Source organism: Mycolicibacter virginiensis (assembly GCF_022374935.2).
Taxonomy (GTDB): domain Bacteria; phylum Actinomycetota; class Actinomycetes; order Mycobacteriales; family Mycobacteriaceae; genus Mycobacterium; species Mycobacterium virginiense.
On sequence record NZ_CP092430.2, the window covers coordinates 4,622,904 to 4,680,574 of the forward strand.

The window sequence follows — 57,671 nt, forward strand, 5'->3', positions numbered from 1 at the left end:
GTCCCCAGCGTGGGGTCGCCGAGCACACTGGTCATCAGGTCGGTGATGAACGTGTCCAAGTGGACCTCGTCCAGACCCAGACCACCCAGGATGCTCTCGATCGAGACCCCGCCCAACAGGCTGTTGATGAACTCGTCGAGCGACTGGTCGTTCAGGCCCAGGCCGTTGAGAATGCCGGCGATCGAGATGCTGCTCAACCCGAGGCGGTCGATGAACATGTCGATGTCGATGTTGTTCAGGCCGAGGTTATTGAAGATCGCCTGGATGTAGATGTCGTTCAAGCCGAGACTGTCGATCAGGCCGGACAGACTGACGCTGCCCATGCCCCAGTCCTCGAACAGTGAGAGCAGCGTGGTGTCGGTCAGCCCCAGTCCGGCGACAGCATTCGTGAAGAGCTCCGTCAGGGTCGGGTCGAAGCCCCAGGCGGTGAGGAACTGCTCAAGAGTGACGTTGCCGGTCAGATTGCCCAGTCCGTCGAACAACTGCTCGAGCGTGTAGTTACCGAGGCCCATGGCATCAAGGCCCTGGAACACGGTGATGTTGGACATGTTCAGGCCCTCGACAACTTGGCCGACGGTGTTGGTGCCCATCACCGCCGCCAGCGTCGGGTTGCCGGCCTTCTCAAGCAGGGAGGCCTGATCGGGGGCGAGAACGCCCAACGGTGTCACAGCCAGGTTCGCGTAATTCGGGTCTGGGCTAGGAAGCGTGTACATCAAGTCGACGAGCACAACGTCGCTGACCGGAGTGTCGGGCGGGTAACCCATGGTGTTCTCGCCGATCGGCATCATGTCGATCAGATCCGCGACGGTCTGGCTGCCGAACGGCCCCATCAGGTCGCCCAAGGTGGCGCCGGGCGGGAACATCGAGAGCATCATTTCCATCAGCGGCGTGCTGCCGGTGATGTCCGGTCCGAGGAACCCATCGTTGAGCAGGTCGATCAGCGTCTGGTCGCCGTACTCGCCCAACATTCCGGCGAGCGCGCCGATGGTGATGTTGCCGAGGCCCATCTGCTCGAAGAGGTCGGTCAGTGGGGGGTCGCCGAGCGAATCGGTCAGCAATCCGCCGATGGTCCAGGACGGGTCGATCAGGCTGGCCAGGGACTCGTTGCCCGTGGCGCCGAGCAGATCCTTGATCAGGCCACCGACGGTGGCGTCGTCACCGCCGACGAAGCTCAGGATGAGCTCGGACAGGCTGGGGTTGCCGATGTCGGTCTGGTTGAGCAGTGCGATCAGCAGGCTGGCGACCGAGTCGCCGGGCTGGATTCCACCGAGGCTCTCCAACAGCTCAGCGATGGTGGGGTTGCCGATGCCGGCCTCGTTGAAGACGCCGATCAGCAAGTCGGAGAGCGATTGGGTACCGATGCCCATGTCGTTGAGCAGGTCCACCGGCGTCATGTGGCCAAAGCCGAGCCCGTCGAGCAGGTCGATGATCAGCGTTTCCAGCGGAACATCGCCGATACCGGCCTGCGACAACAACTGGGTGATGGTGGTGTCACCCATGCCGGACAGATCGACCACATCACCGATGTTGAAGTTGGCATCGATCGGCTGTCCCGGGGTCAAGATGCCGTTGAACAACGGGAAGTAGGCGCCCCCGAAGTCGACTCCGCTGCTGCCGTTGAGAAAGGCGTCCAACAGCGTCGCCGGCGCACCGACCAGCGCCGAGAACGCCTTCATCGGGTCGGTGAAGAGGTTGCTGAAGATTTCCTCCATGACCTGCTGGAACGCGTTGCCCATGGTCACCCATGGGCCAATGCCTGCCAGCAGCGAAGCGGCCCAGGTCGGCAGCTGCAGGTCGATCTCCGCTGGGAACGGGAAGATCTGGACGCCGACGGTGGGCATCGAGTTGGTGAAGATGTTGATGACATCCGGGATGCCGTTGATCGCCTCTTGCGGGTGCGTGATGATGTGCTGCAGCAGCCCCCACATGTCCACTGAGTTCTGGTTCAGCGCCTGTAGGTTCGCGATGGTGTGCTCGAACAGATCGGTATAGGGCGAGAAGAAGCCCGACGTGAGCGCAACGCCGCGCTGCTCGATCGTCGCGAGCTGGTGCTGCAGCTGCGGCAGGTTGGCGGCCACGGGCGGAACCGCGACCAGGCCCACCCCGGCAACAGCCAGGCCGGTGGTGACGTACGGACGAAGTGTTTGCTGCATGACGCCCTCCCGGACGGAAGTTCCGAAGTTGCTTTGCCGTTCAGGTCGTTTAGCCACCGAGCACCGCCGTGATCTGGTCCCCTAGGCCGTCAAGCCAGTAGGACATCGAGCCCCAGAACTCGCTGATCTGGGCGTTGATCACGGTCATATCTCCAAGACCCATGGAGGTCAGGAGCTCGTCGACGGTCTGGGTGCCGAAGTCGCCGAGCAGCGCACTGACCGTTGAGGTCCCGAACAGCGAGTCGATCAACTCGTTGAGGGTCTGATCGCCCAGGCCCAGGGCGAGCATCTGGTCGGCGATGGTGGTGATGCCGAAGAACTGGTCGAACAGGTCGCTGAGCGACTGGCCGCCGAGGCCGAAGTCGTTGAGCATGTCGTTGAGGGTCTGCGGTCCCAGCGCCTGACGGATGATGTCGTCGAGGTGCATGCTGCCCAGTCCACCGTCGTCCAGTGCGTTGGCGACGGTTTGGTCACCGAAGGTCTGGTTGAGCAGTTCACTCATGGTCTGGTCGCCCAGACCCGACGCGCTGAGCATGTCGATGATGGTCTGGTCGGCGGGCACCAGCTGGTCGATCAGGTCCGCCAGGGTGGTGTTGCCCATGACGCCGAGCAGCGACGAGAGCGGCGCGTCGGGCATACCAGCCAGCACCAGTTCGGTCAGGGTCTGATCGGCCATGCCCGAGTCGGCGAGCATCTGCCCCAGCGTCATCGAGAAGTTTTGCTGGATCATGTCGGCGAGGCTCATCTCGGCCATCGGGCCGAGCATCACAGAAAGCGGCTCGTCCAGCTGGGCGCCCAGCATGCTGGCGATGGTGGTACCCGCCAGGGAGTCGGACAGCAGGGCGTCACCACCCTTGTCCAGCGGAGTCATGCCGGTAGCCACGAGCATGTCGTTGATCGTGAGATTGCCGGTGATGTAGGACAGGTTGCCGAAGATCGTGCCCAGCGACAGGTTCGTGATACCCAACAGGTCGGTGACGTCCCGGGCTGTGACAGCGCCGAAGCCCGCGTAACCCATAACGTCGGCCACCGTGGTGTCGCCGAAGGGACCGAGGATGCTGACGGCCAACTGCCCCACGTCAGCGTCGGCAAGGCCGGCCTGACTGAGCAGGTCCATCATCGTCTGGTTGCCCAGACCCAGGCCGCCGAGCAGCGAGGTGATGAACTCGTGGGTGGTCTGGGCGCCGAGCCCGGTGGCGTCAAGCAGGTCCGCCGGGGTTTGACCGCCGAGGCCCAGTGCTTCCACCGCCGTTTGCAGCAGTCCGTTGAGCGTCAGGTCGCCGGCGCCGATGTCACCGAGGAGCTCGTTGACCGTCGGGTCGCCGATGCCCAGCGCGTTGAGCACGTCCATACCCAGGTCGGCCAGCTTGAGGTCGGCCAAGCCGACGTCGCCGGCGATGTCGACGACCGTCGGGTTGTCGAAGCCCAGGGCATGGGTGAAGTCGATCGCAAGGTCGGCGACCTGAACATTGCCGATGCCCAGCTGGTCCATGAGCTCAGCGATGGTCGGGTTGCCGATGCCCACCGCGTCGAAGACGGTGCTCAGCACGCTGGAGACCTCAAGGCTGCCCAGGCCGAGGGCGTTGATGACGTCGACGGGGGTGTCGTCGCCCATGCCGAGGCTGTCCAGCAGGCCGGTCAACATGCCCGCCACCTGCAGCGTGCCGATGCCGGTCTGGTCGAGCAGGCTGGCGATGGTCTGGTCGCCGATGTTGAGGTTGTTGGCCAGCTCTTCGGCCGTCTGGTCGATGATCAGGTTCTGACCGGGGACCAGCAGGCCGTTGAAGACGGGGATGCTGATGCCGGCCACGTCGATGGTGCTGGTGCCGTTCAGCCACGCGTCGAGCAGACGCGGGACCGCGGTGAAGATCGCCGCGAACGGGTCCAGCGGGTCGTTGGGGTTGAAGATCTGGTTGAGGATGTCCTGCATCGCGTCGTTGACCGTGACCAGCGGGCCGATGATCCCCATGCCGATGGTCAGGATCGGCGAGAGCAGAACCATGAGCGGGTCGGAGCCGCTGATCGACGGCATGATGCTGGTCAGGAAGTCGAAGACCTCCGGGAGCCGCGACAGCGAGCTCGGGTCACTGAAGATCTGCTCAAGCAGGTTGATCCACCCGTTGTCAGATCCCATCGCCACCAGGTTGGTGGCGGTGTTGTTGAACAGGTCCTGCCACGGCCCGAAGAAGTCCGCCGTGAGTTTCACAGGATGGTGCTGGGCCATCTCATAGGACTGTCGAGGCTCAACTTGGGGCCGCAGCACCGCGGCGGGAACCGCCCCGTTAACCGCGATCAACGCGGCACCCGCGATCGCGACACCGGGGGTGACGTACGGGCGAAGCGCGAGCTGCATCATGCTCTCCTACGGACACTGACTACGGACGTTGCTTAAACTTACATGAGTTTTCCGCTTTGTCGAACCGTAATTTTTATAAGGAAAACAGTCGTAAAAACCCTGGCTGATTGCACGTGAGGCGATAGATGTCCATCAGGCAGGAAGGACGTATCCCCATGTCACCGTGGTGTGCACCATGACCCCAAGCAGAACTCTTGGGTTTTGTTAATGATTATTCTGCGGGGTGTGGCGACGCTTAGGTAGGGACGTTCTGGGCGGGGCGGCGCCGCCGACAGAGCCAGAGCATCTGCAAGAAAGTCGCCACACGGTCCCGAACAAGCAGCCGGCGCCGGAAGTTGAACGTGGGCCTGCTGGGCTTCGCCTTCAAGCCAGCCAAGCACCAGCAGCGGTCCCAGCGGGATCTTGAGGTCAGGCCTGGCCCGGCGAGCCTTCCCGCCGCTGCTGCGCCAATCCGGCCGCGACCGCCCGCCCCAGTCCGGCCAACAGCGCACCCTTGAGTCCCGGTCCCGCTTTTGCCGGCCGCGGCTCCGCCCACTCCGCCAACACTGTCAGCTCACCCGCGACGTACTGGTCGCGGCACGCGCCGCGCTGAATCTTGCCGCTGGTGGTAGTCGGTATCCGCATCGGTTTGAGCAGCACGACGGCCTGTGCGTCGATTCCGTGGTGAGTGCGGATGGCCGCCCGGATGGCGTCGATCAGATCTTTCGGATCGACCCCGACCGCCTCATGGTGGTGCACCTCCTGCACCACCACCAGGTATTCGGGGGCGTAACGCTCGGTCGGCAACTGGAACACCGCGCCACGGCTGGGCATCAATGCCGGATGGCATGCCTGCACCGTCAGCTCGATGTCGTTGGGGTAGTGGCTATAGCCACCGATCGTCATCAGGTCTTTACACCGGCCGGTGACGTACAGTTCGCCGCCGGAGAAGAACCCCAGGTCGCCACTGCGCAGGTAGGGGCCCTCGCCGGTGTCAGCCAGATGCGCCCCGAAGGCGTGCTCGGTCTCTTCGGGGCGACCCCAGTAGCCCACGCCCACACTCGGTCCGGACACCCATATCTCGCCCACTTCCTCAGGGGCGCGAAGTACCCGCGTCTCGGCATCGACGATTCGGACGTCCAGGAGCTCCGACTTCTTACCGCAGCCCACCAGCGGCAGTGCAGTCTCCGGCTTGGCAACGTCGGCTGCTACCTCGACGACTCGATCCTCGGTGAGCGCGGTCCGGTCGAAGTGGCGGACCACCGGCAACGCCGACTCGGACATACCCGTCACGCCCAGGGTCGCCTCGGCCAGCCCATAGGCCGGAATGAAGGCCTCCGGCCGGAAGCCGGCGGGCGCGAATGCGTCGGCAAAAGACTGCAGAGTCTCAGAACTGATCGGCCCGGCGCCGACCACGGCGATCGACAAGCTCGACAGGTCCAGGGCGGCGCGCTGCTCTGCTGTGCTGCGTTTGACACAGGCCTCGTAGGCGAAGTTGGGTGCGGCGGTGATGGTCGCCTGGTAGCGCGAGATCGCCTGCATCCACCGGAGCGGGCGCATCAGGAAGGCGCTCGGCGACATCAGCACGGTGGTGCGGCCGCCATAAATGGTGCCGAGGATGCCCCCCACGAAACCCATGTCGTGATACTGCGGCAACCAAGACACCCCGCTGATCGGGCTGTTCATCACTGGCGCATCATCCGGCGGATTCAGCGCCCACCTCATAATCTCCAGGTTGCTGAGGTAGTTGCGGTGAGTCAGCACGCAACCCTTCGGCACCCCGGTGGAGCCCGAGGTGTACTGAATCATGGCGAGGCTGTCGCCACGGACGCTCTGCGGCTCCCAGTCCGCGCCGTCGCCGGAGACCTCATCCATGGCCAGCCACGTCAGCTTCGGCCCGGAACTGAGGCCGTCCACCGCAGACTTCATCTTGGCCTGGGTCTTGGCCGTCGCCAGCGCGAAGCCCGCATCCGCTTCGGGCACGACGGTCTCGATCCGCCGGATAGGCCAGTGCTCGTCGACCGGTATCGCGACAGCGCCGGCGTAGAAACAGCCGAACAGCCCGGCGATGCTGTCCACACCGGGACGGCAGAGCACCAGCACACGCTGACCGGCGGCACCGTGAAGCTGCAAGTTCGCCGCGATCGAGCGGGCACGCCGGTCCAGGTCGCGGTAGGTGACCCGGTCCTCTTCAATGTCGCCTTCGGGGCAGAAGATGAAAGCGGGCGTGTCCTGAAAACGCGCAGCCTGCTGCTGCATCAGGTCCACCAAGGTGTCCAGAGCCAAAGGGGCCAAGGAACTTGTCAGTTCTGCCATCGTCTGATCTGCCTTCAAAGTACGTCGGTAACGGCCACAGCGTAGCGGGATCGCAAGCGCGGCGGAGCCGGGCGCAGCGGATGCCGCATGGGCCCGGCCGCCGGACCACCGCCGGCCGGTGCACCGTCTGCCCATCGGGCCTCTCTTGACTATCTGACACCACCTGCCCGTCCGGTACCAGGCCAGGACCATATGGAGATTTGCCCGCCTAAGAGCGACTCTGATGGTTACAGCGGCGACTATGCAGCCGCCCGAAGCCGATTGACCTGACATAATGCAGGTTGTCGCTCCAAGCCGGGCAAACGCCACATCCCAGCCGCCCGGTTGCGGGTGGGGCAAATGAGATTCTGGTGACCGCAGGCCGTCAGCCCAGCGACGCCAGCGCCCGAACCAGCTGGTCGACTTCGGCCATCGTCGAGTAGTGGCCCAACCCGATGGTGACCGCTCCCCCGATGTCGTTGACCCCGATCGCATCCAGCACCCGGGATCCGGCATTGGCGATCGCCAGCACACCGTTGTCGGCCAACCGCTGCACCACTCGCTCGGCCGGCACCTTCTGTACTGCGAAGCTGACCACCGGGATGCGCGCCTCGGGCTGGCCGATCAGCATCACCAGCGGCAGTGACCGCAAAGAACTAAGTAGGTACTCGAAGAGCCGATTCAGATACGCCGCGACGGACTGCATCGATACCGCCAGCCGCTCGCGGCGGCTACCCCGTGCCGACTCGTCCAGAGAAGCCAGATACTCGACACTGGCCACCAGCCCAGCGAGCAGACCGAACTGGTGCAGGCCGACTTCCAATCGGGCCGGGCCCACGGCGTGCGGGTCCAGCGATACCGACCCGAACGTGTCGATCAGCGCCGGGTCACGAAAGACCAGCGCGCCCACCGGCGGCCCACCCCAGGAGGCCGCGTTGACGGCCACCACGTCCGCCTCGACCTCGTTGATGTCGAGTAGCCGGTACGGCGCCGCGGCCGAGTGGTCGACTACGGCGACGCCGCCCACGTCGTGGACCAGCTTGGTGACCGGCCGAAGGTCAGTGACGGTGCCCAGCACCCCCGACCCCGAGGTGAGTGCCACCAGCCGGGTGGACGGGGTGATCAGGTTCTCCCACTGCCAGCTGGGCAGCTCCCCGGTCTCGATGTCGACCTCAGCCCATTTGAGCTTGGCGCCATAGCGGTTGGCGGCCCGCACCCAGGGGGCGATGTTGGCCTCATCGTCGAGACGGGTGACCACTGTCTCGTAGCCAAGGCTCACCCGCGACGACGCGGCATCGGCCAAAGCGCTCAACAACACGGCGCGATCCGGACCCAGCACCACCGCGGCGGGATCGGCGCCCACCAGATCCGCCACCGCCTGGCGGGCCGCGACCAACACCGCGGCACTGCGGCGGGCCGCCGGGTGCGGACCGACCGCCTTCGCCAACGATCCCCGGAATGCGGTCGACACGGTGGTGGCCACCGAGTCCGGAATCAACATGCCCGACGGCGAATCGAAATGAACCCATCCGTCACCGAGCGTCGGGTGCAATCCACGCACGCGAGCGACGTCATAGGCCATGCCAGCCACCTTAAAACTTCTCAAGATCGATCGGTGAACGTCTCGGATAACGAGATAGCTCCCCCGCAATACGGAGCCAGGTCACCTTGGCAGACATACTAGTGCAGTGCTTCTGGGCTTCGGACTGGTCACCGCGCTTTTGCTGCTGGTACTTCCCGGCGCGCTCGTAGCGGCCGGCGCCGGCCTGAACTGGCCGTTAGCCGTGGCGGTCGGACCGGCGCTTACCTACGGAGTCGTAGGCCTGGCCATCGTCCCTTTCGGCGCCATCGGAATCCCTTGGAACGCAACCACGGCAGCGGCCGCACTGGTGGTGGCCGGCGCGGCGGTGTACGGCTTGGCGAGGGGAATGCGGTCTTTGCTGACGCGCCGTCCCGGCATCCACGTGGCGGCCCCCTCGCCGGCACTGTGGCCGATACTCACGGTGGCCGCCGGAACGCTGCTGGGCCTATTGCTGATCGGCTGGGCCGCGGTGCGGGGAATCCCGGACTGGCAGAGCATTCCCAGCACCTGGGACGCGGTGTGGCACGCCAACACCGTCCGATTCATCCTCGACACCGGCCAGGCCTCACCGACTCATATGGGCGAGCTGCGCAATGTCGAAACCCACGCCGCGTTGTATTACCCGTCGGCGTTTCACGCACTGACCGCGGTGCTGTGCCAACTGACCGGCGCCGCACCCACCACCGGCTACACCCTGGCCGGCCTGGCCGCCTCGGTGTGGCTGTTTCCGGTCAGCGCAGCGCTGCTCACCTGGAATCTGCTGCAGCGGGTGACGAGCACCGCCGTGACGGCGGTGTCAGCGGGCGGCGCGGCCGCGCTCTCGGCGTCCTTCACCGCGCTGCCCTACGTCGAGTTCGGCACCGCCGCCATGCCCAATCTGGTGGCTTATGGGCTGGTGGCGCCGGCGTTCGCGCTGATCACCGCCGTGCGCACCCTGCGGGACCGGATCGGCGTGGCGGTGCTGGCGCTGCTGGGGGTGTTCTCGGTCCACCTGACCGGAGGCGTGGTCACGGTCCTGCTGCTGGCGGCCTGGTGGCTGTGTCCCTCCGACGGCGCGCTGTGGAACCCGCTGCGCGGAAAGCGGCGGGACACCCTCGCCCTGGCCGGGGTCCTGATCCCGACCGGGCTGCTGCTGCTGCCGCAACTGCTGAGCGTGCGCAAACAAGCCGAGATCATCGCCGGGCACGCGTTTCTGACCCACGAGGGTCGCAAGTCGGGTTTGCGCGACGCGCTACTGATGCACACCCGCCACCTCAACGACTTTCCGATCCAATATGCGCTGGTGGCCCTGGCTGTGATCGGGGCGGCGCTGCTGGTGGCCCGCAAGGTGTGGTGGCCGTTGGCGCTGTGGGCGGTGCTGGTGGTGGGAGTGGTGCAGTCCTCGGCTCCACTCGGCGGCCCGGTCGGCGCCGTGGTGGGCACCTTCACTGATCTGTTCTACAGCGACCCGCGCCGAATCATGGCGGCGATGACATTGCTGTTAGTCCCGATGGCCGGGGTGGGTCTGGCGGCGCTGGCCCGGGTCATGTCCAAGCCGGTGGGCGCGCGGGCGCGGCCGGTACTGACCGGGTTGCTGCTGGTGGCGGCGACGGTCGGGCTGGCCTGGCATTACCTGCCGCGGCACGCGTTCTTGTTCGGCGATAAGTACGACTCGGTGATGATCGATGCCCGCGACCTGCAGGCGTACGCCTACCTGGCCGACCTGCCCGGGGCCCACGACACCGTGATCGGCAATGCCAACGTCGACGGCAGCGCCTGGATGTACGCGGTCGCCGACCTGCACCCGCTGTGGACGCACTACGACTACCCTCAGCAGCAAGGCCCCGGCCCGGAGCGGTTCATCTTCTGGGCCTTCGCCGACGACGCAGACACCGATCCTCGGGTGGCGACCGCCGTGCACGACCTGAATATCCGTTACGTGCTGATCAGCAGCCCGACGGTCCGCGGGTTCTCACTACCCGACGGGCTAGTGTCACTGGAGAAATCGCGGTCGTGGGCCAAGATCTACGACAATGGCGGGGCCAGCATCTACGAATGGCAAGGAGACAGAGCGCGGTGATCACCAGCGGCGCAGACGACATGGACAGCGCAGATGGCGTCGAGATCATCAGCGGCGCCGACCCGCGACTGTTGGCGGCTGGACTCAACAGCTCCGCTGACACCGCTGATGATGACGAGGCGTCGCTGACCGACCTGATCGAGCAGCCCGCCAAGGTCATGCGGATCGGCACCATGATCAAGCAGCTGCTCGAAGAAGTCCGCGCGGCGCCCCTGGATGATGCGAGCCGGCTTCGCCTGCGCGAGATCCACTCCGCCAGCATTCGCGAGCTCGAGGACGGCTTGGCTCCGGAACTGCGCGAGGAGCTGGACCGGCTGACGCTGCCGCTGCGCGAGGACGCCACACCATCGGACGCCGAACTGCGAATCGCCCAAGCCCAGCTGGTCGGCTGGCTGGAGGGCCTGTTCCACGGCATCCAGACCGCGTTGTTCGCCCAGCAGATGGCTGCCCGGGCGCAGCTGGAGCAGATGCGCCACGGCGCCCTGCCCCCCGGCGCCGGCCCGGGTGCCGGGGCAGGCGGGCCCGGAAGCCACAGCCAGAGCCACGGCTCCGGCCAGTACCTGTAAGTCAGCAAGCGGAATTGCCGTGCCTGACAACGATCCTCGTATCGAAACCCATGACGCCTGGGTCGAGTTCCCTATCTTCGACGCCAAGTCACGGTCGCTGAAGAAGGCGTTCCTCGGCAAGGCCGGCGGGGCGATCGGACGCAACAACTCCAATGTGGTGGTGGTCGAGGCGCTGCGCGACATCACCATGTCACTGTCGCTGGGCGATCGGGTGGGTCTGGTCGGCCACAACGGCGCGGGTAAATCCACTCTGCTGCGGCTGCTTTCGGGGATCTACGAGCCCACGCGCGGGTCCGCATCGGTGGTTGGGCGGGTGGCGCCGGTGTTCGATCTAGGCGTGGGCATGGACCCGGAGATCTCCGGCTACGAGAACATCATCATCCGCGGTCTGTTCCTCGGACAGACCCGCAAGCAGATGGCCGCCAAAGTCGACGAAATCGCCGAATTCACCGAGCTGGGCGACTATCTGGCAATGCCACTGCGCACCTACTCCACCGGTATGCGGGTGCGGTTGGCGATGGGCGTGGTCACCAGCATCGATCCGGAGATCCTGTTGCTCGACGAGGGCATTGGCGCCGTGGACGCCGAGTTTTTGAAAAAGGCCCAGACCCGGTTGCAGAAGCTGGTGGAGCGGTCCGGAATCCTGGTGTTCGCCAGCCATTCCAACGAATTCCTGGCCCGCCTGTGCAAGACCGCGATGTGGATCGACCACGGCACCATCCGAATGACCGGGGGAATCGAGGAAGTGGTCGGCGCTTACGAAGGCCCCGATGCGGCCCGGCACGTGCGCGAGGTGCTTGCCGAGACGCAGGCCAGGGACCAGGCGTGAACGAAACCATCTACGCCGTCGTTGTCACGCACCGGCGGCCGCAGCAGCTGGCCGAGTCACTGGCGGCGCTGACAGGCCAGACCCGGGCACCTGACCACGTTATCGTTGTGGACAACGATAACGACCCCGCGGTGGCCGAGCTGGTGGCTGGGCAATCAGTGCCGTGCACGTACCTCGGTTCGCGGCGAAACCTCGGTGGCGCAGGCGGTTTCGCGCTGGGCATTCTGCACGCCCTGGCCGCCGGCGCGGACTGGGTGTGGCTGGCCGACGACGACGGCCGTCCGGCCGACGACGGGGTACTGTCGGCGCTGCTGGCCTGCGCGGCCAAGCATCGCCTGGCCGAGGTGTCGCCGATGGTGTGCAACATCGACGACCCGTCCCGGCTGGCCTTCCCGCTCCGGCGCGGGCTGGTGTGGCGACGTCAAGTCGGCGAATTACGCACTGGCGCAGCGGATGACGACCTGCTGCCGGGGATCGCGTCGTTGTTCAACGGGGCGCTGTTCACCGCGGATGCCCTGGACGCGGTCGGCGTGCCCGACCTGCGGTTGTTCATGCGCGGCGACGAGGTGGAGGTACACCGCCGGCTGGTGCGGTCGGGATTGGCGTTCGGAACGTGCCTGAACGCGGCATACCTGCACCCGTGCGGTTCGGCGGAGTTCAAACCGATCCTGGGTGGTCGAATGCACGCCCAGTATCCAGACAGCGCCGCCAAACGCTTCTATACCTACCGCAATCGCGGCTATCTGATGGCTCAGCCGGGAATGCGCCGGTTGTTGGTCCAGGAATGGCTGCGGTTCGGCTGGTTCTTCCTGGTGTCACGCCGCGACCCGGCCGGCCTGATCCAGTGGGCCCGGCTGCGCCGACAGGGACGCCGCGAACAGTTCGCCAAACCGGAGGAGCAGCAATGAGCTTCGACGACGTTGCCGCGCAGTCCAAGACGTTTGCGCGGGCGCGGGCCGATCTGGTGGACGGGTTCGGCCGCCGCGAGTTGTGGCTGCACCTGGGCTGGCAAGACATCAAACAGCGTTACCGGCGCAGCGTGCTCGGCCCGTTCTGGATCACCATCGGCACCGCCACCACCGCGGTGGCGATGGGTGGCCTGTACTCCAAGCTGTTCCACCTCGACCTGGCGGTACACCTGCCGTACGTGACGCTCGGGCTGATCGTGTGGAACCTTTTGAACGCCGCCATCCTGGAGGGCGCCGACGTGTTCGTCGCCAACGAGGGGCTGATCAAGCAGCTGCCTACGCCGTTGAGCGTGCACGTCTACCGGCTGGTGTGGCGCCAGATGATCCTGTTCGCGCACAACATCATCATCTATGTACCGATCGCGTTGATCTTCCCGAAACCCTGGTCGTGGGCGGATCTTTCGGTGATCCCGGCACTGCTCCTGATCGCACTGAACTGCGTTTGGGTGTCGCTGTGCTTCGGGATTCTGGCCACCCGCTACCGCGACATCGCCCCGCTGCTGTTCTCGGTGGTGCAGCTGCTGTTCTTGATGACGCCGATCATCTGGAACTACGACACCCTGCGTGCTCAAGGAGCGTCACGCTGGACGGCGGTGGTGGAGTTCAACCCGCTGATGCACTACCTGGACATCGTGCGGGCCCCACTGCTTGGAGCGCACCAAGAACTGCGGCACTGGGCGGTGGTGCTGGTGTTGACGGTGGTCGGCTGGGTGGTGGCCGCGTTGGTGTTGCGCCAGTACCGGGCGCGGGTCGCGTACTGGGTATAGCCGGTTCGTTGCGCCGGCTGAGTTGGCTCAGATTGGCCAGAGCGGGCCACATCGGTCACTTGCGTATCGTTGGAGGACTAGGCAGACGTTGCCAAATCGGATAGCGCCGACGATATCCGATTCAGCAACACCCACATGGTCCTCCGCCGGTGCTGAAGCGATGTGTGTGGCTAAGCCGGGGGAACAGACCGCACCGCGGTAAACGGAAGAACCCCGACCCTGTGCCGCCAGAGGCGACCAGAGCCGGGGCCCTTCTTGCCTGGAGCTACGGGGTGACCGGGTTGTTCGCCCCGTTGTTGCCGGTTGCGGTCTGGCCATCCGACTGCGTACCGCCCTGGTTGACGATGTTGCCGTCGGTGCCGTTGCCCCCGGTAGCGCCGGACCCGGTGCCGCTGCCGCCGTTGCCTCCGGTGGCCGTGCCGTTGGTGGCCGTGGACGGAGTGCCCGCACCGTCGTTGCCGAAGGCGTCGAGCCGGCTCGACCCGGCCTTGCCGCCGGTACCGCCGTCGAGACCGTCGCCGCCCTTGCCGCCGGTGGCCACACCGTTCGCGACGTTGTCCGGGTCACCGCCGGTGGCGATGCTGGCCTTGCCACCGTCACCGCCGGTCCCACCGTTGCCGGCCTCGTCGGTGGTGGCGTCCCCGCCGTTGCCGCCGGTCGCGGTACCGCTGGCCGTTCCGCCCGGACCACCCAGCGTGCCGCCGTTGGTCACCTTCGAGCTCTGGATGTCCGCACTGCCGCCGTTACCGCCGTGACTTCCCTCGCCGGTGGCGTTACCGCCGTCACCGCCGGTGGAAGTGCCATAGGAGCTGCCGCCCGCAGCGCTGCCCTGCCCGAGCTCACCGGACTCCAGCTCGCCCCAGGAGCCGTTGCCCCCGACGCCACCGTCGGTACCGGTACCGCCGTTGCCGCCCTGTGCGATCGCGTCGTTGCCACCGCCGCCGATGCCACCGCCGGCGTTGTCGACGACCAGGTAGCCCGCACCACCGTCACCGCCGGTGCCGTTGTCTCCGGTGCCGCCGGTGCCGCCGGTGGCGGTTCCGGTGATAGTGCTGTCTGCACCCGTCGCCGAGGCGACCGCCTCACCGCCGCTACCGCCGGTGCCACCGTTCACTGCCGTGCCACCGGCGCCGCCGGTGACCGTGGTCTGGTCGATGACCGCGCCGTCGGTCGCGACGATGCTCGCCGCACCGCCGGCACCGGCGGCGCCGCCGTCGCTGCCCACACCGGCATTGCCGCCGGTCGCGTGACTGTTGGTGATAGCGCTGCCGGCGCCGGTCGCGGTCAGGCTGGCCGCGCCCCCGTCGGCGGTTGCGCTGGCGTCACCGCCGGTGACCGTGCTGTCGGAGATGCTGCCGCCGTTGCCGACGGTCACCGTGGCGCCGCCGCCGACGTGGTCGCCGACATTCTGCCCGCTGGCCACCGTGACGTTGCTGACTGCGCCACCGCCATTGTTGATCAGCGAGTTGTCCGCGCCGTCTTGACCGTTGACACCGCCCGCACCGCCGTCGGTTCCGTTACCGCCGGAGATGTGGGCTCCGTCGATGGTGCTGCCGTCACCGTCTGCGATGACGGCTCCGCTTCCACCGTTTCCACCGTTGCCTCCGACGCCGGTGGTGCTGCCCGCTGCGCCGTTGCCGCCGTTTCCGCCGGTCGCGGTGCTGTCGGTCACGGTGCCGCCGTTGCTTTCGCCGACGATGGCGCCACCGCCGCCGCCACCGCCGCCGCCACCCTGACCCGCGGTCTGGCCGTCGGCCACCCCACCGGCACCGCCGCTGCCGCCGTTGCCGCCGGTCGCACCGTCGCCGATCCCGACGCCGTTGGCGCCCGCGCCGCCGGCGCCGCCGTTACCGGCCGTGCCGGTGCCGGAGGTGCCGCCGTTACCACCGGCACCACCGTGGCCGCCATCGAAGCTGCCGGTGTTGCCGTTACCACCGGCGCCACCGTTACCGCCGTGACCGGCACCGCTGGCGGCGCCACCGTCACCGCCGGTGCCGCCGGAGCCGCCCGTGCTCAAGCCCACGTCCGGTAGCGCACCGACGACCGGTGCGCCGGTGCCGCCATTGCCACCGCTGCCACCATTGCCGGCCTGGCCGTCCTCGGCGGTGCCACCGGCGCCGCCGTTGCCACCGTGGCCGCCGGCCAGGGTTCCGTTCTCTCCGGTGTTGCCCTCGCCGGTGGTGTTACCGCCGTTACCGCCGTTGCCGCCGTTTCCGGCCGTCTGGTCACCGGTCGCGTTGGCACCCGCGCCGCCGTCACCGCCGTAGCCGCCATGACCGGACCCGTCGCCGCCGGCACCACCGGCACCGCCGTTACCGCCGGTGTTGTTGCCACCATCAGCGGTGCTGGTCACCGCACCGCCGGTGCCACCGGCGCCACCGGTGCCGCCGTAGACACCCTGGCCACCTGAGCCGCCGGAGCCACCGTTGCCGGCCTGGTAACCGGTACCGCCGCTGCCGCCCTTGCCGCCGGAGCCACCGACACCCGTCGCATCCTCGTGGGCCGGGCTCAGGCCGTTGCCGATGAAGTCTCCGGTGTTGATGTTCGTGGGCGCGTTCCCGCCGAGTCCGCCCGTACCACCATCACCGCCGTTACCGATCTGGCCGATGCTGCCTCCGGTGCCGTCGGTGTGGCCGTCGCCGCCACCCTTACCACCGGTTCCGGCCGTGGCACCGGCGGCTCCGCCGTTGCCACCGTTGCCGCCGGCGCCGGCCTCGCCGCCATTGGGGGGCGTAGGAGCCGGCGAGGGGCCAACGCTCGAACCGTTGGCGCCGGTGCCGCCTTCACCACCGACGCCACCGTTGCCACCCTTGCCACTGTTGCCGCCGTTACCACCGTTGCCGTTGGTCGCCGAGCCACCGTTGCCGCCGACACCACCGTTGCCGCCGTTACCGGCGTTGCCACCGGCGCCTGCTGCCACGGTCGCGTCATTCGAATCCGCGCCGTGACCGCCGTTGCCGCCCGTGCCGCCGACACCACCGGCACCACCGTTACCGCCGTTACCCGAGACCGAGCCGCCGTTGCCGCCGACACCACCGGCGCCACCGTTGCCGCCGACGGCGCCGTCACCGCCGGCCGTGCCCGGGTCTTGACTGTCAAAACCGGCCGCGCCCTGGTCGCCGTTGCCGCCGACCCCACCGTTGCCGCCGTTGCCATGGCTGCCACCGTTACCACCGGCGCCACCGGCACCGCCGGACACACCCGTGCCACCGATTCCGGCGCCACCGGCACCGCCGTCACCGCCGTTGCCCGACACCGTGTCCGGCAGCGTGCCATCGGCGCCATCCGCGCCCGCGGTGCCGGGTGCGCCACCGAAGGGACCGGCGCTGATACCGGCCGCGCCGCCCGCACCGCCGGCGCCCACCGCACCGAGGTTGCCGCCGGCACCACCGGCGCCACCGGCACCGCCGCCGACGAGCTCGTCGCCGACCGCCTCCGTTGCAAGTTCCGGAGCGGTACCACCTCCGGCGCCACCGTTGCCGCCGGCGCCACCGTTGCCGGCAAGGCCGGAACCACCGCCAACGCCACCGGCACCACCGTTGCCCGCGGCACCCGACGGGTGCACGCCGAAGAAGCCACCGCCGCCACCATTGCCGCCGGCGCCACCAGCGCCAGCGGCGCCGCCGGAGCCGGCGTTACCACCGGTACCGCCCGCGCCGCCCGCACCACCCGGGTCACTGGCGGGAATGAGTGCCGCGGGCACGATCTCGGGCCCGTTGTTCACATCACCGTTGCCACCGGCACCGCCGTTCCCGCCGTTACCACCGACACCGCCGTTACCGCCGATGCCGCCGTTGCCGCCGGCACCGGAGTTACCGAACAGGCCAGCGGCCCCACCGTTACCGCCGGCGGCACCGTTACCACCGGCAAAGCCGTCCGTGCCGTCACCGCCATTGCCGCCGTCGGGTCCGTTGGCGCCGGTTCCGCCGACCGGGCTCAGACCGTCGGCGCCCACGTTTCCGTTGGTGCCAGCCGCGCCGTTGCCACCGTTTCCGCCGGTACCACCGTTGCCGCCGTTACCGAAGAAGAAACCACCGGCGCCGCCGATACCTCCAACCAAGCCGTCCGTTCCGGCCGCGCCGATACCGTCGACGCCGAAGGCGCCCGCGCCACCGTCGCCGCCGTTACCCATCAGGGAACCGCCGGCGCCACCGCTGCCGCCCACCAGGCCGAGCCCGATGCCGCTGCCACCGTCGCCGCCGTTGCCGAGCATGCCGGCGTTGCCGCCGTCGAGGGTGAACGTCGAACCGGCAGCGAAGTCGTAGGTGCCGTTCTCAATGTCGGCCAGCGTGACCTCGTTGCCATCGGCGTCGAGCAAGACGGCGCCGTCCGCGGCGAGCACATCGCCGTCCGCATCGACGAACGCGCCGCTACCGCCGTCACCGAACAGGAATCCACCGGCGCTCGCCGCGTGGTAAACCAGGTCGCCGTCGGCGTTGAAGTCCACGTAGGCGTTGGCGCCGTTGGCGAAGATGCCGTCGAGGTGCAGGCCGCTGCCGATCAAGAGCTGACCGATGTCATATAGCGGCTGGTAGATGATCATGTTGATCGAGTTGGCCACCAGCTCGTTGAGAGCCTGCAGCGGGTCGGTACCCGCCGCCATGCCGGCCCAGTCGCCGCCAAACCCGTCGAAACCAAGCCATTCAAGTCCCGACGTGTCGGCCGCCGGCGGCTCGACCCAGCTGAACAGGTCGTCGAACAGGCCGTCGAGCCCATCGGCACTGGCCGGCGCGGCCGTTAGTGGCGTCATACCGAAGGCCAGGAACGCCCCCACGGCGCTGGTGGCGCCCACGGCGCGACGAACTCGGCTATTTGCAGTCTTGGTAGCAGAGCGGTGTGACATGAGATCTCCCCGGGGCAGATTAGCTCTTGACTGTTGACAGGGACGTAAATTGCTTATCCGGCGTTAAGGTAACAGACCTTTTTCAAATTCGGCAACCAATTCCGACAAATAGAAGCTGCGCAGGCTCCGCCGGCAGCCCTGTGACCAGGCACTTTGTGTAGAAAGAAGTCTTATCGAGAGGACTTTCGTGCGACTATAAGGAGTGTTATGCCCATCTACTGGTCCACTGAAAGCGGGCGATTGACGTTTTGGCAGGGTTGCTGGAAACATCGCGATAAGGGCACTTGTTTGTAAGCGGCACCCTTCCGACCACGTGCTAACGCGCAATTCGGACGCCCTCGCGCCAGGATCGAGTGGTAGCTACACCGGCAATACCGGGTGATCCACGAGCCTGAGAACCTGGCAGCGCGGTAGCCATCGGCGACTCAGGTGTCCGCCGGGCGCGACCTACGCGTACGGAACCCGACGCTTAGTGGGTTCAGCTGAGGGGGCCATCGGCAGCCCGCAGGTCCGGCCGTGGCGCCGTCGCACTGCCGGCGGAGCGAATCAGTTCCGGCAACTGATCAACCCCGCGGTTCAGCGAGGCTCGACGAAGGAGAGAGGAAGCCGGGACCGCAGCGAGTAGCCAACGGCGCCCAGCGGCCCCGCGGGTCAGGCGATCAGGTCGCCCAGGCCGAAGTCGGTGAGTACCGCGTCAAACCCGTCCGGGACCAGCCCGGCATCGACAGCACCCACGGTGAACGCATCCTCGAGACTCACCGGGGCGACAACCTCATCGAGGCCGCCCGGGTGGAATACATCAGCCAGGCCGATGAGGCCGGCCTCACTGGAGCTGGGGTCGAGCAATTCGCCGGTGAGCCAGTTACGGGTCTCGTACCACTCCACCATGTTGTCGAACAGGTCCTTGAGGGCGTCGCCGGCCGTGCCCAGCAGCGTGATGGTGTCCTCGACACCCTGCCAGCCCTCGGTGAGCACCAGCAGTGGCGCACCGACCAGCAGTGTCAGCGGGATCACGAAGAACAACTCGCCGAGCGCCTCAAGACCGATTACCACCGGAAACCACGGGGTTGCCGGATCGTCCAGAATCGGAATGATCCAGTTCAATCCGGTCAAAGTGCCGATGATGTCCATCAAGCTGGAGTCGGAGGACAGCGCCGTCAACTCGACCGGGGTCAAGACGGCGGCCGGCGGAAGAGCCACGGGCGACGCCGCGGCAGGGATGGGCGTGACACCGCCGGCCGTAAACGCAACCACACCAGCGGTCGCAACGCTGGCGATGGCCCGAGAATATCCGTTCGACGCAGTCCACATAGCGACTGATTGTATTGCAGGGCAACTGAATTTTCGAACCCAAACTGAACACTGAGACGAAATCGTCTGCCGCTCGCGGGGAGTGATTTGCCGTGTTGCGACCATCGAACGCCCGACCGTATCAGGAAGCCTCAAATCGCTTCTGCGACAAAGGCGTTCGCCTGTGACGCAGTGACCTCGCCGCGCAGAGTTGCCGCAGACACGGCACTTACCCGGATGCAGTTTTTTTGAATACGGAGCCGCCGTCGGCATGCAACAAAAGAAACACCCCGCACGATTGTGCGGGGTGTTTCTTTTGCGCTGTAGCGATTAGCCCTCCGGAACCACAGGAGGCTGCACGACGCCCGGCTGACCGGCCTGTCCGGCAGTGCCGTCGCTCGCGGCGTCCGGACCGGCACCAGCAGCGCCGCCGGCACCAGCGGCACCACCCTCGCTGTCGGCACCCGGGACATTGCCCGCGCCGCCGTTGAGGCCGTCGTCACCGAATGCCGGGGTGAGGACGTCGCCGCCGTTACCGCCATTGCCGCCGTTACCACCGGTGACCTCACCGGCACCACCGGCGCCACCGTCGCCGCCGGCGCCACCGTGGACACCGTCGAGCGGACCGGAGGACGAGTCACCAGAGGTGGTGTTCCAGTCCGGGTCACCCCAACGGATGTTGCTGCCGGCACCACCATTACCGCCGGCACCGCCGTCGCCACCGACACCACCGGTGCCGTCGGTGTTCGCCAGGCCCTGACCACCGGCGCCGCCCTGGCCGCCGTTGCCGCCGTGGGTGCCACCCGCGTACAGGTCGTTACCACCGTTACCGCCGTTACCGCCGTTACCGGCGGTCGCGCCGGACCCACCGGCACCACCGTTACCACCGACACCAGCGGTGCCCTGCGGCCCCATGGTGCCGGAACCGACCGGCCCCTCAACCGAGGCGAAGTCCCGCACGTCCGCGACGTCGCCACCGACGCCACCGTTGCCGCCGTTACCACCGTTGCCGATGATGCCGTCGTTGCCGTTGGCCGCGCCCGCACCCGCCGCACCGGCGTTACCGCCGGCACCACCGGCGCCACCGTCACCGGGGGCGTTGTAGAGGCCGTGCACCGAGTCGGTGTCCTCGTGGACCCCGACACTGCCGTGGCCGCCGTTACCGCCGTCGGAACCGACGCCACCGTTACCGCCGTTGCCGCCGTTACCGGCCTGGCCGCCACCGGCACCGCCGGCGCCACCGTTACCACCGGCGGCACCGTTACCACCGCTGGTGGCCGGGATTGCCGGGTCCAGGACGCCGCCGCCAGCCGCGGTCGATCCGTTCACACCGTTCTGGCCACCGGTAGCAGCGGAGGCGTTACCACCGTTACCACCGTTACCACCGTCGCCGTCGACACCAGCCGCACCGTTGTTGGCGCCCTCGCCACCGGCCGCACCACCGGCCGCCGCCGCGCCACCGTTACCGGCGTTGCCACCGTTGCCACCGGCCATACCGTTAGCACCCACACCGTTGGCCGCCAGACCATCGGCACCGGTACCGCCGTCGCCACCGAGGCCACCGTTACCACCGACGCCACCGTCGGCGTTGGCACCAGCGACACCCGGGACGGAGCCCTGGCCAGCTGCGCCACCCACGCCGCCTGCGCCACCGAGGGCACCGTTGCCGCCGTTGCCGCCCGCGGCACCGTCGCCGTTGCCGTTTTCGAAGTCGCCGTTCGCACCGGTCACACCGTTGCCACCGTTACCACCGGCACCACCGACACCGGCGTCGCCGCCGTTGCCCGCCGCACCCGGGGTGTGGACACCGAAGAAGCCACCGGCGCCACCGTTACCGCCGACACCACCGTTACCGCCGGCACCACCGACACCGGCGTTGCCACCGTTGCCGTCCTCGGTGTCCGCACCAGCAGCACCCGCACCACCGGCGCCACCGACACCACCGACACCACCGGTGCCACCGGCACCGGAGTTACCGAACAGGCCGGCCACACCACCGTTGCCGCCCGCGCCACCGTTGCCCGCGACGCCACCGGCCTGACCGATGCCACCCGCGGCACCGGTACCACCGACGCCACCGGTACCACCAGCGCCACCGTTGCCGATCAGGAAGCCACCGTCGCCACCGACACCACCGGCGAAGCCGACCGCACCGATGTCACCGATGCCGCCGGTACCACCAGCGCCACCGTTACCCATCAGGAAGCCACCGGCACCGCCGTCGCCACCGAGACCGAAGAAGCTGCCGCCGTCGCCACCGTTGCCGATCAGGCCCGCGTTGCCGCCGTTGAGGTCAAAGTCGTTCGAAGCGAACGAGTAGGTGCCGTTCTCGATGTCGGCGAGCGTGACAACGTTGTCGTTCTCGTCCAGCAGGACCACGCCGTTGGCGCCGAGCACTTCACCGTCAGCGTTGAGGAACGCACCGCTGCCGCCGTCACCGAACAGGAAGCCACCCGCGGAGGCGGCGTTGTAGACCAGGTCGCCGTCAGCGTTGAAGCCGACGTAGGCGTTGTCGCCGTTGTCGAAGACGCCGTCGATACGCAGCCCCAGGTCGTTGATCAGGAACTGGTTGATGCCGTAGATCGGCTGGTAGATCAGCGTGTTGAGGGTGTTGGCCACCAGCGTGTTGAGGCCATCGAGCGGGCTGGCAGCTGCCGAGCCGGCCAGGTCACCGTCAAAAGCGCTGAAACCCAACCAGTCAAAACCGGAGGTGTCGGCCGCCGACGGCTCGATCCAGCTGAACAAGTCGCCGAAGAAGTCCTCGAAGTCAGCGCTGGCGGGCGCCGCCGTGACCGGCGTCAAACCGAACGCGAGGAAAGCGCCCGCGGCACTGGTGGCGCCGACGGCGCGACTGAGACGACGAGTCCTGCTCTTGGCGGCAGATCGGTTCGACATGTTTTCCCTTCAGGTGAGGATTAGCTATTGGCGGCTGACAGCGTCGTAAATTGCTAAGCCGCCGTTAAGGTAACAGAGGGTCTACAACACAGGCAACCGAGATGAGATCGAGAACCTGGAAACTTGTTGAAATGCCCGTGAACAGTTGGTTTACCGAAGTAGCTAACGGTTTAGTTGGACACGTGTCTAAATATGAAACGGATCACAGGGAATCCGAATATGCTCACGCTGAGCATAAAACTGTGAGCCGCGTAGGTTTTTACCATGTTTAGGCAGGTCAAGCTGATGCACCTTGGTTCACTAGAACGGTCACGCAGCCCGTTGGGTGTCCTCCGCGGCTCCATTCGCGGCCTTCACCGCTGCGGCCACGACCCTCTGGTGGGTGCAGTTGCTGATTAGGATTCCCGAGTGGCCGAGACAACACCCCGACCTCTGCAGCTGTCGACGCAGGTCTGGCGTTTTCTGGTCACCGGCGCGCTGTCGGCGGTAGTGGATTTCGGGCTGTACCTACTGCTGTACCTGGGGGCGGGCGTCCCGGTCGATATGGCCAAGGCGATCAGCTTCGTCGCCGGAACCACCACGGCCTATCTCATCAACCGGCGATGGACGTTCCAATCCTCTGCCCACGCCGGGCGGTTCATCGCAGTGATGGCGCTCTACGCGCTGACGTTCGCTGTCCAGGTGGGGATCAACCACCTGTGCCTACAACTATTGGATTACCAACGGTGGGCGTTGCCGGTCGCATTCGTGGCGGCCCAGGGCACCGCGACCGTCATCAATTTCGTTGTGCAGCGAACGCTGATCTTCCGCACGCGCTAGTTCGGGCCGACGGGACCGTTGGCCCATGACGGTGCCCACTGTCGGTGTCGGCGGTGCCGATGGACCCCTCACCACCGGCACCGCCGCTCCCTCCGACCCCCCGAGGTCCTACTGGCCAACCAACCCGGTCGGCTTAATCAATTCGCCGCGGCGGCCCTTGCCACCGTTGCCGCCGTTGCCATCCGCCAGGCCGTCGAGACCATCGCCGATCAGGCCCCGCCCAGGCAGTTGTGCCGAGAAGTCGTTGATCGGGTCCAGCAACGCCTGGCAGATCAGCGGCAGGCCTGGGTGGATGGCAGCAAACCAGTCCGGCCCAGCCACGGCGGACTGCAGCATCCCCCAGGCATCGCCGAAGCGCGCCGCAGTGGAACCGCCCAGGGTGCCGAATGTGCCGCCGCCGATAAAGCCGAACGCGTCGAGGTCGACAACGGAATCATCGATCACATCTGCCCGTGCGGGCGGCACGACGGCTGGCGATGCCATTCCGCATTCCGGGAACGCGCCCACCGCACCACCAGCGCCGATGATCCGCCGGGCATCAAGCCCCTTGGAACGGCCCGGCCGAGCGGACATGGCGAACTCCCCCACTAGACGTCGACTAACGATCACTAACTTAGTGCGTACGCTAATGGCATTCTTCTCATAGTCAAGACGGGTTTTAATCATCGGCTTCAGCGCAATGAACGGAGCCCGTGACGGCCGGACCGCCGGCACAACTTGGGCTAATCCGACTTTGATACGCTAATTACCGGCTTTCAGCTGCTCAGTTTTCGCCTAACGCCAAGCGGCGACCCTCGCTCGGGCGCCCCCGAACGGGCCTGCACCCCCTGTCCGGCGGCTAGTAAATCTCAGCAATAATTAAGGCACGCAGCCGGCTGAAAGTCTCCGAACGCCACCGCGGCCCGGTCGAAAGACCGGGCCGCGGTGACTAGGTGTGTGGGGCTTACGGTTTGTTCGCACCGTTGTTGCCGGTCCACTGCAACCCGTCGCTGCTCTGACCAGCGCCGTTGATCTTCTCGTTCGACTGGCCATTGCCGCCCGTGTTACCGGCGCCGGTGCCGGTGCCGCCGTTGGCGGCCTGGAGCTCGCCGTTGGTGTACGAACCGGCACTGGCGGGGTTATTCGGCCCGCCCGGGCCGGTCGCACCGACGTGGACGTATCCGGCTTCGCCGCCTTGGCCGCCGTCGATACCGACACCGCCGGTTCCCCCGGCCGCGGTGTTGTCGGTGGCTTGGGCACCCTCGCCCAGCGCAGTGATCTGCGTCGACGAAAATCCGGCGCTGACCGCCACGGCTGCCACTACCACCAGTGACCCCGCTCCGGTGGCGGCACCGTAGCGGGGTCACTGCTGTTGGTCGTACTACCCGGTGATCGTGTCGTCAGCGCCCTTGCCGCCGTTGCCGCCAGGCGCGACGGCGGTGGCGTCGCCGCCGTCCTCCCCGGTCCCACCGGCGGCCGCACCGCTGGCGGCGCCACCGTTGGGTGCGGTGATGGTGGCGTTACCGCCCGCACCACCGTTGCCACCGTTGCCGCCGGTGTTGCCGGTACCGCCGCTGCCGCCCGCACCGCCGGTGGCCGTACCACTCCCGCTGCCACCGTTGCCGACGCTGATGGTGGCGCTGCCACCCGCCGCACCCTTACCGCCGCTGCCACCGTCGAGGTCGTCGCCTCCGCTACCGCCGGAACCACCGGTGGCGTGGCCGCCGTCGACACTTCCGCCCGTGGCCGCCGTGATACTGGCGGCACCGCCCTTGCCGCCGACGCCGCTGTCGGTTCCGCCGGCACCACCGTCACCACCAGTGACACTGCTGTTTTCAACAGTGCTGTTCTGCCCGACGGTCACAGTGGCGCCACCGCCGGTGGCACCGGCGCCCGCACCGGCGGCACCACCGATGAGGTGGGTGTCGGAAACGCTGCCGCCGCCGGTGACGGTGATGCTGCCCGCGCCGCCGAGCGCGCGGTCAGAGCTCTGGCCCGCCGTCACGGAACTGTCGGCGACGGACCCACCGTTGGTCGAGATCCGCGCGCCGGGACCCTGCAGGGTGCCGGCACTGTTGCCACCGGTGGCGCTGCTGTTGGTGATGGAGTCGCCCTCGCCTCTGGCCACGATGACGGTGTCGGACGCCACCTTTCCATTGACACCGTCAGCACCGGCGCTTCCGTCACCACCGGTCGCGGTGGCACCGGAGACGACCGAGTCCTTGCCGAGAGCCTGGATATAGGTGTAGCCACCTTGACCACCCGTGACGCCGACACCCGTGCCGCTACCACCGTCCCCGGCGATGGCGGTGCCGTCGGCATGCGCTCCTTCGTTGGCAGCGGCCACCTGACCGCTGAAGCCGTTACCGCCCTTTCCACCGTCGTATCCGGCCCCGCCGTTGCCGCCCTGAGCGTCACCGGTGGCCACGGCGCCAGTGCCGCCGGCGACCACGCTGCCGATTCCACCGTTGCCGCCCGTGCCGCCGTCGTATCCGACCCCGCCGTCGCCACCGGTCGCGGTTCCGCTGGCCGACCCGTCGTTGCCGCCGAAGCCGGTTCGGACAAAGCCACCCTGGATGCTGCCGCTGCCGCCGTTGCCGCCGACACTGCCGGCACCGTCGGCATCACCACCGGCGCCACCCTGGCCATCACCAGAAGCGCTGCCGCCGGTGCCGCCCTCGACCCCGGCGGTGATAGCGGAGTAACCGCCGGCACCACCGGCACCACCGTCGGTTCCGGTACCACCGTTGCCACCCGTGGCAGCGGCACCGAAAACGTTGCCGCCGTCATTGGCCCAGACATCGGCATCCGAGCCGCGTCCACCGGTGCTGCCGACACCGATGGCGTTGCCGCCCTGGCCGCCGGTGGCATCGCCGCTGGCGGTGCTGTTGGCGCCAGCCGCGGTGACCCTGCCCATTCCTCCAGTACCGGCGGCGCCACCGTCGCTACCGGCCCCGCCGTTGCCGCCGAGCGCGTTGCCCTGCGTAACCGCGCCACCCGCCGTGGCACTCACGCTGGCCGCACCGGCGGCACCTCCCGTGCCGCCGTTGGCGTCACCCACACCGACGTCTCCACCGCGGGCGATGCTGTCGGTGACCGTGCTGCTCAGGCCGTCAGCGGTCACTGACGCGTCGCCACCGGCAACGCCGGTCGCGGCGTCGGTGGCGATAGCGTGCCCGCCGGAGATCGCACCACCGTTGGTCGCTTGCACCAGGCCGTTGCCGCCCGCGGCACCGGCGGCGCCGTTGCCGCCGGCAGCACTGCTGTCGGTGACGTTGATGCCGGCGTCGGCCGCGTCGGGTCCGTTGATCGCGTGCCCGATCCGGCCCTCGCCACCGGCGCCGCCGTTGAGGCTGCCGGCACTGTCACCACCGTGACCGCCAGTCGCCGTCCCGTTGGTGATGCTGCCGCCGTAGCCACCGGAACTGATCCGGCCCGTACCGCCGGCACCACCGGTGTGGCCGACGCCGCCTTCGGTGGTACCCATACCACCGTCACCGCCCTGCGCGGTACCGGTGACGGCGCCGCCGCCACCGCCTTGCATGTCGGCACGGATCTGAGCGTCACCGCCGATACCTCCGGTGCTGCCGTAGCCAACACCGTCGCCACCGTTGCCGTTGGTTGCTTGGCCGCCGGCGTGCGCGTCTTCACCGAAGGCGGCCACCTGCGCGTAGAAGGTGTAGCTACCGCCCTTGCCGCCATCGAGACCGTCACCACCGTTACCGCCGGTGACAACAGTGTTCGCGTCCACAGTGGCACCGTCTCCGGCGGCGTAAATCCGCCCACCCGAGGCATTTCCACCGGTACCACCGTGCCCGAAAGCATCAGCGGTGGCGTTACCACCTGAACCGCCGTAGATGGTGCCGGCCGCCGAACCACCGTCTACGTAGTACGAGCCGGTAGCGATACGGGCCGAACCGCCCAGACCACCCACACTGCCGCCGCCGGTTCCGTCGCCGCCGACGCCCGCCAGGGCCTTGCCCGTGACGTCACCGCCGGCATGCGAAGTGTGCGCGTTCTCCTGGTAAATGGTCCACAGCTCCGAGTAACCGCCGGCGCCGCCCTTGCCGCCGTCGTACCCGTCACCGCCGTTGCCGCCGATAGCCTGCGCGTCGTGGACGCTGCCGTCCAATTGCGAGGCCACCGACGCGTACCCGCCGGCGCCGCCCTTACCGCCGAGGTCGTCACCGAAGCCGGCGTCACCGCCCGTCACGGTGACGTTGGTGACGTCGCCACCGAGCCGGTCGACACCGACAGCAGGCGTTGCCAGCGTCGGCAACGTTCCGCCGGCCATGATGTTGGCCGCGCCGCCCGCCGCGGTGTCGGAGCCCGCACCACCGGTTACATGACTGTCGGAGACGTTGCTGCCATCAGTGGCCACCAGCGACGCGTTGCCGCCCAATCCGCTTCCGCCAGTACCGCCGTCACCACCGGTGACAGAACTGTGCGAAACGGAGCTGCCCGATGAGACGGTCGCCGTGGCCGAACCACCAGCGCCGTTCACACCGCCGTTGCCGCCATCAACCTCGAGACCGTTGACAGTGCCGCCGGTGACCGTGACGGTGGCACCGCCACCCTTGCCGGTGCCGGTACCGGCGTTACCACCGGTGATGTGGGTGTCGGTGACAGTGCCGCCGCCGGTGACGGTCAGGCTGCCCGAACCGCCGAGGGTGGTGTCGGTGCTCTGCCCGGCCGTCACGGAGCTGTCGGCGACGTGGCCGCCGTTGACGTCGATCCGCGCCCCGGGACTCTGCTGGGTACCGGCGCTATTGCCTCCAGTGACCTGGCTGTTGGTGATGGTGTCACCCTCACCCCTGGCGATGATCACCGTGTCAGAAGCCACCCGGCCATTCGCCCCAGGAACCCCGGCACCACCGTCACCACCGGTGGCGGTCACACCGGTAACAGAGGAGTCCTTTCCGAGAGCCTGGACATAGGTGTAACCACCCTGACCACCCACGGCGCCGACACCGGTGCCGTCACCACCATCACCTGCGGTCACCGTGCCATTAGCCGTGGCGCCCTCATTGAGCGCACCGACCTGGCCGGTAAAGCCCCGACCGCCGGTGCCGCCATCAAGACCGTCACCGCCATTGCCGCCATGAGCGCTACCACTGCCCTGCGCACCAACGCCACCGGCGACGATGCTGCCGGTGTTGCCGGCGCCGCCCTTACCGGCACCGACCGCGTCACCACCGGCACCACCGGTCGCCACACCCTGCGCGGTACCGCCCGCACCGCCTAGGCCGCCGCTGGCGTAAGCCCCTTGGATGTTGGCGCTGCCACCGTTACCGCCCAAACTGCCCGCGCCCGTTCCCGTGCCACCGGCACCGGCAGTAGACGAGCCGAACGCCGTTCCGTCCTGGCCAGCCGTCACCTGCGCGTAGCTGCCGTTACCACCGGTCCCGCCGTCGACACCGGCACCGCCGGCGCCACCCTGGGCCACCGTGGCCACGCCCGCGTTACCGACCGTGCCGCCGTTGCCGACAAAGGCGAAACCGGCACCGCCATTACCGCCGTGACCACCCGTGGTACCCACACCACCAGCACCGCCGATGGCCTGGACCTGATCCGGATCACCGGCAATACCCACCGTGCCATCGGGAGCACGAACGATCGCCACACCACCCGTACCGCCGGTGCTACCAGCGCCGTCCGCTAGGCCACCAACGCCGCCGGTGGCGTTACCCGAGGTGTGCTCATCGCTACCGACAATCTGGCCAGCATCATTGATACCGGCGTCGACGGAGGCTGCACCGCCCGCGCCCGCCGTACCGCCGTTCTCACCCGTGCCGCCGTCGCCTCCCTGCGCCGTGCCCTCAGTGGTGGTCTGGCTGCCGTACGCCCCGACGCTCGCCGCACCACCAACACCACCCGTGCCACCGGCGTTACCCACGCCACCGTTACCACCGATGGCGTGACCGACGGTCACCTCGCCGCCGTCGTCGGCCCTCACGGTGGCTGCACCACCGGCGCCGCCGACACCGCCATCGGTACCGATGCCGCCGTTACCGCCGACTGCAGTGGCATCGTTCACCACGCCGCCGTTGGTGGCGCTCACACTTGCCGCACCGCCGACACCATCCGTGCCATCGACAGCGAGGATGCCGAAGCCGCGAGCGAAGCCACTGCCGCCGCCCTCGCCACCACCGTTGCCGCCCGTCACGTGGCTGTTGGTGATAGTGCTGCCATCGTCCGCAGTGACCGACGCAGCGCCGCCGCCAGCACCGGCCGAGGCATTGCCGCCCGTCGCCGAGCTCGATTCGATCGTGCTGCCGTTGCTGGCCCTGATGCCGCCGGCTCCGCCAACACTCCCAGCAGCACCGTTGCCGCCGGTGACGTGACTGTCGGTGATGTGGTCATTACCAGTGCCCGGGTTGGCGCCTTCAGCCCCGAGGAAGTTCGTCGCGCGGCCGCCGTTGCCGCCGTTGACGCCATCAGCACTGTCGCCACCACTGCCACCGGCCGCCGAACTGTCGGTGCTGGTGCTGTTGTCCGAATTGGCCTGCACGTAGGCCTGGCCGCCGTTGCCGCCGGTCAGCCCATCGCTGCCCGTACCGCCATTGCCACCGCTCGACTGGGCTCCGGTGACCGTGGAATCGTCGCCCACCGCCCGGACCCAGCCCAGCCCACCATCGCCGCCCTTGCTGCCCGCGCCGATGCCGTCGCCGCCGCTGCCACCGTAGGCTTCGCCGTTGGCGTTGGCGCCGTCGGCCAGTGCCGACACCTGGCCGCCGATACCGTTGCCGCCGGTACCACCGTCGAGACCATCACCACCCGAGCCGCCGACCGCGATGCCAGAGGCTACTGAGCCTGCACCGCCCGCCATGATCGCACCGTTGCGGGCGATGCCACCGGTACCGCCACCGGTCGCATTGCCACCGGCACCGCCGGTCGCAGTGCCGGACGCGGTGCCGCCGTTTCCGCCGAAACCACCGGGTTGTCCGTCACTCCAGGCCGCCTGGATACCACCGAGGCCCCCGGCACCGCCGACACTGCCGACACCGGTGGCAGTGCCACCGACCCCACCGGTCGCCGTGCCGGACGCGTCACCGCCGGTCCCGGAGCCTTCCAGGCCGGCATAGACCGCCCCGGCACCGCCGGCACCGCCAACGCCGCCATCGCTACCGGTACCGCCACTAGCGCCGGTGACCGTCGCGTCGTGGACGAGGCCACCCTGCCCTGAGCTCGCATACCCGCCGCCTCCGGCACCACCCGTGCCGCCGGTGCTGCCGGCGCCGCCGACACCACCGGTGACGATGGCGTTATCAACGCTGCCACCCGAGTTGGCCTCGACCGTCGCGCCACCACCGACGCCGCCGGCACCGCCGTTGGCATCTCCGGTCCCGGCGTTGCCGCCGGTGGCCGAGCTGTCCCTGACGGTGCTGCCCGTCCCGTCAGCGGTGATGCTTGCCGCGCCACCGGCCGCACTGTCGCTGGCGTTGCCGCCGGCGGCCGAGACCGTGTCGATGACAGCGCCGTCAGTCGCGGTCACGCTGGCGCTGCCGCCTGCACCGCCCGAACCGCCATTGCCACCGGTGACCGTGGCGTTGGTGACCGTGCTGCCAAGACCCTCAGCGACAATGGCCGCCGCGCCACCGTCGAAGCCGTCGCCAGCGTTGCCACCGGTCACTGTGCTGCCAGCGACACTGCCACCGTTGCTGACCAGTAGCGAGGCGCCGCCGCCAAGTGCGTTATCGCTGTCTTGCCCGCTGGACACCGTGGTGTTTTCGATGGAGCCGCCGCCGGCAGCGATCAGCGAGTTGCTGGCACCGTCCTCGCCGACAACCCCGCCCTGACCACCATTGCCGCCGTTGCCGCCGTCGACAGTGCCGTCTGTGATGGTGCTGCCCGGGCCGTCGGCGTGGATTGTCGCGCCGCCACCAGTACCGCCGTGGCCTCCGGCCGCGGTGGTGCTACCCGCGCCACCGTCGCCGCCCTTACCTCCGGTTGCGGTTCCGGTCGCGGTCCCGCCATTGGTGCCGCCCACGTAGGCGCCGCCGCCACCACCACCGCCGGCACCGCCGAAGCCGGCGTCCGCGCCGGCGCTCAGGGCGCCACTACCGCCGACACCGCCGGTACCGCCGATCGCGCCAACGCCGTTGCCGGCACCGGTACCGCCGGCACCGCCGTTACCACCCTTCCCAGCCGCTCCGCCATCGACAGCCGCACCACCGAGACCACCGGTGCCGCCGGTACCACCGGCTTGGCCGAGCAGCCCATCGCTGCCGACACCACCGCCGTCGCCACCCTTGCCGCCGTTGCCGCCGTCGCTGGTCGCGCCCGACGTCGAGCCGGCCGCACCGTCGGCGCCGGCCGTGCCCGAACCAGTACCGGAAGCGCCGCCTCCACCGACCGCACCACCGGCGGCGCCGTTACCACCGTTACCGCCTGCGCCCGCGGTGTCTCCGCCACCTCCGCCGGCGCCATCACCGCCCGTGCCGGCCGTTCCTGCGTTGCCGCCGTCACCACCGGCACCACCATTGCCGTTGACGACGCTGCCGTCACCACCCGTGCCGCCCTTGCCGCCGGCTCCACCCGTTCCGGCGTTGCCGCCATTACCACCGGAGTCGTCGCCGCCGGTGGCGCTGAAGCCTTCGCCGCCGTTACCGCCAGAACCACCGGCACCGCCTTGGCCTCCAGTGCCACCGACGTTGCCGGTTCCGCCCGCACCGCCGGTTCCACCGACGCCACCGGCGCCACCGTGACCGCCGTCGGGATCCCCGTCGACTCCTGCCAGACCGTTGTAGCCCTGGCCACCGGCACCACCGGCACCACCGTTACCGCCGTTGCCCTGGGCGGCGTGGCTGCCATCGGTTTCCAGACCACCCAGGCCGCCGTTGCCGCCGTTACCACCGGCTTGGCCGGCGCCTCCGTCGACGTTCGTGCCATCACCGGCGGCCCCGGCCGCACCGTCTTTGCCGTCGCCGCCGTTGCCACCGACACCGGCCGCGCCGTCAGCGCCACGGCCGCCACCGACTAGGAGGCCACCCTTGCCGGCGTTGCCGCCCAGGCCACCGTCGCCACCGGAGGTGCCAGCCGCAGCAGCACCATCGGAGGCCGCGTCATACCCGGCGCCACCAGCGCCGCCGTCGCCGCCCTTACCGGCCGCACCGTTGCCGCCCGACGCGGCCTGGACCCCGCCACCGGAGAGACCACCGGCGCCACCAGCACCGGCATTACCACCGTCGCCGCCGTTGCCACCAGTACCGCCGGTGGTGTTGACGGCGTCACCGGCCGTCCCGATCGCGCCGTTGGCGCCGTCGGTGCCCGAGCCGCCCTTGCCGCCGACACCGCCGGCGCCGTGGATGCCGGCCGTCGAACCTGTACCGGCAACACCACCGTTGCCACCGGCGCCGCCGTTGCCTCCGGACGTGCCCGCCGCCGCACCAGCACTGACCGCGTCATAGCCGGCGCCACCGGCACCACCGGCACCACCGTTACCGCCCTTGCCCGACGCGGCATGGCTGCCATCGGTCTGCAGCCCACCCTGGCCACCGTTGCCGCCGTTACCGCCGGAGGTGCCGGCCGTGCCGTCGACGCTGCCTGCGGTGCCCGCCGTGCCGGCAGCACCCGCCTTACCCGAGCCGCCATTGCCGCCGACGCCGGCGGCGCCGTCCGCGGCACGACCACCACCGACCTGCAAGCCGCCCTGACCGGCGTTACCACCGACACCACCATTGCCGCCGGAAGTGCCCGCGGCCGCACCGGCGTCGCTGGCGGCGTCATACCCGGCACCACCGACCCCGCCGTTGCCGCCCTTACCGGCCGCACCATTGCCACCCGACGCGGCCTGGACCCCGCCACCGGAGAGACCACCGGCGCCACCAGCACCGGCATTACCACCATTGCCACCATTGCCACCGGCACCGCCGGTGGTGTTGACAGCATCCCCGGCCGTCCCGATCGCGCCGTTGGCGCCGTCGGTGCCCGAGCCGCCCTTGCCGCCGACACCGCCGGCGCCGTGGGTGCCGGCCGTCGAACCCGTACCGGCAACACCACCGTTGCCACCTACCCCGCCGTTGCCACCGGACGTGCCCGCCGCCGCACCAGCACTGACCGCGTCATAGCCGGCGCCACCGGCACCACCGGCACCACCGTTACCGCCCTTGCCCGACGCGGCATGGCTGCCATCGGTCTGCAGCCCACCCTGGCCACCGTTGCCGCCGTTACCGCCGGAGGTGCCGGCCGTGCCGTTGACGTTGACCGCGTCACCCGCCGTGCCGGCAGCACCCGCCTTACCCGAGCCGCCATTGCCGCCGACGCCGGCGGCGCCGTCCGCGGCACGACCACCACCGACCTGCAAGCCGCCCTGACCGGCGTTACCACCGACACCACCATTGCCGCCGGAAGTGCCCGCGGCCGCACCGGCGTCGCTGGCGGCGTCATACCCGGCGCCACCGACCCCGCCGTTGCCGCCCTTACCGGCCGCACCGTTGCCGCCCGACGCGGCTTGGACCCCGCCACCGGAGAGACCACCGGCGCCACCAGCACCGGCATTACCACCATTGCCACCGTTGCCACCGGCACCGCCGTCGGGATTCAGCGCACTACCGGCCGTGCCGATGGCCCCGTTGGCGCCGTCGGTGCCCGAACCGCCCTTGCCGCCGATCCCGCCGGCGCCGTGCGTGCCGGCCGTCGAACCCGTACCGGCAACACCACCGTTGCCACCTACCCCGCCGTTGCCTCCGGACGTGCCCGCCGCCGCACCAGCACTGACCGCGTCATAGCCGGCGCCACCGGCACCACCGGCACCACCGTTACCGCCCTTGCCCGACGCCGCGTGGTTGGTCCCATCGGCCTGCAGACCACCCTGGCCGCCGTTACCACCGTTGCCACCGGAGGTGCCGGCCGTGCCGTTGACGTTGACCGCGTCACCCGCCGTGCCGGCGGCACCCGCCTTACCCGAGCCGCCATTACCACCGACGCCCGCGGCGCCGTCCGCGGCACGACCACCACCGACCAGCAGGCCACCCTGACCGGCGTTACCACCGGAACCACCATTACCGCCGGAGGTCCCAGCCGCAGCCGCAGCATCGGAGGCCGCGTCATACCCGGCGCCACCAGAGCCGCCGTTGCCACCCTTGCCGGCCACACCGTTGGTGCCCGACGCGGCGTGGTTACCGCCACCGGAATCACCACCGGCGCCACCAGCACCGGCGTTACCACCATTGCCACCGTTGCCACCGGCACCACCGTCGGGGTTCAGTGCGCTACCGGCCGTACCGATCGCGCCGTTGGCGCCGGCGGTGCCCGAGCCACCGTTACCCCCGACACCACCAATACCGTGCAGCCCCGTAACCGAGCCGGTTCCTCCCGCGCCACCGTTACCGCCGGCGCCGCCGGCGCCACCATCGCTGCCCGGGCCCGCCCCCGCGGCTACCGCGTCCCACCCGGCGCCGCCCTTGCCGCCCGCACCACCGTCGCCGCCAACACCATCCGCAGCCCGGGAGGTGCCGTCCGCCTCCAGACCGCCCTGCCCGCCGTTGCCACCACGGCCACCGGCTTGACCGGCCGTTCCGTCGATGTGGTTGGCATTCCCATCGACCCCGTGGGCGCCGTCCTTGCCGTCGCCTCCGTTGCCGCCGATCGCGGCGACGCCGGAGGTCGCGCGCGATCCGTCGGCTTCCAGACCCCCGAGGCCCGCGTTACCGCCGGCGCCACCGTTGCCGCCGGCCGTGCCCGCGAGCGCGCCGGGGTCCGTGGCCGCGTCATAGCCGTTGCCACCGACGCCTCCGTCGCCGCCCTTACCGGCCGAACCGTGGGTGCCCGACGCGGCGTGGTTGCCGTTACCGGAATCGCCACCGGCGCCACCGACGCCGGCGTTGCCGCCATTGCCGCCGTTACCGCCCGCGCTGCCGTTCATGGTCGATGCCGTGCCCGTGACGCCCGCCGCACCGTCACCGCCGTCGGTACCGGAACCACCGTTGCCTCCGACGCCGCCGGCACCATGCGTACCGGTAGTGGCGCCGGTTCCGCCGACACCACCATTGCCGCCCGCACCGCCGTGGCCGCCCGAGGTGCCCGCCGCCGCACCGTCGGCGAGCGCGTCATAACCGCGACCACCCTGGGCACCGTCACCACCGTTTCCGCCGCCGCCTTCGGCGGCGCGCGTGACGCCATCGGCCTCTAGGCCGCCCTTACCGCCGTTGCCACCGGCGCCACCGTTACCGCCGGCCGCGCCATCGTGCGACAGCGCGCTGCCGTCGGCGCCGGCGTAGCCCGCTCCACCATTGCCACCCCGGCCGCCGGTACCGGCTGTACCGCCGGAGCCGCTGGCTGCCTGACCACTGGCGCCTTGGCCACCGGCACCGCCCTGACCCGCGTTGCCGCCGGCGCCACCGGTTTGGCCGGCGAACCCGTCGACATGCGAGGCGTTGCCGTTGGCGCCGTCGGCACCGTCGGCGCCATCGCCACCGACGCCGCCGTTGCCACCGATCGCCCCGTCACCCTGACCACCCGCGACGCCGGCCGCACCCGAGTCTGCGAACCAGCCACCGGCACCACCCGCGCCGGCCTTACCGGCGGCACCACCGTTACCGCCGACACCACCATTGCCGCCGCTGATCGCATCAACGTGGCTGACGGTGCCGTCCTGGCCATCAGCGCCGTGGCCGCCGATACCACCGGCGGCACCCGTACCACCGGAACCACCCTTACCGCCGTCACCGAACCAGTTCGAGCCGCGGCCGCCGGCACCACCATTGCCGCCGGCGCCACCGTTTTGACCCGCGCCACCATCGGCGCCGGCCAACACACCAGCCAACCCCGCCGCGCCGACCGCACCGTCACCGCCGGTACCGCCGGCACCGGCCGTGCTCCACAACGCCCACAGCGCGGCGTCGCCACCGACACCACCGGCGCCGCCGTCGCCGCCCGCGGTGACCGCGGTTCCACCGTCACCGCCGTCACCGCCGTGGCTCAGCCAGGCGAACCAGCCGGCGGCACCGCCGTCGCCACCGGCACCGGTGTCAAACCCGTCGCCGCCGTGACCACCGTTGCCGCCGAACAGGCCGCCCTGACCGCCCGCACCACCGTCGTAGACGCCGCCCGACCCATCGGCGTCCCATCCCGCGCCGCCGCTGCCGTAGATCCAGCCGCCGGCGCCGCCGTCAGGGTTCACGGCCGTGCCATCAGCGCCGTTACCGAACGGCATGAACCAGTTGATCTCGCCCCAGTTGAACGACGCGGCCGCAGAACCCGGCCAGCTGAAGTCAGCCGCCCCGATGTTGAGGTTCAGGTCAGCGAGCACTGCATCCCAGGTGGCTGGATCGCCCCACGAATCGAAGACCCCGTCCCAGCTGGCCGAGTCCAAGACGACGCCCCAGGCAGCCTGATCACCCCAGTTGATACTGAGGTCCGCGACGGCCGTGCCCAGGTCCTGACCGAACAGGTCCACCCACATGTCTTCGATATCCGCCTGCGCGGTAGGCGCCGCGGCGAGCGGCCCCAACCCAAACGCGAGAAACGCGCTCACTGCGGTTCCCGAGCCCAACGCCCGGCTGCTGCGACGACTCTTGAAACGACTCTGACGGTAGCGAGACATGGCACGTGCCCCTTAGCTGCAGATATTGACGACGGCGGCAAATCTAATGGGGGGCTAGGTTAGCAGGGGCTAACTCTTAGTCAACCCCTATTTCCTTGAGGAACCGGCACGGTGCCGACAACGCTTGTTTTCAGCGCCCTGAACAGGGCTAACGGAAAACTGAGAAGAATGTTGTTAATAGCAACGCGTATATTCACAGCTCTTGTACATCACTTATTTTCTTCTAAGATTAGGTAAAAATGCCTACGTCGCGTTTGCCAGGGCTGGCGTAGGTGATCTGCCACCCTGTGCCCTCGCCCGCGGGCCGCAACGCCATCGCGGCCCGGTCTAAAGACCGGGCCGCGATGCTTGGAGAGGGCGACCAGTAGCGCGCCCCTCCCCTTACGGGTTATTCGCGCCGTTGGTGCCGGTGGCGGTCTGACCGTCCGCGTTCTGAGTGTTGACCGCGTAGACATTGCCTTCAGAGCCGTTGCCGCCGGTGGCACCGGTACCGGTGCCACCCTTGCCGCCGGTGGCCGTGGCGTTGTCGGCTGACGGGTGGTCGGCCGGGGTGCCGGTACTGTCGAGCCCCGCCGCGACATTGCCATCGGCTCCGGCACCGCCGGTGCCGCCATTGGCACCGGTGCCGCCGTTGCCGCCGGTAGCACTGCCGCCGGTAGCACTGCTGTTCTCGCCCAGCGCGTTGACCCGGCCGTATCCCGCATTGCCGCCCTGGCCATCGTTGCCGACACCGCCGGTGCCGCCGTTCGCAGTGCCGCTGGCGACGGCATCGTTCCCACCGGCCGCGATGCTGGCCTTACCGCCATTACCGCCGATTCCGCCGTTGTAGGCGGCGCCACCGTCGCCGCCCGTCGACGTGCCGCTGGCCGTCCCGCCATTGCCACCAGCGTTCGGGTTGCCGAAGAAGAAGGTGGTCTTGGAGCTCTGGATGTCGGAGCTTCCACCGTTACCGCCGACGCTGCCCGTCCCGGTGGCCTCACCACCCGAACCACCGGTGGAGGTGCCGTAGGAGTTGCCTCCCGGACCGTTGGACTCGAGCTCACCCCAGGAGCCCGTACCGCCGTGACCTCCGTAGTTTCCGGCGCCGCCATCACCGCCGATCGCGATAGCGGCGTTGCCGCCCCCACCAACCGAGCCTCCGTCGACGTCTACGAGTAGCTCGCCCTTCCCACCGTCACCGCCCGTCCCGGCATTGCCGAGCCCGCCGGCGCCGCCGTACGCCTCCCCGGTGATGGTGCTGCCGACCCCGGTCGCTCCGGCCACGGCGACGCCGCCGCCGCCACCCGTGCCGCCGGCTTGGCCATAACCACCGTCGCCACCCTTGACGGTGGTGTCGGTGATCTGTGCCCCGTCGATCGCCGTGATGCCGGCCGCGCCGCCATCACCAGCCGTGGCACCGACCGAGCCGTCGGTGTCCCCCGCGTTGCCGCCGGTCGCGTGGCTGCCGGAGATCAGGCTGCCGTTGCCGATGGCGCTCAGGGTCGCCGCACCACCGGCAGCGGTGTCGCTGGCATTGCCACCGGTGACCGAGCTGCCGCTGATGACGCCGCCGTCGCTGACGGTCGCCGTAGCGGCACCGCCGGCGAAGTTCGCGGTGTTGTGGCCGTTGGTGATGGTCGTGTCTACGACCTGGCTGCCGGCACCGTCGACGGTCAGCGAGTTGTTCGCACCGTTGGCACCGTTGGCGCCGTTGGGCCCTCCGTCGACACCTTGGCCACCGTTGACGTGGCCGCCGTCGATGACGCCGTCGTTGAGGGCGGACATCGTCGCGGATCCGCCACCACCACCGTTGCCACCGGCCGCGGTGGCCGAACCTGCGCCACCGTTGCCACCGTCGCCGCCGATCGCGGAACTGTCGGAGGAGATGGTGCCGCCGGTGCTGGTGGACAGGCTGGCCGCGCCACCGTCTCCACCCTTGCCACCGACGAATCCGGTGCCACCGTCTCCACCCGTACCGCCGTTGCCACCGGTGACGGTGCCGCTGGTGGTGCTGCCGCCGCTGATGCTCGCGGTGCCGCCGTTACCGCCGGCACCGCCGTTGGCGCCATTGCCGCCGGTCCCACCGTCGCCGCCGTTGCCGCCGTTGATGCTGAGCCCGTCGTAGTTAGTGCCTGCACCCACGTTCAGCGTCGTACCGATTCCGGTGCCACCCTTGCCACCGATGCCGCCGTTGGTTCCGGCCGCGCCGCCGTCGCCGCCGTCACCGCCGGACACCTGGCCGTTGGCGAAGCTGCCGCCACCTGCCACGTTCAGCGTCGCGACACCGCCGGCGCCGCCGAGGCTGCCGCCGGTACCGGCACCGGCATCGCCGGCTTGAACCGTGGTGTGGCTGACGCTGGTACCGCTCCCGTCGGCCGTGATCGTGGCACTGCCACCGATCGCGGTGTCGCTGTTCTGACCGCCGATGGCGTGACTTTCGGAAATGACGCCGCCGTCGGTGGCAGTCACCGTGGCGTGACCACCCAAACCTGCGGTCCCACCGTCGGCGCCGATGGCAGAACTGTCGGTGATGGTCCCGTTGGTCGCCTGGAACTGCCCATGACCGCCGGCGACGGTGCCTGCGGCGTCGCCGCCGACGGCGGTGGCACCGGAGATGTTGCCGCCGCTGGCGGGGTCCCCGTAGTTCCCGGAGAACACGTAGGCCTGGCCACCCAGGGCACCGGTAGCGCCGACAACGTCCCTGTCGCCACCCTTACCGCCCGTGGCCGAACTGTCGATGGCCGTACTGCCAGTCCCGTTCGCCACAATCCGGCCCTGACCGCCGTACCCGGCGTGGCCGCCGTTGGTCGCCGTACCGCCGTCGCCGCCCGTTGCGGTGCCAGACGCCTCGCTGTTCACACCGAAGGCCTGGATGTTGCCGATCGTGCCGTTGCCACCGATGCTGCCCGCACCGGTGCCGGTACCGCCATTACCGCTGTTCGCGGTGCCGCTGGCCTGCGCCCCGGCCGCGAAGGCGCCCACCTGACCGCTGCTGCCATTGCCGCCGGTGCCGCCCGCTAGACCGGCGCCGCCGTCACCGCCGATGCCCTGCCCGGTGGCCACCGCGCCGGTTCCGCCGGCGACCACACTGCCGATACCGCCGTTGCCACCGGTGCCGCCGCCGGTGGCGTCGGCACCGCTACCGCCCTTCGCGGTTCCGCTGGCCGAACCGTCGTTACCGCCGATGCCGGTCCGGACGAAGCCAGCCTGAATATTGCCGCTTCCGCCGTTGCCACCGGTGCTGCCGACGCCGGTGCCCTTGCCGCCGAGGCCGCCGGTCGCGTCGCCGGTAGCGGTGCCACCGGTGCCGCCCTCCACACCGGCGGTCACAGCGGAGTAGCCGCCGAGGCCGCCTTTGCCGCCCGCTTCGCCAATGCCACCGGTGCCCCCCGTCGAAGTGGCCGCACTGACGGTGCCGCCCAGTGCCGCGGCGATGTCGGAGTCAGCACCCTGGCCACCGACGCTGCCTGCACCGTCTCCGGTGCCGCCGTTACCACCGGTTGAGGTGCCACCGACGGTGCTATCGGTGCCGCCGGCGGTGACCCGGCCAGCGCCACCGACGCCGCCGGCGCCACTGTTGTTTCCGGCGCCGCCGTCGCCACCGACGGCGTAGCCGTCGGTGATGGCGCCGCCCGCTGTGGCGGTGACGCTGGCGTTACCGGCGTTGCCGCCGGTGCCGCCGGTGGCGTCGCCCACCCCCGCCTTACCGCCCGTGGCTGAGCTGTCGGTGATGCTGCTGTTGGCGCCATCGGCCGTGAGGCTGGCCGATCCGCCGTTGGCGGTGGCGTTGCTGTCCTGACCGGTGGCCTGGCTGCCGGAGATGCTGGCGCCGTTGGTGGCCTGCAGCAGTGCGGTTCCGCCATTGTGGCCGGCTGCACCGTCCCCGCCGGTGGCTCCGCTGTTGGTGATGGTGTCGCCGCCGGAGGTCACCGTGTTCGGGTCACCGGCGAAGACCTGTGCCCGACCGCCTTGACCACCGTCGACCCCGTTGGCGCTGTCACCGCCCTTGCCGCCGTCCGCGGTGCCGTTGGTGATCGTGTCTCCCGTGGCGTTGGTCTGCACGTACGCCTGACCGCCCGCGCCGCCGGCCTTGCCGGCGCTGCCCGCACCGCCGTCACCACCGGTGGAGCTGCCGTTGGTGATGGTGCTGTCCTGGGCCAGCGCGCGGACCCATCCCAGGCCACCGTCGCCGCCCTTGCTGCTCGGCCCGTCACCGTCACCACCGTTGCCGGCCTGGCCGGTCCCGCTGGCGTACGTCCCGTCGCCCAGCGCCGCCACCTGGCCGTTCTGGCCGTTACCGCCGGTGCCGCCGTTGAGGCCTTGGCCGCCGTTACCGCCGTGGCCGGTGCCGCTGGCCTCCGCACCGGTGCCGCCGGCGTTGATGCTGCCGTAGCTGCCGTTGCCGCCGGTGCCGCCACCGGTGGCGGCGCCCCCGGCGCCGCCGATCGCGGTGCCGTGCGCGGTGCCGCCGGGCCCGCCCAGGCCGCTGTGCGCCTCGCCGGCATCGATACCGCCGTTGCCACCCTTGCCGCCTTGGCTGGTGGCATCGGTCCCGGTGCCACCCGTGCCACCGGTGGCCTGACCGTACGAGGTGCCGTCCTGGTGTGCTTCGACGCCGCCGAGGCCACCCTTGCCGCCGGTACCACCGTTGTCCCCGGTGCCACCGGAACCGCCGGTAGCGGTGGTGGCGGGTGCACCCACGGCGGGGTCGTCGATGACCTTGCCGCCATCGGTCGCCGAGATGTAACCGGTGTTGCCGTCGCCGCCGATACCACCGGCTTTACCGGCACCGCCGTCACCGCCGGTCGCGGTACCGGTGGCCGCACTGCCGGCACCGTCGGCCGTGACGGTGCCGATTCCGCCGCCGCCACCGGTTCCGCCATTGCTGCCGTCACCGCCGGTACCACCGTTGGCGGTGCCGCCGTCGACGCTGCCGCCGTTGGTGGCGCCCACGACTGCCGCACCGCCCGCACCTCCGGCGCCGCCGTTGGCGTCACCGACGCCGGCGTTGCCACCGGTCGCGGAGCTGTTGGCGACGGTGCTGTTGGTGCCATCGGCGGTGATGCCCGCGGCGCCGCCGGCCGCGCTGTCGCTGCCATCGCCACCCTTGGCGTGACCGTCGGAGATGCTGCCGCCGTTCGTTGAAGTCAGCGAGGCAGCGCCACCGGCACCGCCGGCGCCGGCGTTACCACCGGTCACCGAGCTGTCGGTGATGGTGCTGCTGGCGTCGATGGTGACCGTCGCGCTGCCACCGGCGAACTCGTCCGTCGAATTGCCGGCCTGGATCGTCAGGTTCGTGACGTTGCCGTCGACGATGACATCGGCCACGCCACCGGTCAGCCCGGCCGCACCCGGTGCGGTCGCGGTGCCGTCGCCACCGTCGCCGCCATTACCACCGGTCGCGGTGACGCCGCTGGAGGATCCGCTGCCGCCGACGTGGGCACCGCCACCGCCGCCGCCACCGCCACCGCCGTAGCCGATGCCGCTGCCGAGCCAACCCGCGCCACCGCTACCGCCGTCGCCACCGACCGCGCCGGTGCCGACCGAGGCACCCGAGCCACCGGCGCCGCCTGCGCCACCCTCGGCGCCCACGCCACCGTTACCGCCGTTGCCGCCGGTACCACCGGACTGCGGGGTGGAGCCGCTCATACCGATGCCATCGCCACCCTGGCCGCCGTTACCGCCGGCACTGCTCGTGCCCGCCGTGCCGGCCGCTCCGTTACTGCCGGTGGTGCCGCCGCTGCCGCCGGCGCCCGCAGCGCCAGCCGCGCCACCGTTGGCGCCGTTGCCGCCGTTGCCGCCGTTGCCCGCCAGCAGGCCGGTGCCGCCGTCCGCACCGGCGCCGCCACTGCCGGCCGTGCCGGCGCCGCCGCCGGTACCACCGTTGCCGCCCTGGCCGCCTGCGCTGCCCGATAGTCCGGTGCCGCCCTTGCCGCCGCCGCCACCGGCACCGCCGGCGCCGGCGTTGCCGCCGCTGCTGCCCGCCGCACCCGCTGTGGTCGCGTCGACGCCGTTGCCAGCGTCACTGCCGTGACCGCCGCGGCCGCCGCTGCCGCCGGCACCACCGCCGTTGCCGTTGCCACCGGCACCGCCTACACCACCGTTACCGCCGGCCACGCCGTCGGCGCCGTCCGGAGCACCGGTAGTACCCCACGTGGCGTTGCCACCGGCACCGCCGTTACCGCCGCCGCCGCCGGCAGCTGTGGTGCCGGTACCGCCGACGCCACCGCCGCCGCCGTTACCCGCGATGCCGCCGGTGGCGGTACCGCCGGCACCGCCGTCGCCACCGTTGCCGGCGGCACTGCTGCTACCGGCCTGGTTGCCGCCGGCGCCACCGGCGCCGCCGTTACCGGATTGACCCGGGTGGTAGTCGTCGGGGGTGGCGCCGAGGTTGGTGCCGACCCCGCCATCGCCGCCCGCACCGCCCTTGCCGCCATTGCCCGCAGCAGTGGTGACCGAGCCATCGGCGCCCTTACCGCCCGCGCCGCCACTGCCGGCCCAGCCGCCGGTGCCCTGTCCGCCGTTCTGGCCACCGTCGGTGCCTGCACCGCCCTGACCGCCGGCGCCACCGTCGCCGCCGGCGCCTCCATTGCCACCGTCAAGACCACTGCCGGCCGCAGCATTGGCGCCGCTACCGCCGCCGAGGGCCTGGCCGCCCTGGCCGCCGCGACCGCCGTTGCCACCGCCGACACCATTGATGCCCTGACCACCGACACCACCGTTACCGCCGGCGCCACCGTTGCCGGCATCGCCCCCGTCAAGGTTGGTGGCGGTGCCGCTGGCACCGCTGCCGCCCTGGCCACCGCGGCCGCCCAGGCCGCCGTCGCCACCGTGGCCGTTGGCACCGTCCGCACCGCCGTCAACTCCGGCCCCACCGGCCCCGGCCTTGCCGCCAATGCCACCGTCGGTCGCGGCGCCGCCGTCCATGCCGCTGCCGGCAGCGGCTCCACCGCCGGTGCCACCTTCACCGCCTTCACCGCCGCTACCGCCCGCGCCACCGCTACCACCGCTGGTGCTGTCGGCGCCGTGTCCGCCACCACCACCGGTGCCACCGTTACCGCCGGCACCTGCCGCGCCGGCATCCCCGGGGGTAGTGCCCTGGCCGTAGCCGCCGTGACCACCGTGACCACCGACGCCACCGTCGCCGGCGGCACCACCGGTGCCCCCGATGACGCCGTCGCCGCCGAGGCCACCGTTACCACCGTTTCCGGCAGCAGCGCCGGCTCCGCCGTCAGCACCGAGATCAGTACCCCAGCCGCCGCGGCCACCGTCTCCACCGAGACCGCCCTCGCCACCGGTGCCACCGGTACCCGCGTTGGACGCACCGCCTGCACCACCCAGACCGCCGTCGCCACCGGTCCCAGCGGTCCCACCGACCAGGTTGTAGTCGTACCCGTCATAGGTGTGGCCGATGTTCTGGCCGATACCGCCCCAGCCACCGGTGCCACCCTGGCCGCCCGCACCACCGGCACCACCGTCGCCGGTAGCGCCCGTCGCGGCACCACCGCCACCGCCAGATCCGCCCTTACCCGCAGCGCCACCGAGCCCGGTGGTGTCACCTCCGTGACCGTTCTGGGCGCCGCCCTGGCCACCGTTACCGCCGGCACCGCCGGCACCACCGGTGCCGCCGTCGCCGGTCGCGTTGTCCGCGCCAGCGGAACCCGCACCACCGTTGCCGCCGGCGCCACCGTTGCCCGAGGACCTCAGGCCGTAGTAGCTGTTCGTGCCGGTGTTGCCGCCGTTACCACCGGCGGCACCGGCCTGACCGGTGCCATCGGCGTAATGGCCGACGCCGTCACCACCGTTACCGCCGTTACCGCCGTCGCCGCCGAGTCCGACCGCACCGTGCTCGCCGTCGGCGGCATTGGTGCCGTCGCCGTTGTCGCCACCGGCTCCACCGGCGCCGCCCTTGCCAACCAGACCACCGATGCCACCGTCGCCACCCTTGCCGGCGGCAATGTTCGAGGCGGCATCACCGTCGCCGCCGTCGCCACCGTTACCACCCTTACCGGCCGTACCACCAGAACCGCCGGCACCACCGACGCCACCAGCACCGTGCTGGCCGGTACCGCCGCCGCCTGCCGCACCGGCTGCACCACCGGCACCACCGGCACCACCGTTGCCGCCATCGGTGGAGTTACCGCCCGTGCCACCATTACCGCCGGCCACACCGGTGTTGCCGGAGTTGTCGGTGCCCGCCGCACCGTCGGCACCGGAGCCACCCTGACCACCAGTGCCGCCTTCGCCGCCCTGACCGCCGCTGCCGCTGACGCCGGAGATCGCGCCACCAGCACCACCGGTGCCGCCGGCGCCACCGTTACCACCGGCACCACCAGCGGAGACCGCCGACGCGCCTGCGGTAGCGCCACCGATTCCCGCCACACCGGTCGCGCCCTTGCCGCCAGCACCACCGGTACCACCGTTGGCGCGCGAGCCACCGGCGCCACCTTCGCCGCCCTGGCCGCCGTTCTGCGCGGTCGTGGTGGCACCGATGAGGCCGGATCCGTCGCCGCCGACGCCACCGTTGGCACCGATGCTGTCGGTCCCCGCGACACCGTCGCTGCCGTCGCTGCCGGCAGTGCCGGCTCCGGTACCTGCCGCGCCGCCCTCGCCGGCAAGGCCGCCGTCGGCACCGTCACCGCCTCTACCACCGCTGCCGGCGTTGGTACCGCCACCGCCACCGGCTCCATTGCCAGCGCTGCCGGCCGTACCGGCGTTACCACCACTGCTCCCGTTGCCGCCGTTGCCGTTGACGGCGCTACCGCTGCCGCCGTCGCCACCGTCGGCACCGTTGCCACCAGCACCGGCGTTGCCGCCGTCACCGCCATCGCCACCACTCCCGGCCGTGGCGCTGACACCCGATCCTCCGTTACCGCCGACACCGGCGGTGCCGGCATTGCCGCCCTTGCCACCGATGACACCGTCACCGCCCTTGCCACCGGCGCCAGCGTTGCCGCCGGCACCGCCGGACGTGCCGCTGTCGCCGGGATTGACGCCAGAGACACCGGACACACCGGTGGCGCCGTTACCGCCCGCGCCGCCGTTACCGGCCTGACCCGGGTGGTAGTCGTCGATCGTCGCGTAGTCGTTGGTGCCGGCACCGGCGTTACCGCCGTCGCCGCCCTTACCGCCGCTGCCGCCGGCCAGGCCGCTGCCCGCGGCGGCCGTGCCACCGTTGCCACCCTGACCGCCGTTGCCGGCCCAACCACCGGTGCCCAAGTGTCCGTTGGCGCCGCCGTCGGTACCAGCTCCGCCCTGGCCTGCGTCGCCGCCGTTGCCGCCGGCGCCACCATTGCCGCCGTCGAGGCCGCTGCCGCCAGGGGCGTTAGCACCGCCAGCTCCATTACCGCCCTGGCCGCCCTGGCCACCCCGGCCGCCGTTACCGCCACCGACACCGCCGATGCCCTGACCACCGGCACCACCGTTGCCAGCTTGGCCACCGTTGCCGCCGTCCAAGCCGTTGCCGAGCGCGTCGCGGTTGCTGTTCGGCGCGCCCTGACCACCCCTGCCGCCCAGGCCACCATCGCCACCGGTGCCGTTGGTGCCGGTGGTGCCGCCTCCGTTCCCGGCACCGCCGGCCCCGGCATTACCACCGTCACCACCGTCGGTGCCGACACCACCATTACCGCCGCTGTTCCACTTCGCGACGCCACCGGTGCCGCCCTCGCCACCGGTGCCACCGGAGCCACCTGCACCGCCGCTGGTGGCGTTGGTGCCGACACCGGCGTCACCACCGGTACCACCGTTACCGCCGCTGCCGGCCCGGCCGGCGTCCATACCGTCAAGGCCGCCCGGGTAGTTGCCGGAGCCGCCGTGACCACCGTGGCCACCGACACCGCCGTTGCCGGCGTTACCGCCGTCGGTGGCAATCAGGCCAGAACCACCGGCACCGCCATTGCCGCCATTACCGGCGTCGCCGCCGACACCGCCGACACCGTCCGCACCGCCCGCGTCACCACCGGTTCCGGCACGGCCACCGTCGCCGCCGTCGCCGCCGTTACCGGCCTTGCCGGCATCACCCTGGACCCCGGTGTTTCCGGTGCCGTTGTTCAACGCGCCCGCAGCGCCACCATTACCACCGGCACCGCCGGCGCCACCGATGCCGCCGGCACCGCCGTTGATGTTCGCCGTCGGATACAGAGCGCCGACCGCGTGGTCAGCGCCCCAACCGCCGTCGCCGCCGTCGCCGCCGTCGGCACCGGCGCCACCCTTGCCACCGCTACCGGCGTTGCCGGCCACCGCACCGCTGGCACCGCCGGCGCCGCCGTTGCCGCCAGCGCCACCGGCCTGGCCGGCACCGCCAGCACGACCGGCGTCCGTGGCCGGAAGGTGCTGCGCAGGATCGTTGACGTTGCCGACGCTCTCGCCATTGTCACCGGCCACACCGTTGCCACCCGCACCGCCGTTGCCACCGCTGCCGCGGCTACCGCCGTCCCCGCCGGCACCGCCATTACCGCCCCGGTCCCCGGCGTTGACGCCGTTGAAGCCGTCGCCACCCTGACCACCGCTGCCGGCGATGCCGGTGATCTCGGTGCCATCCGTTCCGGCCCCGCCGTTGGTGGAACCCGTTCCCGCAGTACCGGCCTGACCCGCCGCGCCGACCTCGCCGCCCTTACCGCCGCTACCGCCATCGACATGGGTCGCGGTACCGTCCGCGCCCTGACCGCCATCACCGGCCGTGCCGGCATTGCCGCCATCGCCGGCGTCGCCGCCGACACCGGTGGCACCGTTGGAGCCGCCACCGGTCGACGTACCACCCACGCCGCCCTTACCACCATTGCCGCCGGAGCCGCCATTGCCGCCGGAGCCACCCGCCTGACCACTTCCGCTGCCACCGTTGGCGAAGGTGCCGACGGCACCGGTCACCCCGTCGCCACCGCTACCCCCATTGCCGGCGTTGCCACCCGCACCACCGGCGCCGCCGACGTTGCCTGTGCCACCAGCTCCGCCATCGCCACCAGCGCCGCCCGAGCCGCCGTTTTGGCCGGATTCACCGGCGTTAGCACCACTGGCACCGACATACCCGGCGCCGCCCTCACCACCGGCACCACCATCGCCACCGTCACCCTGCGCGGCGTGGGTAGTGCCATCGGCTTCGAGACCGCCCGTGCCACCGTTACCACCGGCGCCACCCTTACCGCCAGCCGTGCCGTCCGGGTCGGCCTGAGTGCCCGCGTCACCCGCGGCCCCGACCGCACCGTCGCCGCCGTTGCCACCCACACCGGCCGTGCCGTCCGCGGCGTGCCCGCCCCCGACCTCGGCACCGCCATGCCCCGCGTTACCGCCGACACCACCATTGCCACCGGAGGTGCCCGCTGCAGCACTGCCATCGGTGGCCGCGTCGTAGCCAGTGCCACCGACGCCACCGGAGCCGCCCGTGCCCGCCGAACCATTCGTGCCCGACGTGGCGTGGTTGCCGCCACCGGAGTCGCCACCGGCGCCACCGGCACCGGCGTTACCGCCATCGCCACCATTGCCACCGGCACCACCGGTGCGATCCTCGGCAGTACCTGTGGTTCCGACTGCGCCATCGGCGCCGTTGGTACCCGAACCACCATTGCCGCCGACGCCACCGACACCGTGCGCACCCGGGTTGGCACCCGTACCGCCGACGCCACCATCACCACCTGCGCCACCGTTGCTGCCGGAGACACCCGCACCCGCGCCCGCAGCCACCGCGTCGTAGCCGGCACCACCCTTGCCGCCGGCCCCACCATCGCCACCATCACCCTGCGCGGCATGGGTGGTGCCATCAGCTTCCAGACCACCCTGGCCACCGTTACCGCCCGCGCCACCTGCGCCACCGGCGGTGCCGTCAATGTTGGGTGCGGTACCGGCCGCACCGTCGGCGCCGTCCTTGCCGTCTCCGCCGTTGCCACCCACGCCGGCGGTGCCGTCGGCGGCATGGCTGCCCCCGACCTCTGCGCCGCCGTGCCCGGCGTTGCCGCCGACACCACCGTTGCCACCGGAGGTGCCCGCAGCAGCACTGGCATCCAAAGCAGCGTCATAGCCCGTACCACCGGCGCCACCGGAGCCGCCCTTACCGGCCGAACCATTGGTGCCCGACGTGGCGTGGTTGCCGCCACCGGAGTCGCCACCGGCGCCACCGGCACCGGCGTTACCGCCATCGCCACCATTGCCACCGGCACCACCGGTGCGATCCTCGGCAGTGCCCGCGGAACCCGTGGTGCCGTTGGCGCCATCGGTACCCGAACCACCAGCGCCACCCACACCGCCGGCACCGTGGGCGCCCGCGGTGGCACCACTACCACCAGCGCCGCCGTCGCCACCAACACCGCCGTTGGTGCCCGAGGTGCCCGGTGCGGCAACCTCGGTGACCGCGTCGTAGCCGGCACCACCCTTGCCGCCGGCACCGCCGGCGCCGCCGGCACCGTCAGCGACGCGAGTGCTGCCATCTGCCTTCAGGCCGCCCTGGCCTCCGTTACCACCGGAACCGCCGGCACCACCATTGCCACCGGCCACGCCCGCGGTGTGACTGTCCGCACCGGCGTAGCCCGCACCGCCCTGACCACCGACACCACCAACACCGGCCGTGCCGTCCGTTCCGTTGCCGGCCTGGACACCGGCACCACTGAGACCACCGCTGCCGGCCTTGCCCGCGTTACCACCAGCGCCACCGTTACCACCGGCGGTGCCATCCACATGACTGGCCGTGCCGTTGGTGCCGGCCGCACCTGCGGCACCCGCACCACCGTTGCCGCCGTTGCCCCCGACCCCGCCGAGACCGGCCGCACCGTTGTTGGTGCCATGCCCACCGACGCCCCCGGTACCACCGTCGCCGCCGATACCACCGTTGGTACCAGTGGCGCCCGCCGTGGCCCCGGCCACGCCATTGCCACCATTGCCACCCTTGCCGCCGGCACCACCGACACCACCATCGCCCTGGGCAGCACGGGTCCCGTCGGTCTGCAGACCGCCCTGACCACCGTCACCACCGGCTCCACCGGCGCCACCGTTGGTGCCATCGATACGTCCGACGCCGGTGTTGGAGCCATCGCTACCGTCAAAGCCCTTGCCGCCGGCACCGCCCTTACCGCCGACACCGGCCGAACCGTCACTGCCGCCGGCAGCCTGAGTTCCATCGCCGTTGTCGCCGCCGGCCCCACCCTTGCCGGCATTGCCACCCGCACCACCGGCCTGCCCGGCCGCGCCGTCCACATGCGTGGCCGTGCCATCGGCGCCGTTGCCACCCGTGGCGCCATCACCACCAGAGCCGCCGTCACCGCCCGCACCGCCGAGGCCGTGAAGTCCCGCATTGGTACCGGTTCCGCCGACACCGCCGGCCCCACCGGCACCGCCGTTGCCGCCGTTCTCACCCGCGGCCCCCGCGGTCGCCCCATCCAGGCCTTCGTAGCCGGCCCCGCCCTTACCGCCGCCACCACCGTCGCCACCATCACCGCTGGCGGCACGGGTGTTGTCGACGTTCAGGCCGCCTTGGCCACCATTGCCGCCGGCGCCACCGGCCTGACCAGCTCCACCGTCCGGGGCAGCCTGTGTACCCACGGCACCGTCGGCACCGTCCTTGCCATCGCCGCCGTTGCCGCCAATACCAGCGGCACCGGAGGCCGCCCGAGAACCGTTGGCCTCGAGACCGCCCACGCCGGCGTTACCGCCGATACCACCGTTGCCGCCAGCGGTACCCGCGGCCGCGGCCAGGTCGGAGGCGGCGTCATAACCACCCCCGCCAACGCCACCGTTACCGCCCTTACCGGCCGAACCGCTGACTCCGGTCGCAGCATGGTTGCCATTGCCGGAGCTACCACCCGCGCCGCCGACACCGGCGTTACCGCCGTTGGCGCCGTTGCCGCCCGCGCCGCCATCGGGGTGGGTGGCATCGCCTGCGTTGCCGGCGCCACCATTGGCGCCGTCGGTGCCTGATCCGCCCTTTCCGCCGACGCCACCGGTGCCGTGAGCGCCCGCCGTCGATCCGGTACCCCCGACACCACCGTCGCCGCCGGCACCACCATTGCCGCCCGAAACACCCGGCCCTGCACCAGCACCCAGCGCGTCATACCCGGCGCCGCCCTTGCCGCCGGCGCCACCGTCACCACCGACACCGTCCACAGCACGCGTGGTGCCATCGGCCTCAAGGCCGCCCTGTCCACCGTTGCCGCCGGCACCACCGGCGCCACCGGCCTTGCCGTCCGGACTCAGTGCGGTGCCCGCGGCACCGGCCGCGCCGTCCTTGCCGTCGCCACCGTTGCCACCGGCGCCGGCCGTGCCCGCAGCTCCGCGCGTGGTGCCGTCGGCTTGCAGACCACCCAAGCCCGCGTCACCGCCGGCGCCGCCATTGCCGCCAGCCGTACCGGCCGCCGCAGTCGAGTCCGTCGCCGCGTCATAACCCGCACCACCGGCACCACCGCTGCCGCCCTTGCCGGCCGCGCCCGCCGTGCCGCTACCGGCCTGACCACCGGCGCCCTGACCACCGGCACCGGCATGCCCGGCGTTGCCACCGGCGCCGCCGGCCTCACCCGCGCCCCCGTCCACATGGGTCGCGGTCCCGGCTGCACCATCAGCGCCGTCGAGGCCGTCCCCACCACCACCACCGTTGCCCCCGAGGCCGCCGACGCCCTCAGTGCCGGTCGCGCCCGCAGGACCGCTGCCCATGAACCAGCCACCGGCCCCACCGGCCCCGGCAGTACCGGCCGCACCGCCGTTGCCGCCTAACCCACCGTTGCCGCCACCGGTGCCGTCAAGGTCGAGACTGGTGCCGTCCGCACCGTCCGCACCCGCGCCGCCGGCGCCGCCGTTCCCACCGTCACCGGCCGCGCCACCCTTGCCGCCGGCACCGAACCAGTACGAACCCCGACCGCCAGCGCCACCGTTACCGCCGGCACCACCCTTGCCGCCGTTGCCACCATTGCCATCGCCACCGTTGGCGAAGCTGCCGGCCAGCCCGGCCGCGCCGGCAACCCCGTCACCGCCCTGGCCCCCGACACCCGCCGTGCTGAACAGGCCCCACAGCGCAGCATCGCCACCGATGCCACCGGTACCACCGATGCCACCCACCGTGGTCGCGTCAGCGCCGGCACCACCGTCACCGCCGTGGCTGAACCAGGCGAACAGACCCGCGGCACCACCATCGCCACCGTCACCACCGTCGACGCCATCACCGCCGGCGCCACCGTCACCGCCGAACAGACCACCCTGACCACCGTTGCCACCGTCGTCGCTGGCGCCGGTGCCATCGGCATCCCAACCCGCGCCACCGTTGCCATAGATCCACCCACCGGCGCCACCGTCCGGATTAGTGGCCGTGCCGTCCGCGCCGTCACCGAATGGCATCAGCCAATTGATCTCGCCCCAATTGAACGACGCGTCCGAGGCACCCGGAAGATCAAGCGAAGCGGCCCCGATACCGGCCAGATTCAGATCCGCCAGGATCGCATCCCACATGGCCGGCTCGCCGAGACCTTCGAAGAAGGGCGTCCAACTCCCCGGGTCGAAAACCACCGCCCAGGCGGCCTGGTCGCCCCAATTGGCACCCAGATCGACGACGGCGTTACCTAGATCGGCACCGAACAGGTCCACCCACACGTCGTCAAAATCGGCGTGCGCGGTCGGCGCCCCCGCCCACGGCCCCAGCCCAAAGGCCAGAAACGCACCGACCGCGGTCCCGGCACCAAAGACACGGTTGCGACGAACCTTAAATCCACCCTGACGATGACGAGCCATGACGTCTCTCCCCTTAACTGACGCACAACGCAAGCACAGCTATCTCGCGTGGGAAGTTACGTTAACAGCGATTCTCGCGCAGTCAACCCCGGTGCACTCCGACAGACGGTCGTACGATATTCACGCTTGTTACCCCTGATTACGGTTAGTCGGCCTCCGTAAGTAGACTTACAACAGGTGTTGTCACTTCCCGAGTTCACAGGTACCTAACAGCTAAACAACGGACTGCAGGCTCTCAGCAAAGAGATCGAGCGCTCACCACGTTTGCTGGCAGTTGCAGGCTCGGGATCACTGGCCACCGATCAGGTCGCCTAGGACCATCAGGGGCAGGTCACCGGCCGCCACGCCGCCTCGGCGGCCTGGCGCCCACGATGTGGGGAACGGCTCCGATGGCGCGACGATGCCTGTGCCGTCGTCCGCGGCGCCGGTGCGACCCCGACCCGAACGGCAATATGAGGCCGACGGCCTCGGCTGCGGCAATCCATTGCCTGGTTTCGACGGCGAGGTCGGGACTTCGCGGCCGCCCCCGATTCGTGTGTCCCTATTACTGTCCAGTAACGCTTCGTCACCTGTGGCGATAAGCACAACGGTTCGCAACAAGGGCCAGCTTTATCTCCTGTTTTCCCGCCCAGAAAAGCGACGCGGCCACCCCATTGCTGAGGTGGCCGCGTCAATCTGTCCTACCAGGATCAGCCGTTGGGGCCCGATCCGTTCGGGCCGTTGCCGCCGTGGCCGCCGTCGCCGCCAAGGCCCAGGTTTCCACCGTCGCCGCCGGCGCCGCCGGCACCGCCGGTCCCGGATGTGCCGGTGTTGTTCCAGCCGTCACCGCCGTTGCCGCCATTGCCGACCGGGCCGCCGGGCACGCTGCCCGCACTGCCCGCCGTAGCGTTGCCAGAACCGGTCCCGGCGGTGCCACCCGCGGCGCTCGGGTAAGCGACGTCGCCGCCATCCCCGCCGTCGCCGCCCTTGTGGTTGGTGGCGTCGCCGTTGGCTCCGGCACCGCCGTTACCCGCGGTGCCACCGGCGCCGCCGTTGCCGCCGTTGCCGCCCGCTCCCAGGCTGCCCGTGGTGCCGTGCGCCGCGGTCCCACCGAGGCCACCGTTGCCGCCGTTACCGCCCTGACCGCCGATGGCGCCGTCGCCACCGTCTTGGCCGTTGTTGGCCTGACCGGCAATTCCAGAGGCCACCGCGCCGGCAGCACCGTTCATGCCGCTGCCGCCCTGGCCGCCGTCGGCACCCGAACCACCGGCACCCCCGGCGCCGCCGTTGCCGGACAAGGCACCGCCGAGTCCGCCCGCGCCGCCGTTGCCGCCCGCGCCGCCGTCCTGGCCGTTGAGGCCGGAGCCGCCCGCGACGGTGGCGCTGAGGCCGGCCATGCCCGCCGTGCCGCTACCGCCGGCACCACCGTCGCCACCGTTGCCGATCGCGCCGCCGTTGCCGCCCTTGCCGCCGGCACCACCGGACGCCCCTGTCACGGCGTTCGGGTCGTGCGACGGGTCATATCCGGCACCGCCGTTGCCACCGTTGCCCGACGGGCCGATGGCCTGGGTGCCGTTCGCGCCGTCGGTCCCGTCGGTGCCCCCGGCACCGGCCGTGGTTCCGGCCGCGCCGCCGTTGCCGCCGGTGCCGGCGATGCTGCCCGGGTCACCGCCGTTACCGCCGTTACCGCCGTTGGGGGTGCTGGCGTCACCGGCGGCGCCGTTGCCGCCTTGGCCGCCCTCGCCCGCGGTTCCGGCGCTGCCGCCGTTGCCGCCGTTGCCGTTGGTGCCGACGGTGCCGTGGCTGGTGGTGCCGGCACTTCCGCCGGCTCCACCGGTGCCGCCGGATCCGGCTTCACCGCCGTTGCCGCCGTTGCCGCCGCTCGCGCCGGCCACCGATCCGGTGCTGGCGTCATAGCCGGCGCCACCGGTCCCGCCGGCGCCGCCGGCCCCACCGTTGCCGCCGTTGCCGCCGTTTCCGGCCACGTTGGCCGCCAGCGAACCGCCGTTGCCGCCCGCACCGCCCTTGCCGCCATTGCCACCGGCCAGGCCTTGACCACCGGCACCACCGTTCGGATCTGCGAGCGTGCCCGCGGTGCCGGCCGCGCCGGTCCCGCCGACGCCGGTCTTACCGTCTCCGCCGACGCCACCGTTGCCACCATTGCCGATGTTGCCGCCGTTGCCGCCGGCTCCACCGTTCCCGCCGCTGGTGCCGCCGGCGGCCCCGGCGTCGGTGGCGGCGTTGTAGCCGTTGCCGCCCGTGCCGCCGTTACCGGCCGGGCCGGTGACTCCGGTGCCGTCGGCCCCGTCGCCGCCGTTGATGCCGCCGGTACCGCCGGTGCCGTGTGCACCGCCGGCGCCGCCGCTGCCCGCGGTGCCGGCGTTGCCACCCGCACCGCCGTTGCCGCCGTTGACGGTGACCGCATCGCCGTCGCCGCCGTTGCCGCCGTCGCCCGGTGTGCCGGCGTCACCGCCCGCACCGCCCGCACCGCCGTTTCCGTTGGCACCCGCGGTCCCCTGCGCCGACGCGCCACCGTTGCCGCCGGCACCGCCGTAGCCACCGGCCTGGCCGTTGCCGCCGGAACCACCGTCGGTTCCGGCACCACCGGCCGTGGTGGCGCTGGTGCCGGCCAGACCGTCGCCACCGGAACCGCCCTTGCCGCCGGCCCCGCCAACACCCCCGGTGCCGCCGTTGCCCGACGTCGACCCGCCGACACCACCGTCGCCGCCCTTACCGCCGTGGAAGCCCGCGGTGCCGTCGGTGCCGCTGATGTGGGCCAGCGTGCCCTGGTCGCCGTCGACGCCGTCGCCACCGGAGCCGCCGGAGCCGCCCGCTCCACCGTTGCCGATGTTGCCGCCGTCGCCGCCCTTACCGCCGTCGCCACCGACGCCGGTCGCGTTGGTGAATCCGGCGCCACCTGCGCCACCGTTGCCGGCCGGGCCGGTGGGGCTGCTGCCCGCGGTGCCGCCGGTCGCAGCGCCTGCGCCGGTACCGACCGCGCCGCCGTTGCCACCGGTGCTCGAGTTCCCCCCGGCTCCGCCGTTGCCCCCGTTGAGGTTTGCCGCGTCGCCGGCCGCACCGTCGCCGCCGTTGCCACCCGCTGCGCCGTCGCCACCAGCGCCGCCGGACCCGGCTGCGCCCACCGCGCCGTCGGCTCCAGTACCGCCCGCGGCCACACCACCGGCCGCACCGCCGTTGCCGCCCCGGCCGCCATTGCCGGCGACACCGGCGTCGCCACCCTTCTCGCCAGAACCGTCACCGCCGTTGAGGTAGCTGCCGTTCACCCCGGCCGCGCCAGCGCCGGCGTTTCCGCCCTGGGCGCCTGCACCGCCGGCACCGCCGTTGCCGCCATGCCCGGAGATGGAGCCGCCGAGACCACCCGCGCCACCGTTGCCGCCGAATCCGCCGTCGCTTCCGCTGGTGCCGCTGCCGCCTGCGACCGTGGCGGTGATGCCGTTGGTGCCCGCGACGCCGTTGCCGCCAGCGCCACCGTCGCCACCGTTGCCGAGGTTGCCGCCATCGCCGCCCTTGCCGCCGTTGCCGCCGTACGCACCGAACAGGCTGGAGGTGAAGCCATCACCGCCCTTGCCGCCGTTGCCAGCCGGGCCGCTGACACCATCACCAGCAGAACCGGTAGTTCCATTCGTGGAGCCGGTGCCGGCCGTGCCCGCGGCACCGCCCTGGCTGGAGTCACCACCGCGACCACCGTTGCCACCGTTGATGCTGTACATCGCATTGCCGTTGGCGCCGGCGCCGCCATTGCCGCCCGCGGCGCCGTCGCCGCCACTGCCGGCGTTGCCACCGGTGCCGGTCGAAGCCAGGCTGCCGTCGCCGTTGCTGCCGCCCGCACCGCCGTTACCGCCGTTACCGCCGTTTCCGGCCGTCCCGGCGTTGCCGCCGGCACCACCGTTGCCATTACCGGTGGTGTAATCACCGGCCGCGCCGGCAGCGCCGGCAAATGCGTCACCACCGTCGGCACCCGAACCACCATTGCCACCGACACCACCGGTCAGTGAGGTCAAGCCGGTACCGGCGTTGCCGCCCTTACCGCCCGTGCCACCCGAGCCGCCGGCGGTCCCGGAGTTGCCATTGCCGTTGCCGTCCGTGCCGACGGCGTTGATGCCGGCCACACCGTCGCCACCAGCGCCACCGTTGCCACCGTTGCCCAGGTTGCCGCCGTCACCACCGGCACCACCGTTACCACCGGACGCACCGGCCACGCCGGAGGTGAAGCCGTCGCCACCCTGACCGCCATTGCCGGCCGGGCCGCTCACACCCGCGCCCTGGGAACCGGCGCTGCCCGTCGAGGAACCAGTGCCGGCCATGCCCGCGGCACCGCCCTGGCTGGAGTCACCACCGCGACCGCCGTTGCCACCATTGAGGTGCGACGCGTCGCCGTGGGCGCCCGCACCACCGTCACCGCCCACGGCACCCGAGCCGCCACTACCGGCGTTGCCGCCGGCGCCGGTCGCCGCCGCGCTGCCGTCACCGTTGGTGCCACCGACACCACCATTGCCGCCGTTGCCGCCGGCTCCGGCCGTACCGGCGTTACCGCCCGCACCACCATTGCCGTCACCGGAAGCGAACGAACCGGCCGCACCGGTCGCACCGGCCACGGCGTCGCCGCCGTCGGCGCCCGAACCACCGGCACCGCCGATGCCACCGGTCAGGGTGCTCAGGCCGGTGCCGGCGTTGCCACCCTTGCCGCCGAAGCCACCCGAGCCACCGCTGGTGCCGGAGTTGCCGTTGCCGCTTGCGTCGGTCCCGACACCGTTAGTACCGGCCACGCCGTTGCCGCCGGCACCGCCGTTGCCACCGTTGCCGAGGTTGCCACCGTCACCGCCGGCGCCACCGTTACCACCGGAGGCCCCGGCCACCGTGGAGGTGAAGCCGTTACCGCCGTCGCCGCCGTTGCCGCCGCTGGTCACCTGGCTGCCGGCGCCTCCGTGCAGACCGGACGTGCCACCGTTGCCGCCAGTGCCGGCGCTACCGCCGGCACCACCGGCACCTTCGATGCCGGCGTTGCCACCGTTGCCGCCCTGACCTCCGTCGACATGGGTGGCATCGCCGTCCGCGCCCCGGCCGCCGTTA

Annotated in this window: 18 protein-coding genes (2 of these 18 cut by a window edge); 6 read left to right on the forward strand and 12 right to left on the reverse strand. The window is 70.7% G+C overall.

All coding sequences use genetic code 11. The features are described 5' to 3' along the window. From MJO54_RS22315 to MJO54_RS22330, 4 genes are all read right to left on the reverse strand, one after another. On the reverse strand, positions 1 to 2,153 hold the 5' portion of the coding sequence (locus MJO54_RS22315; RefSeq protein WP_046285841.1) for a hypothetical protein. 256 nt of this gene lie to the left of the window's left edge; the window shows 2,153 of its 2,409 coding nt (coding positions 1-2,153); it begins with the start codon at positions 2,151 to 2,153; its stop codon lies beyond the left edge, outside the window. A 49-nt stretch (positions 2,154 to 2,202) separates the two neighbouring features. Then, entirely contained in the window at positions 2,203 to 4,506 is a 2,304-nt protein-coding gene (locus MJO54_RS22320) for a hypothetical protein (protein WP_046285847.1), read from the reverse strand. A 411-nt stretch (positions 4,507 to 4,917) separates the two neighbouring features. Further along, positions 4,918 to 6,804, reverse strand: a complete 1,887-nt coding sequence (locus tag MJO54_RS22325) for a fatty acyl-AMP ligase (RefSeq protein WP_240175436.1) — start codon at positions 6,802 to 6,804, stop codon at positions 4,918 to 4,920. A 364-nt stretch (positions 6,805 to 7,168) separates the two neighbouring features. Further along, positions 7,169 to 8,365, reverse strand: a complete 1,197-nt coding sequence (locus tag MJO54_RS22330; protein ID WP_240175437.1) for a cysteine desulfurase-like protein — start codon at positions 8,363 to 8,365, stop codon at positions 7,169 to 7,171. A 106-nt stretch (positions 8,366 to 8,471) separates the two neighbouring features. Here MJO54_RS22330 and MJO54_RS22335 point away from each other — a divergent pair, with 106 nt between their 5' ends. Genes MJO54_RS22335 through wzm form a run of 5 tightly spaced genes read left to right on the forward strand, consistent with a single transcriptional unit; the run spans position 8,472 to position 13,554 of the window. Next, the gene (locus MJO54_RS22335) at positions 8,472 to 10,424 is read left to right on the forward strand and encodes a DUF6541 family protein (protein WP_240175438.1); all 1,953 of its coding nucleotides are present in this window, start codon (positions 8,472 to 8,474) and stop codon (positions 10,422 to 10,424) included. After that, a complete protein-coding gene (locus tag MJO54_RS22340) occupies positions 10,400 to 10,990 on the forward strand; it encodes a bacterial proteasome activator family protein (protein ID WP_240175439.1) in 591 nt (196 codons plus the stop codon). The genes MJO54_RS22335 and MJO54_RS22340 overlap by 25 nt, the downstream gene beginning before the upstream one ends. 19 nt (positions 10,991 to 11,009) lie before the next feature. Beyond that, positions 11,010 to 11,819 carry a galactan export ABC transporter ATP-binding subunit Wzt/RfbE gene (gene wzt, locus MJO54_RS22345; protein ID WP_105294918.1) on the forward strand — a complete coding sequence of 270 codons (810 nt, stop codon included), beginning with the start codon at positions 11,010 to 11,012 and terminating at the stop codon, positions 11,817 to 11,819. Continuing rightward, positions 11,816 to 12,727 (forward strand): galactofuranosyltransferase GlfT1, encoded by a 912-nt coding sequence (glfT1, locus tag MJO54_RS22350; RefSeq protein ID WP_240175440.1) that lies wholly within the window; start codon positions 11,816 to 11,818, stop codon positions 12,725 to 12,727. Before wzt ends, glfT1 begins: the two co-directional genes overlap by 4 nt. Continuing rightward, positions 12,724 to 13,554, forward strand: a complete 831-nt coding sequence (gene wzm, locus MJO54_RS22355; protein ID WP_046285846.1) for a galactan export ABC transporter permease subunit Wzm/RfbD — start codon at positions 12,724 to 12,726, stop codon at positions 13,552 to 13,554. The genes glfT1 and wzm overlap by 4 nt, the downstream gene beginning before the upstream one ends. A 265-nt stretch (positions 13,555 to 13,819) precedes the next feature. On the opposite strand, the gene MJO54_RS23700 is transcribed toward wzm, so the two are convergent. The 3 genes from MJO54_RS23700 to MJO54_RS23705 form a co-directional block, all read right to left on the reverse strand. Next, positions 13,820 to 18,346 (reverse strand): PE family protein, encoded by a 4,527-nt coding sequence (locus MJO54_RS23700; protein WP_275564477.1) that lies wholly within the window; start codon positions 18,344 to 18,346, stop codon positions 13,820 to 13,822. 702 nt (positions 18,347 to 19,048) lie between these two features. Then, on the reverse strand, positions 19,049 to 19,708 hold the full coding sequence (locus tag MJO54_RS22365) for a hypothetical protein (RefSeq protein ID WP_046287013.1): 660 nt from the start codon (positions 19,706 to 19,708) through the stop codon (positions 19,049 to 19,051). Between the two features lie 309 nt (positions 19,709 to 20,017). Further along, positions 20,018 to 22,582, reverse strand: coding sequence for a hypothetical protein (locus tag MJO54_RS23705; protein WP_275564478.1), 2,565 nt, complete (start codon positions 22,580 to 22,582; stop codon positions 20,018 to 20,020). A 408-nt stretch (positions 22,583 to 22,990) separates the two neighbouring features. Between MJO54_RS23705 and MJO54_RS22375 the strand changes: the two genes are divergently transcribed. Next, a complete protein-coding gene (locus MJO54_RS22375) occupies positions 22,991 to 23,401 on the forward strand; it encodes a GtrA family protein (RefSeq protein ID WP_046286687.1) in 411 nt (136 codons plus the stop codon). A gap of 108 nt (positions 23,402 to 23,509) precedes the next feature. On the opposite strand, the gene MJO54_RS22380 is transcribed toward MJO54_RS22375, so the two are convergent. From MJO54_RS22380 to MJO54_RS22430, 5 genes are all read right to left on the reverse strand, one after another. After that, positions 23,510 to 23,974, reverse strand: a complete 465-nt coding sequence (locus MJO54_RS22380; protein ID WP_192830657.1) for a hypothetical protein — start codon at positions 23,972 to 23,974, stop codon at positions 23,510 to 23,512. Positions 23,975 to 24,344: 370 nt separating this feature from the next. Beyond that, positions 24,345 to 24,707, reverse strand: coding sequence for a hypothetical protein (locus MJO54_RS22385; protein WP_131812815.1), 363 nt, complete (start codon positions 24,705 to 24,707; stop codon positions 24,345 to 24,347). A gap of 54 nt (positions 24,708 to 24,761) precedes the next feature. Then, positions 24,762 to 36,857, reverse strand: a complete 12,096-nt coding sequence (locus MJO54_RS22390) for a beta strand repeat-containing protein (RefSeq protein ID WP_259602904.1) — start codon at positions 36,855 to 36,857, stop codon at positions 24,762 to 24,764. A gap of 450 nt (positions 36,858 to 37,307) precedes the next feature. After that, a complete protein-coding gene (locus MJO54_RS23710) occupies positions 37,308 to 52,601 on the reverse strand; it encodes a beta strand repeat-containing protein (protein ID WP_275564479.1) in 15,294 nt (5,097 codons plus the stop codon). A gap of 689 nt (positions 52,602 to 53,290) precedes the next feature. Continuing rightward, positions 53,291 to 57,671 carry the 3' portion of a PE family protein gene (locus MJO54_RS22430; RefSeq protein ID WP_240175441.1) on the reverse strand. 1,910 nt of this gene lie beyond the right edge of the window, so only the last 4,381 of its 6,291 coding nucleotides appear in the window; its start codon lies off the right edge, out of view; it ends in the stop codon at positions 53,291 to 53,293.

Bases quoted from the DNA above. Each gene is read 5' to 3' on its own strand.
- MJO54_RS22320 (WP_046285847.1), bottom strand. From the start codon at position 4,506: ATGCAGCTCGCGCTTCGCCCGTACGTCACCCCCGGTGTCGCGATCGCG.
- MJO54_RS22325 (WP_240175436.1), bottom strand. From the start codon at position 6,804: ATGGCAGAACTGACAAGTTCCTTGGCCCCTTTGGCTCTGGACACCTTG.
- MJO54_RS22330 (WP_240175437.1), bottom strand. From the start codon at position 8,365: ATGGCCTATGACGTCGCTCGCGTGCGTGGATTGCACCCGACGCTCGGT.
- MJO54_RS22340 (WP_240175439.1), top strand. From the start codon at position 10,400: ATGGCAAGGAGACAGAGCGCGGTGATCACCAGCGGCGCAGACGACATG.
- wzm (WP_046285846.1), top strand. From the start codon at position 12,724: ATGAGCTTCGACGACGTTGCCGCGCAGTCCAAGACGTTTGCGCGGGCG.
- MJO54_RS22365 (WP_046287013.1), bottom strand. From the start codon at position 19,708: ATGTGGACTGCGTCGAACGGATATTCTCGGGCCATCGCCAGCGTTGCG.
- MJO54_RS23705 (WP_275564478.1), bottom strand. From the start codon at position 22,582: ATGTCGAACCGATCTGCCGCCAAGAGCAGGACTCGTCGTCTCAGTCGC.
- MJO54_RS22380 (WP_192830657.1), bottom strand. From the start codon at position 23,974: ATGTCCGCTCGGCCGGGCCGTTCCAAGGGGCTTGATGCCCGGCGGATC.
- MJO54_RS23710 (WP_275564479.1), bottom strand. From the start codon at position 52,601: ATGGCTCGTCATCGTCAGGGTGGATTTAAGGTTCGTCGCAACCGTGTC.